This is a genomic window from Streptomyces vulcanius (assembly GCF_042653945.1).
Lineage (GTDB): Bacteria > Actinomycetota > Actinomycetes > Streptomycetales > Streptomycetaceae > Streptomyces > Streptomyces mangrovi.
On the sequence record NZ_JBHSFK010000053.1, the window covers coordinates 1 to 57,671 of the forward strand.

The 57,671-nt window shown below is 70.3% G+C and carries 49 protein-coding genes and 3 pseudogenes; 23 read left to right on the forward strand and 29 right to left on the reverse strand.

The genetic code is table 11. The features are described 5' to 3' along the window. From ACFPIH_RS48735 to tkt, 5 genes and pseudogenes are all read right to left on the reverse strand, one after another. Positions 1–356 (reverse strand): annotated as a pseudogene (locus ACFPIH_RS48735) (glucose-6-phosphate isomerase); the annotation flags it as partial. After that, positions 349–1,284 (reverse strand): glucose-6-phosphate dehydrogenase assembly protein OpcA, encoded by a 936-nt coding sequence (gene opcA / locus ACFPIH_RS48740; protein ID WP_381185767.1) that lies wholly within the window; start codon positions 1,282–1,284, stop codon positions 349–351. The pseudogene ACFPIH_RS48735 and the gene opcA, both read right to left, overlap by 8 nt. Beyond that, entirely contained in the window at positions 1,281–2,864 is a 1,584-nt protein-coding gene (gene zwf, locus ACFPIH_RS48745) for a glucose-6-phosphate dehydrogenase (RefSeq protein WP_381185764.1), read from the reverse strand. The genes opcA and zwf overlap by 4 nt, the downstream gene beginning before the upstream one ends. Next, entirely contained in the window at positions 2,861–4,024 is a 1,164-nt protein-coding gene (tal, locus tag ACFPIH_RS48750) for a transaldolase (RefSeq protein ID WP_381185761.1), read from the reverse strand. Before tal ends, zwf begins: the two co-directional genes overlap by 4 nt. A 19-nt stretch (positions 4,025–4,043) precedes the next feature. Then, positions 4,044–6,119, reverse strand: a complete 2,076-nt coding sequence (tkt, locus tag ACFPIH_RS48755) for a transketolase (RefSeq protein ID WP_381185758.1) — start codon at positions 6,117–6,119, stop codon at positions 4,044–4,046. 145 nt (positions 6,120–6,264) lie between these two features. On the opposite strand from tkt, the gene ACFPIH_RS48760 reads away from it, so the two are divergent. Together ACFPIH_RS48760 and ACFPIH_RS48765 are read left to right on the forward strand one after the other, a co-directional pair. Further along, the gene (locus ACFPIH_RS48760; protein ID WP_381185755.1) at positions 6,265–7,176 is read left to right on the forward strand and encodes a helix-turn-helix domain-containing protein; all 912 of its coding nucleotides are present in this window, start codon (positions 6,265–6,267) and stop codon (positions 7,174–7,176) included. Between the two features lie 112 nt (positions 7,177–7,288). After that, positions 7,289–8,041 carry a 2-phosphosulfolactate phosphatase gene (locus ACFPIH_RS48765; protein ID WP_381185752.1) on the forward strand — a complete coding sequence of 251 codons (753 nt, stop codon included), beginning with the start codon at positions 7,289–7,291 and terminating at the stop codon, positions 8,039–8,041. 57 nt (positions 8,042–8,098) lie between these two features. Here the strand turns inward: ACFPIH_RS48765 and ACFPIH_RS48770 are convergent, their stop codons facing one another. From ACFPIH_RS48770 to ACFPIH_RS48790, 5 genes are all read right to left on the reverse strand, one after another. Then, positions 8,099–8,707 carry an eCIS core domain-containing protein gene (locus ACFPIH_RS48770; protein WP_381185749.1) on the reverse strand — a complete coding sequence of 203 codons (609 nt, stop codon included), beginning with the start codon at positions 8,705–8,707 and terminating at the stop codon, positions 8,099–8,101. A gap of 112 nt (positions 8,708–8,819) precedes the next feature. Next, positions 8,820–10,220, reverse strand: a complete 1,401-nt coding sequence (locus tag ACFPIH_RS48775) for a glycoside hydrolase family 16 protein (protein ID WP_381185747.1) — start codon at positions 10,218–10,220, stop codon at positions 8,820–8,822. Positions 10,221–10,401: 181 nt separating this feature from the next. After that, positions 10,402–11,655 (reverse strand): L,D-transpeptidase, encoded by a 1,254-nt coding sequence (locus tag ACFPIH_RS48780; protein ID WP_381185744.1) that lies wholly within the window; start codon positions 11,653–11,655, stop codon positions 10,402–10,404. A 268-nt stretch (positions 11,656–11,923) separates the two neighbouring features. Beyond that, the gene (locus ACFPIH_RS48785) at positions 11,924–12,682 is read right to left on the reverse strand and encodes an IclR family transcriptional regulator (RefSeq protein ID WP_381185772.1); all 759 of its coding nucleotides are present in this window, start codon (positions 12,680–12,682) and stop codon (positions 11,924–11,926) included. Positions 12,683–12,848: 166 nt separating this feature from the next. Then, entirely contained in the window at positions 12,849–13,274 is a 426-nt protein-coding gene (locus tag ACFPIH_RS48790; RefSeq protein ID WP_381185741.1) for a MarR family winged helix-turn-helix transcriptional regulator, read from the reverse strand. A gap of 267 nt (positions 13,275–13,541) precedes the next feature. On the opposite strand from ACFPIH_RS48790, the gene ACFPIH_RS48795 reads away from it, so the two are divergent. Genes ACFPIH_RS48795 through ACFPIH_RS48810 form a run of 4 tightly spaced genes read left to right on the forward strand, consistent with a single transcriptional unit; the run spans position 13,542 to position 17,334 of the window. Further along, positions 13,542–14,459: an SDR family NAD(P)-dependent oxidoreductase gene (locus tag ACFPIH_RS48795; protein WP_381185739.1), complete on the forward strand. Its 918-nt coding sequence runs from the start codon at positions 13,542–13,544 to the stop codon at positions 14,457–14,459. A 2-nt stretch (positions 14,460–14,461) separates the two neighbouring features. Then, on the forward strand, positions 14,462–15,346 hold the full coding sequence (locus tag ACFPIH_RS48800; protein WP_381185736.1) for an amidohydrolase family protein: 885 nt from the start codon (positions 14,462–14,464) through the stop codon (positions 15,344–15,346). Between the two features lie 12 nt (positions 15,347–15,358). Next, entirely contained in the window at positions 15,359–16,864 is a 1,506-nt protein-coding gene (locus ACFPIH_RS48805; RefSeq protein WP_381185733.1) for an acyl-CoA synthetase, read from the forward strand. Between the two features lie 14 nt (positions 16,865–16,878). After that, complete coding sequence (locus ACFPIH_RS48810; RefSeq protein WP_381185731.1) at positions 16,879–17,334, forward strand: MaoC family dehydratase; 456 nt, start codon at positions 16,879–16,881, stop codon at positions 17,332–17,334. Between the two features lie 66 nt (positions 17,335–17,400). Here the strand turns inward: ACFPIH_RS48810 and ACFPIH_RS48815 are convergent, their stop codons facing one another. The 7 genes from ACFPIH_RS48815 to ACFPIH_RS48845 all read right to left on the reverse strand — a co-directional run bounded on the left by ACFPIH_RS48815 (position 17,401) and on the right by ACFPIH_RS48845 (position 28,261). After that, positions 17,401–19,095: a histidinol-phosphatase gene (locus ACFPIH_RS48815; protein WP_381185728.1), complete on the reverse strand. Its 1,695-nt coding sequence runs from the start codon at positions 19,093–19,095 to the stop codon at positions 17,401–17,403. A 71-nt stretch (positions 19,096–19,166) separates the two neighbouring features. Beyond that, on the reverse strand, positions 19,167–20,993 hold the full coding sequence (locus ACFPIH_RS48820; protein WP_381185726.1) for a LamG-like jellyroll fold domain-containing protein: 1,827 nt from the start codon (positions 20,991–20,993) through the stop codon (positions 19,167–19,169). A 54-nt stretch (positions 20,994–21,047) separates the two neighbouring features. Next, complete coding sequence (locus ACFPIH_RS48825) at positions 21,048–24,020, reverse strand: glycoside hydrolase family 2 TIM barrel-domain containing protein (protein ID WP_381185723.1); 2,973 nt, start codon at positions 24,018–24,020, stop codon at positions 21,048–21,050. After that, positions 24,017–24,880, reverse strand: coding sequence for a carbohydrate ABC transporter permease (locus ACFPIH_RS48830; protein WP_381185720.1), 864 nt, complete (start codon positions 24,878–24,880; stop codon positions 24,017–24,019). Before ACFPIH_RS48830 ends, ACFPIH_RS48825 begins: the two co-directional genes overlap by 4 nt. A gap of 14 nt (positions 24,881–24,894) precedes the next feature. Then, positions 24,895–25,851 carry a carbohydrate ABC transporter permease gene (locus tag ACFPIH_RS48835; RefSeq protein ID WP_381185717.1) on the reverse strand — a complete coding sequence of 319 codons (957 nt, stop codon included), beginning with the start codon at positions 25,849–25,851 and terminating at the stop codon, positions 24,895–24,897. Beyond that, on the reverse strand, positions 25,851–27,137 hold the full coding sequence (locus tag ACFPIH_RS48840) for an ABC transporter substrate-binding protein (protein WP_381185714.1): 1,287 nt from the start codon (positions 27,135–27,137) through the stop codon (positions 25,851–25,853). The genes ACFPIH_RS48835 and ACFPIH_RS48840 overlap by 1 nt, the downstream gene beginning before the upstream one ends. Positions 27,138–27,241: 104 nt before the next feature. Then, a complete protein-coding gene (locus tag ACFPIH_RS48845) occupies positions 27,242–28,261 on the reverse strand; it encodes a carbohydrate kinase family protein (protein WP_381185711.1) in 1,020 nt (339 codons plus the stop codon). 189 nt (positions 28,262–28,450) lie between these two features. On the opposite strand from ACFPIH_RS48845, the gene ACFPIH_RS48850 reads away from it, so the two are divergent. The 5 genes from ACFPIH_RS48850 (at position 28,451) to ACFPIH_RS48870 (ending at position 36,111) form a co-directional block, all read left to right on the forward strand. After that, positions 28,451–29,215 (forward strand): DeoR/GlpR family DNA-binding transcription regulator, encoded by a 765-nt coding sequence (locus ACFPIH_RS48850; protein ID WP_381185708.1) that lies wholly within the window; start codon positions 28,451–28,453, stop codon positions 29,213–29,215. Then, positions 29,212–30,549 carry a 6-phospho-beta-glucosidase gene (locus tag ACFPIH_RS48855; protein WP_381185705.1) on the forward strand — a complete coding sequence of 446 codons (1,338 nt, stop codon included), beginning with the start codon at positions 29,212–29,214 and terminating at the stop codon, positions 30,547–30,549. Before ACFPIH_RS48850 ends, ACFPIH_RS48855 begins: the two co-directional genes overlap by 4 nt. A 69-nt stretch (positions 30,550–30,618) precedes the next feature. Beyond that, positions 30,619–33,675, forward strand: coding sequence for an alpha-mannosidase (locus tag ACFPIH_RS48860; RefSeq protein WP_381185703.1), 3,057 nt, complete (start codon positions 30,619–30,621; stop codon positions 33,673–33,675). 84 nt (positions 33,676–33,759) lie between these two features. Beyond that, positions 33,760–35,010 (forward strand): alpha-L-fucosidase, encoded by a 1,251-nt coding sequence (locus ACFPIH_RS48865; RefSeq protein WP_381185700.1) that lies wholly within the window; start codon positions 33,760–33,762, stop codon positions 35,008–35,010. Between the two features lie 267 nt (positions 35,011–35,277). Continuing rightward, complete coding sequence (locus ACFPIH_RS48870) at positions 35,278–36,111, forward strand: sulfotransferase family protein (protein WP_381185769.1); 834 nt, start codon at positions 35,278–35,280, stop codon at positions 36,109–36,111. A 390-nt stretch (positions 36,112–36,501) separates the two neighbouring features. Here the strand turns inward: ACFPIH_RS48870 and ACFPIH_RS48875 are convergent, their stop codons facing one another. Further along, positions 36,502–38,193 carry a carbohydrate binding domain-containing protein gene (locus tag ACFPIH_RS48875; RefSeq protein ID WP_381185697.1) on the reverse strand — a complete coding sequence of 564 codons (1,692 nt, stop codon included), beginning with the start codon at positions 38,191–38,193 and terminating at the stop codon, positions 36,502–36,504. Between the two features lie 140 nt (positions 38,194–38,333). Next, positions 38,334–39,485 carry an ATP-grasp domain-containing protein gene (locus tag ACFPIH_RS48880; RefSeq protein ID WP_381185695.1) on the reverse strand — a complete coding sequence of 384 codons (1,152 nt, stop codon included), beginning with the start codon at positions 39,483–39,485 and terminating at the stop codon, positions 38,334–38,336. A gap of 323 nt (positions 39,486–39,808) precedes the next feature. Here ACFPIH_RS48880 and ACFPIH_RS48885 point away from each other — a divergent pair, with 323 nt between their 5' ends. Further along, positions 39,809–40,711, forward strand: a complete 903-nt coding sequence (locus tag ACFPIH_RS48885) for a metallophosphoesterase family protein (protein WP_381185692.1) — start codon at positions 39,809–39,811, stop codon at positions 40,709–40,711. Beyond that, positions 40,708–41,397 (forward strand): 4'-phosphopantetheinyl transferase family protein, encoded by a 690-nt coding sequence (locus ACFPIH_RS48890; protein WP_381185690.1) that lies wholly within the window; start codon positions 40,708–40,710, stop codon positions 41,395–41,397. The genes ACFPIH_RS48885 and ACFPIH_RS48890 overlap by 4 nt, the downstream gene beginning before the upstream one ends. Positions 41,398–41,421: 24 nt before the next feature. On the opposite strand, the gene ACFPIH_RS48895 is transcribed toward ACFPIH_RS48890, so the two are convergent. Beyond that, positions 41,422–41,670: a hypothetical protein gene (locus tag ACFPIH_RS48895; protein WP_381185687.1), complete on the reverse strand. Its 249-nt coding sequence runs from the start codon at positions 41,668–41,670 to the stop codon at positions 41,422–41,424. Between the two features lie 240 nt (positions 41,671–41,910). Here ACFPIH_RS48895 and ACFPIH_RS48900 point away from each other — a divergent pair, with 240 nt between their 5' ends. Next, entirely contained in the window at positions 41,911–42,939 is a 1,029-nt protein-coding gene (locus tag ACFPIH_RS48900) for an alpha/beta fold hydrolase (RefSeq protein ID WP_381185684.1), read from the forward strand. A 22-nt stretch (positions 42,940–42,961) separates the two neighbouring features. On the opposite strand, the gene ACFPIH_RS48905 is transcribed toward ACFPIH_RS48900, so the two are convergent. Further along, positions 42,962–43,489 (reverse strand): toxin-antitoxin system, toxin component, encoded by a 528-nt coding sequence (locus ACFPIH_RS48905; protein WP_381185682.1) that lies wholly within the window; start codon positions 43,487–43,489, stop codon positions 42,962–42,964. Between the two features lie 32 nt (positions 43,490–43,521). Continuing rightward, positions 43,522–44,172: a helix-turn-helix domain-containing protein gene (locus tag ACFPIH_RS48910; protein WP_381185679.1), complete on the reverse strand. Its 651-nt coding sequence runs from the start codon at positions 44,170–44,172 to the stop codon at positions 43,522–43,524. Between the two features lie 230 nt (positions 44,173–44,402). Between ACFPIH_RS48910 and ACFPIH_RS48915 the strand changes: the two genes are divergently transcribed. Beyond that, entirely contained in the window at positions 44,403–45,071 is a 669-nt protein-coding gene (locus ACFPIH_RS48915; RefSeq protein ID WP_381185676.1) for an MmyB family transcriptional regulator, read from the forward strand. A gap of 75 nt (positions 45,072–45,146) precedes the next feature. Continuing rightward, a pseudogene (locus ACFPIH_RS48920) lies at positions 45,147–45,486 on the forward strand (discoidin domain-containing protein); the annotation flags it as partial. Here ACFPIH_RS48920 and ACFPIH_RS48925 read toward each other — a convergent pair. From ACFPIH_RS48925 to ACFPIH_RS48955, 7 genes are all read right to left on the reverse strand, one after another. Continuing rightward, positions 45,458–46,291 carry an ABC transporter ATP-binding protein gene (locus ACFPIH_RS48925; protein ID WP_381185674.1) on the reverse strand — a complete coding sequence of 278 codons (834 nt, stop codon included), beginning with the start codon at positions 46,289–46,291 and terminating at the stop codon, positions 45,458–45,460. The pseudogene ACFPIH_RS48920 and the gene ACFPIH_RS48925 sit on opposite strands and share 29 nt — an antisense overlap. Before the next feature lie 20 nt (positions 46,292–46,311). Beyond that, positions 46,312–47,091, reverse strand: coding sequence for an ABC transporter permease (locus ACFPIH_RS48930; RefSeq protein ID WP_381185671.1), 780 nt, complete (start codon positions 47,089–47,091; stop codon positions 46,312–46,314). Beyond that, the gene (locus ACFPIH_RS48935) at positions 47,088–47,861 is read right to left on the reverse strand and encodes an ABC transporter permease (protein WP_381185669.1); all 774 of its coding nucleotides are present in this window, start codon (positions 47,859–47,861) and stop codon (positions 47,088–47,090) included. Before ACFPIH_RS48935 ends, ACFPIH_RS48930 begins: the two co-directional genes overlap by 4 nt. Continuing rightward, a complete protein-coding gene (locus ACFPIH_RS48940) occupies positions 47,858–48,826 on the reverse strand; it encodes an ABC transporter substrate-binding protein (RefSeq protein ID WP_381185666.1) in 969 nt (322 codons plus the stop codon). Before ACFPIH_RS48940 ends, ACFPIH_RS48935 begins: the two co-directional genes overlap by 4 nt. A gap of 154 nt (positions 48,827–48,980) precedes the next feature. Next, positions 48,981–49,919, reverse strand: coding sequence for a PDR/VanB family oxidoreductase (locus ACFPIH_RS48945; RefSeq protein ID WP_381185663.1), 939 nt, complete (start codon positions 49,917–49,919; stop codon positions 48,981–48,983). Beyond that, a complete protein-coding gene (locus ACFPIH_RS48950) occupies positions 49,916–50,098 on the reverse strand; it encodes a hypothetical protein (RefSeq protein WP_381185660.1) in 183 nt (60 codons plus the stop codon). Before ACFPIH_RS48950 ends, ACFPIH_RS48945 begins: the two co-directional genes overlap by 4 nt. After that, entirely contained in the window at positions 50,095–51,162 is a 1,068-nt protein-coding gene (locus ACFPIH_RS48955; protein ID WP_381185657.1) for an aromatic ring-hydroxylating dioxygenase subunit alpha, read from the reverse strand. The genes ACFPIH_RS48950 and ACFPIH_RS48955 overlap by 4 nt, the downstream gene beginning before the upstream one ends. 172 nt (positions 51,163–51,334) lie before the next feature. Here ACFPIH_RS48955 and ACFPIH_RS48960 point away from each other — a divergent pair, with 172 nt between their 5' ends. From ACFPIH_RS48960 to ACFPIH_RS48990, 7 genes and pseudogenes are all read left to right on the forward strand, one after another. Further along, positions 51,335–51,538: a hypothetical protein gene (locus tag ACFPIH_RS48960; protein WP_381185775.1), complete on the forward strand. Its 204-nt coding sequence runs from the start codon at positions 51,335–51,337 to the stop codon at positions 51,536–51,538. A gap of 4 nt (positions 51,539–51,542) precedes the next feature. Next, positions 51,543–51,665, forward strand: a pseudogene (locus tag ACFPIH_RS48965) (TetR/AcrR family transcriptional regulator); the annotation flags it as partial. A 398-nt stretch (positions 51,666–52,063) separates the two neighbouring features. After that, positions 52,064–53,365, forward strand: coding sequence for an extracellular solute-binding protein (locus ACFPIH_RS48970; RefSeq protein ID WP_381185654.1), 1,302 nt, complete (start codon positions 52,064–52,066; stop codon positions 53,363–53,365). Between the two features lie 7 nt (positions 53,366–53,372). After that, a complete protein-coding gene (locus tag ACFPIH_RS48975; protein WP_381185651.1) occupies positions 53,373–54,332 on the forward strand; it encodes a carbohydrate ABC transporter permease in 960 nt (319 codons plus the stop codon). Continuing rightward, complete coding sequence (locus tag ACFPIH_RS48980; protein ID WP_381185648.1) at positions 54,329–55,183, forward strand: carbohydrate ABC transporter permease; 855 nt, start codon at positions 54,329–54,331, stop codon at positions 55,181–55,183. Before ACFPIH_RS48975 ends, ACFPIH_RS48980 begins: the two co-directional genes overlap by 4 nt. Positions 55,184–55,197: 14 nt before the next feature. After that, positions 55,198–56,523: a carboxylesterase family protein gene (locus tag ACFPIH_RS48985; RefSeq protein WP_381185645.1), complete on the forward strand. Its 1,326-nt coding sequence runs from the start codon at positions 55,198–55,200 to the stop codon at positions 56,521–56,523. Then, positions 56,517–57,662 (forward strand): ROK family transcriptional regulator, encoded by a 1,146-nt coding sequence (locus ACFPIH_RS48990; protein WP_381185642.1) that lies wholly within the window; start codon positions 56,517–56,519, stop codon positions 57,660–57,662. Before ACFPIH_RS48985 ends, ACFPIH_RS48990 begins: the two co-directional genes overlap by 7 nt. Positions 57,663–57,671: the final 9 nt, after the last annotated feature.

Here is a 57,671-nt window from a genome sequence, read left to right on the forward strand (position 1 = left end):
ACCGCGGGGACCACGTTGTGCCCGTCGACCTCGACCACCGCCTCCCGCGGCGCCCGCAGCGCGGTGTGCAGCACCGCCCGGTCCTCGGTCGTGTTGATCCGCTCACCACGGAACATCGCATCCCGCAGCCCGAACACATCCGTCGCCGCCGCCAGTTCACGCAGCAAACGCAACGTCTCGTCCGTGACCAGATGCTTCGAGTAGTCGATGCGCAGATCGCCGACGCGTACCACATACCGCTCGGCGCGCCCGGGGTCCGTCGCGAACAGCTCGCGCAGGTGCGCCTGGGAGTCGGCGCGGTGGTCCGCCAGGGCGGTCCACTCGGGCCGCTCCGTCAGCCGGGGTGAGTCAGACATGGGAAGGGGTCTCCTTGGTGCCCTCGCCCCGCAGGGCGACGGCGTACATCTCGTCCGCGTCGAGGCGCCTGAGCTCCTCGGCGATCAGTTCGGAGGTGGGACGGACCTTCAGCGCGAGGGTGCGCGAGGGCTGGCCGGGCAGCGAGAGCGTGGCCAGCGGGCCCTCGGGGCGGTCGATGACGATCTCGCCCTTGTCGGTCCCGAGCCGTACGGCCGTGACCACGGGGCCCGCGGTTTCCACCCGGTCGACCTGCACGCCGAGCCGCGCCTCCAGCCAGCGCGCCAGCAGCTCGGCGCTCGGGTTGTCGGCCTCGCTCTCCACGGCCGCCGAGATGATCGGCATCCGGGCCTGGTCGAGGGCGGCCGCCAGCATCGACCGCCACGGCGTCAGCCGGGTCCAGGCGAGGTCGGTGTCGCCGGGGGCGTACGACTTCACGCGCGCCTCGAGGGCGGTCAGCGGCCGTTCCACGGCGTACATGTCGGTGATCCGGCGCTGCGCGAGGGCGCCCAGGGGGTCCTTGGACGGGTTGTGAGGCGCGTCCACCGGCCACCAGACGACGACCGGTGCGTCCGGCAGCAGCAGCGGCAGGACGACGGAGTCGGCGTGTTCGGACACCTCGCCGTACGTCCGCAGCACCACCGTCTCGCCGGTGCCGGCCTCGGAACCCACCCGGACCTCGGCGTCCAGCCGTGACTGGGTCCGCTCCCGGGGGCTGCGGGCATGCCGCTTGATGACGACCAGGGTGCGCGAGGGGTGCTCGTGCGAGGCCTCCTCGGCCGCCCTGATCGAGTCGTAGGCGTTCTCCTCGTCCGTGACGATGACCATCGTCAGGACCATGCCCACGGCGGGTGTGCCGATGGCGCGGCGGCCCTGCACCAGCGCCTTGTTGACCTTGCTTGCCGTGGTGTCGGTCAGGTCGATCTTCATGGCCTGCGCCAGCTCCGTCCGTCTCGTGCGAGCATCTCGTCGGCTTCCTCGGGACCCCAGCTGCCCGACGCGTACCGCGCCGGCCTGCCGTGTGTCGCCCAGTACCCCTCGATCGGGTCGAGGATCTTCCAGGACTCTTCCACTTCCTGGTGACGTGGGAACAAATTGGCGTCGCCGAGCAGCACGTCCAGGATGAGCCGTTCGTACGCCTCCGGGCTCGACTCGGTGAACGACTCGCCGTATGCGAAGTCCATCGTCACATCCCGGATCTCCATCGAGGTGCCCGGCACCTTGGACCCGAACCGGACCGTGACGCCCTCGTCCGGCTGGACGCGGATGACGATCGCGTTCTGCCCGAGTTCCTCGGTGGCGGTCGAGTCGAAGGGGGAGTGGGGCGCCCGCTGGAAGACGACGGCGATCTCGGTGACGCGGCGGCCGAGCCGCTTTCCGGTGCGCAGGTAGAACGGGACGCCCGCCCAGCGCCGGTTGTCGACCTCCAGCTTCACGGCGGCGTACGTGTTCGTGGTGGACGCCGGGTCGATGCCGTCCTCCTCCAGGTAGCCGAGCACCTTCTCGCCGCCCTGCCAGGCGCCCGCGTACTGTCCCCGCACGGTGTGCTTCCCGAGGTCCTCCGGCAGCTTCACGGCCTTGAGCACCTTGAGCTTCTCGGTGAGCAGCGAGGCCGCGTCGAAGGAGGCCGGCTCCTCCATGGCGGTCAGGGCCATCAGCTGGAGGAGGTGGTTCTGGATGACGTCACGGGCGGCGCCGATGCCGTCGTAGTAGCCGGCCCGGCCGCCGATGCCGATGTCCTCGGCCATCGTGATCTGTATGTGGTCTACAAACGACCGGTTCCAGATCGGCTCGAACATCGTGTTGGCGAAACGCAGCGCCAGGATGTTCTGGACGGTCTCCTTGCCCAGGTAGTGGTCGATACGGAACACCTGGTCGGGGTCGAACACGTCGTGCACGACAGCGTTCAGCTCCTGGGCGCTCGCCAGGTCGTGGCCGAACGGTTTTTCGATGACCGCCCGCCGCCAGGACCCCTCCGGCGCCTTCGCCAGGCCGTGCTTCTTGAGCTGCTCGACGACCTTCGGGAAGAACTTCGGCGGCACGGAGAGGTAGAACGCGAAGTTGCCGCCTGTGCCCCGGGAGGCGTCGAGCTCCTCGACGGCAGTCTTGAGCTGCTTGAACGCCGTGTCGTCGTCGAAGTCGCCGGGGACGAACCGCATGCCCTCGGCGAGCTGCTGCCAGACCTCCTCGCGGAACGGGGTGCGTGCGTGCTCGCGGACCGCGTCGTGGACGATCTGCGCGAAGTCCTCGTCCTCCCAGTCGCGCCGGGCGAAACCGACGAGGGAGAAGCCCGGCGGCAGCAGACCCCGGTTGGCGAGGTCGTAGACGGCCGGCATCAGCTTCTTGCGGGACAGGTCGCCCGTCACTCCGAAGATGACCAGGCCGGAGGGGCCCGCGATGCGCGGCAACCGCCGGTCACGGGCGTCCCGCAGCGGGTTGTCCCAGTCGGCGGTGGTGCTCGTGACGGTCCTGGAGGCGGTGTCCGGGGTGTGGTTCGGGGTGGTGCTCATTCCGCGTCAGCTCCCTCGCGCGCGTCGGCCGCCTTGCTCGCCAGTGACTTGGCGACCGTGTTCAGCAGGTCCTCCCACGCCGCCTCGAACTTGGCGACGCCCTCGTGCTCCAACCGGGTGACGACCTCGTCGTACGAGATGCCGAGTGCCTCTACGGCGGCCAGGTCGGCGCGGGCCTGCGGGTAGCCGCCGGTGACCGTGTCGCCGGTGATGTCGCCGTGGTCGGCGGCGGCGTTCAGCGTGGCCTCGGGCATGGTGTTGACCGTTCCGGGTGCGACCAGATCGTCTACATACAGCGTGTCCTTGTATGCAGGATCCTTCACACCGGTGGATGCCCACAGCGGACGCTGCCGGTTCGCCTTCGCCCCGGCCAGGGCGCCCCACCGCTCGCTCGTGAAGACGTCCTCGTACGCCTCGTAGGCCAGCCGCGCGTTGGCCAGCGCGGCCTTGCCCTTCAGGGAGAGGGCCTCGTCCGTGCCGATGGCGGTCAGCCGCTTGTCGATCTCGGTGTCGACGCGGGAGACGAAGAAGGAGGCCACGGAGTGGATGGTGGAGAGGTCGAGACCGTTCGCAAGCGCTTTCTCAAGGCCGGCCAGGTAGGCGTCCATGACCTCGCGGTAGCGCTCCAGCGAGAAGATCAGCGTGACGTTGACGCTGATACCGAGGCCGATGACCTCGGTGATCGCCGGGAGGCCGGCCTTCGTCGCCGGGATCTTGATCATGACGTTGGGGCGGTCGACCAGCCAGGCGAGCTGCTTGGCCTCGGCGATGGTGGCGGTGGTGTCGTGGGCGAGACGGGGGTCGACCTCGATGGACACACGACCGTCGACACCATTCGATGTGCGGTATACGGAATCCAGGATATCGGCGGCGGTCCGCACGTCGGCGGTCGTCAGCATCCGGACGGCCTCGTCCACCGTCACACCCCGCACGGCCAGCTCTGCGAGCTGCTCCTCGTAGCCCTCGCCGGAGCCGATGGCGGCCTGGAAGATGGACGGGTTGGTGGTGACGCCGACGATGTTCCGCGTGGCGACGAGTTCGGCGAGGTTGCCGGACCGAAGCCGCTTGCGCGACAGGTCGTCCAGCCAGATGGAGACGCCTTCGTCGGAGAGACGCTTGAGGGCTTCCGCGGGCGCGGTGGCTTCGTGCACTGTGATCATCTTCTTTCTGGCGTTCGGATCAACCACGCGAGGCGGCAAAGGATTCCCGGGCCGCCACGACGACGTTCTCGGGGGTGAAGCCGTACTCGGTGAACAGGGTCTGGGCGTCGGCGGAGGCGCCGAAGTGCTCCAGGGAGACGATGCGTCCGGCGTCGCCGACGAACCGGTGCCAGGTCAGGCCGATGCCCGCCTCGACCGCGACCCGGGCCTTCACCGACGGCGGCAGCACACGGTCGCGGTACTCCTGCGGCTGCTCCTCGAACCACTCCACGGACGGCATCGATACCACCCGCGTCCCGATCCCCTCGGCCTCCAGCGTCTCCCGCGCCGCGACGGCGAGCCGCACCTCGGATCCGGTCGCGATGAGGACGACGTCCGGAGTCCCGGAAGAGGCGTCGAAGAGGACGTAACCGCCCTTCGCGGCATCGGAGTCGGGGGCGTAGGTCGGGACACCTTGCCGGGTGAGGGCGAGGCCGTGCGGGGCCGGGCGGGTGGCGTGCCGCTTCAGGATCTCGGCCCAGGCGATCGCGGTCTCGTTGGCGTCGGCGGGGCGGACGACGTTCAGCCCCGGAATGGCCCTCAGTGCGGCCAGGTGCTCGACGGGCTGGTGCGTGGGGCCGTCCTCGCCGAGGCCGATGGAGTCGTGCGTCCACACGTAGGTCACCGGCAGCTGCATCAGCGCCGCCATGCGGACGGCGTTGCGCATGTAGTCGGAGAACACGAGGAAAGTGCCCCCGTATATACGGGTGTTGCCGTGGAGCGCGATGCCGTTCATCTCCGCGGCCATCGAGAACTCGCGGATGCCGAAGTGGATCGTACGGCCGTAAGGGTCGGCCCCGGGCAGGGGGTTGCCCTCGGGCAGGAACGAAGAGGCCTTGTCGATGGTGGTGTTGTTGGAACCTGCCAGGTCGGCCGAGCCGCCCCACAGCTCGGGGACGACCGCGCCGAGCGCCTGGAGCACCTTGCCCGAGGCGGCGCGGGTGGCGACGGACTTCCCGGGTTCGAACACCGGCAGGGCGTCCTCCCAGCCCTCGGGGAGCTGCCCGGCGACCACCCGGTCGAAGAGCTTCGCCCGCTCGGGGTCGGCCGCGCGCCACTCGGCGAGCCGCTTGTCCCAGGCCGCGTGCGCCTCGGCGCCCCGGTCGAGGGCGGCACGGGTGTGCGCGAGGACGTCGTCGTCGACCTGGAAGGAGCGCTCGGGGTCGAAGCCCAGCACGCGCTTGGTGGCGGCGACCTCCTCCGCGCCGAGCGCCGATCCGTGCGAGGCCTCGGTGTTGCGCGCGTTCGGCGCGGGCCAGGCGATGATCGTGCGCATCGCGACGATCGAGGGACGTCCGGTCTCCGCCTGCGCCGCCTTCAGGGCCGCATACAGTGCGGATACATCGATGTCACCGTCCTCCGCGGGCTCGACGCGCTGCACGTGCCAGCCGTACGCCTCGTACCGCTTCAGCACGTCCTCGGAGAACGCGGTCGCGGTGTCGCCCTCGATGGAGATGTGGTTGTCGTCGTAGAGGAAGACCAGGTTGCCGAGCTTCTGGTGGCCGGCGAGGGAGGAGGCCTCCGCGGAGACGCCCTCCTCCAGGTCGCCGTCGGAGACGATCGCCCAGATCGTGTGGTCGAAGAGGGACTCGCCCTGCGGCGTCCCGGGGTCGAACAGGCCGTGCTCGTAGCGGGCGGCCATCGCCATGCCGACGGCGTTGGCGACGCCCTGGCCGAGCGGGCCGGTGGTGGTCTCGACGCCGGCGGTGTGGCCGTACTCGGGGTGGCCCGGCGTCTTCGAGCCGTGGGTGCGGAAGCTCTTCAGGTCGTCGAGCTCCAACTCGTATCCGGAGAGGAAGAGCTGGGTGTACAGGGTGAGCGAGGTGTGCCCGGGGGAGAGGACGAACCGGTCGCGGCCGGTCCACTCGGGGTCCGCCGGGTCGTGCCGCATCACCTTCTGAAAGATCGTGTACGCGGCAGGGGCGAGGCTCATCGCGGTGCCCGGATGGCCGTTGCCCACCTTCTGAACGGCATCCGCGGCCAGGAGACGTGCGGTGTCGACGGCACGCCGGTCGAGGTCGGTCCACTCGAAGCTGTTCGGTGTCTGCGTGCTCATCTTCAAGAAGTCCTCAGTGCGAGAGGTGATCCGGCTCTGACACGTTCAAAAGTAAAAGTCTGACTTTTAGGCCGGAAGGTCTTGCTGTGTCAGCCTGTGGTGAAAGTGGGACACGGCAGTGGCGGCAGGACGGCACGAGAAGGACATGACGGACAGAAACTCCCAAGGTCACCCTCACGATCACTCCGGGGACGGCGACGGAATCAGGACCTTCCCGTTTCCCGTCGAACTCAGCCTGGGCGGCGTCGGTATGCAGGTCGGCCCGATGGGCACCGGCCGCACCTGGCACGCCGACGGCGCGCCGCTGGACCGCGTCCACCGCATCGACTTCCACGTGGTGTTGCTCTTCGCCGACGGCCCGGTACACCACATGATCGACTTCGCCGAGTACGAGGCGACGGCCGGCGACCTGCTCTGGATCCGCCCGGGGCAGGTCCACCGCTTCTCACGGTCGAGCGAGTACCGCGGCACCGTACTCACCATGCAACCCGGTTTCCTGCCCCGTGCCACGGTCGAGGCGACCGGCCTGTACCGCTACGACCTGCCGCCCCTCCTGCATCTCACCCCGACCCAACTGGTCGGCCTGCGCGCCTCACTGACGTACCTTCAGCAGGAGTACGAGGACAGCGCGACGCTTCCGCCGAGCCTGCACACAGCCGTACTGCGGCACTCCCTCACCGCGTTCCTGCTGCGCCTCGGGCACCTCGCGGCGAGCTCCGAGGAGGCCGGGCGGCGCACCGAGTCGACGTTCACCCTGTTCCGGGACGCCGTGGAAAAGGACTTCGCCGTCAACCACAGCGTCAGCGCCTACGCGGACGCCCTCGGCTACTCCCGCCGCACCCTGGTCCGTGCGGTCCGCGCCGCCACCGGCGAGACACCCAAGGGCTTCATCGACAAACGGGTCGTCCTGGAGGCGAAGCGGCTCCTGGCCCACACGGACCTGCCGATCGGCCGGGTCGGCGCGGCGGTCGGCTTCCCCGACCCGGCCAACTTCTCCAAGTTCTTCCAGCTGCACACCGGACGGACACCGGTGGCGTTCCGCGCCGAACTGCGGTGAGGCGGGACGGGGTTGTGGTCGGCGCCGAGGAGTGGCGGCAAGGGGTGGCGAGGGGTGGCGTGCGGCGGCGAGGGGTTGAAGACCGGGGACTTTGTGCCGAGACTCCTGTGCCATGAGTGACTGGTTCCGGCAGCAGGGGCACGGGGTGCGGTTCGAGTGGGGCCCGGTCGGCGCCCGGCGGCTCGCCGCCGACGTCGCCTGCCTGGTGGTGGTCGACGTCCTGTCCTTCACGACGTCCGTCACGGTCGCCGTGGAGACGGGGACCCGCGTCTACCCGTACGCCTGGCGGGACGGAACGGCACGCGCCTTCGCCAGTGAACGGGACGCCGAACTCGCGGTAGGGAGACGGGAAGTGACGCCCGATCACCCGTGGTCGCTGTCGCCCGCCGCACTGCTCGGCGCGCCCTTCGCTCCCCGGCTGGTCCTCCCGTCGCCCAACGGTTCGGCCATCTCCGCGGCGGCCGGTGACACCACCGTGGTCGCGGGCTGCCTGCGCAACGCCACGGCGGTGGGCCGCTGGCTCGCCGCCCAGGGATACGGCACCGAACACCGCCCGGTCGGGGTGATCGCCGCGGGCGAGCGCTGGCCGGACGACACCCTGCGGCCCGCGCTGGAGGACCTGCTCGGCGCCGGCGCGGTCATCGCCGAGTTACGTCGGCAGGGAGCGGGCCCCCTGTCGCCGGAAGCCGCCGCCGCGCGGGCCGCCTTCATCGGGACCCCCGACGTTCCGGACGCGGTGGGCCGCTGCTCCTCCGGCCTGGAACTGGCCCGGGACGGCTTCGCCGCCGACGTGACGGTCGCGACGGAACTCGACGCCGCCACGACGGTGCCGGTGCTGACGGAGGGGGCGTTCACGGCGTCGTAGAACGCGGGACGGCGCCCCTCCTGCCGACGTGAGCGGTGGCGCCCAGGGTGCGCGGGACTAACTGCCCATGACGCGGGTCGCGTTGGCCTCCGCCTCACGCTCGAAGCGGTCCGACGGATCGGACACCTGGAGCCCCGCGCCGTTGTCGGCGCCCGCGACAGGCCCCTGTCGCTGCTGGATGACATGGGTCAACTCGTGCGCCAGGGTGTGCCGGTCACCGCCGCCGTCACCGATGACGATGTGGTTGCCCGAGGTGTAGGCCCGGGCCCCGATCTCGGCCGCCGACGCCTTCGCGGTGGAGTCGGTGTGCAGGCGCACGGAGGAGAAGTCGGCGCCGAGCCGGCCCTCCATGTCCGTACGGGTGGCCGTGTCGAGCGGCCGGCCGGTACCACGCAGCACGTCGTGGACGGCCGAGCGCTGCACCGCGGGAGCCGCCTGCGGCGCCGCGGCCTCCTGGTGGCCGCAGTCGGGGCCGTGCCGGTGCTCGTCCTGCGCCGTCGCCTCTGAGTGGCCCGCTTGGCGCAGCATCTGGACGACCGCCGCGTTGCCCGCGGTGCGCTGGAGGGCGAGCAGCCGGTGCGCCGGCGGGGCGCCGGTCTTCGCCGGGGCCGCCGCGCCCTTGCGGGGCGCCTCGTCGGGAGTTCTGCCGGGTTTCGGTGTGCGCACGACGTGCCTTCCAAGCGGGCGGGACGACACCTCTCTGGATATCGCCCAACCACCCTCCGGCGGAAGGGCCGTGGGGGCAGACTCCGCTGCCCCCACGGCCTGCCGGACCGGATCAGTGTCCGAAGGTGAACCAGTTGACGTTCACGAAGTCCGCCGACTGCCCGCTGGTGAAGGTGAGATACACGTCGTGCGTGCCCGTGACGGAGCTGATGTTCGCCGGGACCGTCCGCCAGGACTGCCAGCCACCGGTGTTGGCCAACGCGAAGCTCCCGACGGGAGTACTCGTGCGGCTGTCGAGACGCACCTCGACCAGTCCGCTGACCCCGCTCGCCGCACCGCTGGCCACCCGCGCGTTGAACTGGGTCGCCGCCGTGGAACCGAAGTTGACGCCCTGGTACAGCGCCCAGTCGCCGTTGGCGAGGGAACCGATGTTCTGGCCGCCACCGGTGTCGCTCGTGGTCTCCGTGGCCGTGCCGGACTGGCTGTTGTACGACTCGGCCTGGATCGTGGAGTAGGCGTCACGGCTGCCGGTCGGCGGCGGTGTCGTGGTACCGCTCCCACCGGCCTGGAGCACCTGCACGTAGTCGACGACCATCGGGTGGCCCGATTCGGTGGCGCTGTCCAGGCCGCCGCCGAACGCGTCGGGGAAGGCGCCGCCCATCGCCACGTTCAGGATGACGAAGAAACCGTGGTTGGTCGCGTTGGTCCAGGTGGTCGCATCGACCTGACTGGCCGTCACCGTGTGGTAGTTGACGCCGTCGACGTAGAAGCGGATCGCCTCGGGGCTCACCGAGCGGTCCCACTCCATCGTGTAGGTGTGGAAGCCCGACTGGCAGGTGGTGTTGGGACAGGCGGTCGAATTGCCGATCCCGGTGGTTTCGTTGCACGGGCCCCCGGGGTTCGTGCCGCAGTGCACAGTCGCCCACACCTTGTTCAGGCCCTGGACGTTCTCCATGATGTCCAACTCGCCCACGCTCGGCCAGTTCTGGTAGTTGCCCCGGTACGGCGCGCCCAGCATCCAGAAGGCCGGCCAGTAGCCCTCGGCCGCGGTGCCGGTGACGTTCGGCATCTGCAGCCGGGCCTCGACGCGCAGCTTGCCGCCCGACGGGGGCTGGAAGTCGGTGCGGGTGGTCTCGATACGGCCCGAGGTCCAGTTGCCGGCCGAGTCGCGCAGCGGGGTGATGCGCAGATTGCCGTTGCCGTCGAGGGAGACGTTGCTGGTGCTGTTGGTCATCGTCTCGACCTCGCCGGTACCCCAGTTGGCGGGCCCGCCCGGATACGAGGTTCCGGTGCTGTACTGCCAGTTGGAGGTGTTGACGCCGGTGCCGGCGGTGCCGGTGAAGTCGTCGAGGAAGACCTGCGACCAGCCCGAGGGAGGCGTGGGCGCGGAGGCGTTCGCGGACGGGACGGCCAGCGTGGCCGCAGCCGCCGCCAGGCCGAGTCCGCCGAGCGCGGCGACGAACGCCCGCCGCAGCGGGCGTCGTTTGCGAGGTGTGCCGGAGGTGTCACGCATGTGGGGTGCCTCTCGGGTACGGAGTGGGGGTGCGCGGGTGCCTTCGAGCGCACTCTGAGAGCGCTCTCAAAGTGGGCCCAATGTGCTCCCCGGCACTTCCGCCGTCAAGACTTAAAGCAAGGAAAGTCCTTCCCTGGCAGGTGGGTTCACCCAGTGAATGACGTTGTGGACTGCGGCTGTTCTACAGCGCGCTGCCCGCCTTCCAGTCCGCCCACGACAGGTTCCAGCCGTTCAGGCCGTTGGCCGGATCGACGGTCCTCTCGCCCGAGTTCTTCACGATCACCACATCGCCGAGCATCGAACTCGCGTAGAACTCGTAGCCCGGCACGGAGCTGTCGTTGGCCCCCTTGGCGTCGTGCAGGCCGACGCAGCCGTGGCTGGTGTTCTGGCTGCCGAACACCGAGGTCGAGGCCCAGTAGTTGCCGTGGACGAAGGTGCCGGAGGTGGTCAGGCGCTGGGCGTGCGGGACATCGGAGATGTCGTACTCGTCACCGAGGCCGACCGTCGAGGACTCCATCCGGGTCTGCTTGAACCGCTCGCTGATCACCATGATCCCGGACCAGGTGGTGTGGTCGGAGTCGCCGCCGGAGACGGGGTAGGTGGCGAGGGTCGCGCCGTCCCGTTTCACCACCATCTCCTTGGCGGAGAGGTCGACGGTGCTGATCTGCTCGCGGCCGATGTGGAAGGTGACGTCCTTCGACTGTATGCCGTATACGCCATCCGTTCCCTCGACGTCCTTCAACCGCAGACCGAGGGTGATCTTGGTGCCGGGAGCCCAGTACGTCTCCGGCCGGAAGTCGAGCCGGGTGTCGCTGAACCAGTGGCCCACGATCTCCACCGCCGGCTCGACGGTCACCGTGATCGCCTTCTGCACGGCCGCCCGGTCCGCCACCGCGTGGGTGAAGTTGATCGACACGGGCATGCCGACGCCGGAGGTCGAATCGGCCTCGGGAGTGAAGTAGCCGACGAAGGTCTCGCCCGGCGACTTGGTGGTGAAGGTCGAGGTCTGCGCCGCGCCGGCACCCTCCGCCTGCGCGGTAACCGTGTACTTGGTGCCCGAGTACGGGTTCTCGGCCGACGTCCACTTCGTCCTGGCGTCGTCGAGGGAGCCGGCCAGGGTGGAACCGTCGTTGCCCGTCACCTTCACGGACGCGAGGGTGCCGTCGGTCACCGTCACCTCGACCGGGCTGGCGAACGCGGCCTTCTTGGTGCCGTCGGCCGGGGTGACCGTGATCACGGGCTGTTTCGCGACCGCCGACGCCTTGGTGGACGCGGACGCCCGACTGCCGTCCGTGCCCTCGGACGCGTCCGCCGACCCGGAGCTGCACCCGGTCAGCGCGACGGCGGGCACGGCACCCAGCACGGCCAGGATCCCGCGCCGGGACCACCCCTCCGACTGCTGCTCGGACCGGTTCGATATGTGCGACACGCCCACGGCACGCCTTCCTCGGATGTCCACCTTTGTGCCTGCATCCTGCGCCCCGGACCTGGGTCGATCCTTTGAATGCCCGGGCCGCAGTCTGAGATTTCCGTGAGGACCCTGCGGCTGTGCCGGTCGGCGGTGGACAGGCGTCGGGCGCCCCGGACCGGCGCCGACTGCGGGGACAGGGCGACACGACTGCGGGGCCGGACGAAGGGGACCGGACCGGCACCCCGCAGTGTGGGGGTCCGGCGCCGGGTCCCGTCCCGGGCTCGGGTTCCGCCTACTCCTGGCTGCGGTCCGGCCGCCACCCCAGCGCCCGCGAGATCCCGCGCGCCGCGACCCGTACGGCCGGTATCAGCACCGGTACCTGCGCGTCGGCGTAGGGCACGACCACCGACACGGCGGCGACCACCGCCCCGCCCGGCCCACGCACCGGTGCGGCGACCGACAGGGCGTCTTCCGTGACCTGACGGCTGCTCACCGCCACGCCCGTACGCCGCACTTCGGCCAGTATCCGGCGCAACCGTCCGGGTCTGGTGATCGTATGGGCCGTGAAGGACGTCAACGGCCCGGCGCAGTACTCCTCTTGGAACTCGGTACCGCCGTGCGCGAGCAGGACCAGCCCGACGCCGGTGACGTGCAGCGGCCAGCGGGCACCCACCCGGATGTGTACGCCGACCGCCGAACGCCCGGAGATCCACTCGGTGTAGACGACCTCCGCGCCGTCCCGCACCGCCAACTGCACGTTCTCGTGCGTCGCTTCGTACAGATCCTCCAGATACGGCAGCGCCGCCTGACGCAGCGCGAGGCCTCGCGGGGCGAGCGCGGCGATCTCCCACAGCCGCAGCCCCACGTGGTACAGGCCGGCGTCGTCCCGCTCCAGGGCGCCCCAGTCGGTCAGTGCGGCCACCAGTCGGTGCGCGGTGGTGAGGGTCAGCCCGGCCCGCCGGCTGATGTCGGTAAGGCAGAGGGCGGGGTGCGTGTGGTCGAAAGCGGCGAGCACGGCCAGCAGACGGTCGGGTGCGGAACGGGAGGACATGGCGAGGGCGCCCCGGTTCACTTCGGCGTTCCTCACGGGATACTCCTCGCTGCCTACTGCCTACTGCCTACTGCCTACTGCCTACTGCCTACTGCCTACTGCCTACTGCCTACCGCCCACCGAGCGCGGGCCACCGCCTTCCGTAGACACCATCCCTCCCACCGCATCAGCCCAGCCCATCCTCCGCAAGCCGTCGCAGCAGCCCGTGCAGCGTCTCGCGTTCGGCGGGGTCGAGCGGTCCGAGGAGTTCGTTGGTCACCCGCAGCCCCGCCTCGTCCGTGTCGCGCAGAAACGTGCCGCCGGTCTCGGTGAGGACGACGATCCGGCTGCGGCGGTCGTCGGGGGAGGGCCGGCGTTCGACGAAGCCCAGCTTCTCCAGGTCGTCGACCAGGCCGACGATCGCGCTGGGGTCGTAGCCGAGGGACGTGCTCAGCTCCCGCTGCAGCGCGCCCGGCGAGGTGGCGAGGAAGCGCAGCACGGCGTAGTGGCGCAGCCGCAGCCCGGACTCCTGCAGGAAGGCGTTGAAGAGCTGCCCCGAGCGCAGCCCCAGCCGGTACATCAGGTAGCCCGTGTCCGCGTGCAACCCGCGCATCCACGGCTCCTCGGCGTCGATCGGAGGGTTGGCGGTGTGCTGCTGGCGGGCGATGGCGGGCTCCCTGGTCGAGGCCCCGGCCGGGCGGGGCGGTTCTTCGTGCCGGTACCAGTCTGGCGCACCGATCGGTTTGCAACAACTATTGACGTCAACAATTATTGCTCTTAGCTTCGATCTCAGCCTTGATCCCGACTTCGCCTTCGAGGCCGCACTCCGCCGCAACGCCCGCTGCCCCCGGGGCAGCACCTTTCGTGAAGGGACTCGCTCGTGCCCAGCATCGATCTCACCGGCAAGGCCGCCGTCGTCACCGGCAGCGGCCGGGGCCTCGGCCTCGCGTACGCGCACGCCCTGGCCGCCCACGGCGCGTCCGTGGTCGTCAACGACGTGGACGAGGCGGTCGCCGAGCAGGCCGTGAAGTCCATCACCGAGGCCGGCGGCACCGCGGTCGCCGAGGTGGTCCCGGTCGGCACCGCCGAGGCCGCCCAGCGGCTGGTCGACCGTGCCGTGTCGGAGTTCGGGCGGCTCGACGTCCTGGTCACCAACGCCGGCATCCTGCGCGACAAGGTGCTGTGGAAGATGACCGACGACGACTTCGACGCGGTGATCACCACCCATCTCAAGGGCACCTTCACCTGCGCCCGGGCCGCCGCCGTGCGGATGCGCGAGCAGGGTGAGGGCGGCACGCTGATCCTGGTCGGCTCGCCGGCCGGCCAGCGCGGCAACTTCGGCCAGACGAACTACGCCGCGGCCAAGGCCGGCATCGCCGCCATGGCGCGTACCTGGTCGATGGAGCTGGGACGGGCGAACATCACCGTCAACGCGATCGTCCCGGTCGCCGCGACGGCGATGACCGAGACCATTCCCGCGTTCGCCCCCTACGTCGAGGCGCTGAAGAACGGCGAGTCCTTCCCGGACTTCCTCCGCAAGGGCGAGGGCTTCGGCACCCCCGAGGACTGCGCCGGGCTCGTGCCCTTCCTCGCCTCCGAGGCGGCTCGCGGCATCACCGGCCAGGCCATCGGCATCGGCGGTGACAAGGTGGCACTCTGGTCGCATCCGCAGGAGATCCGCGCGGCCTACGCCGACGGCGGCTGGACCCCGTCCGCCCTGGCCGACGCCTTCCCCACCTCGGTCGGCGCCGAACTGCAGACGGTCGGTATACCGGCGCCCAAGTTCCCGGAGGCCTGACCATGGCGACCCTCAACGTCGAGGAACTCGTCGCGATCGACGTCCACACGCACGCGGAGGTGTCCTCCAAGGGCCACTCCTCGCTCGACGACGACCTGCACGACGCGTCCTCCGCCTACTTCAAGGTGGAGGGCAACCGGAAGCCGACCATCGAGGAGACGGCCGCCTACTACCGCGAGCGCAGGATGGCCGCCGTGATCTTCACGGTGGACGCCGAGTCCGCGACCGGTACGGCACCCGTCCCCAACGAGGAGGTCGCCGAGGCCGCCGCCGCCAACGCGGACGTGCTCATCCCCTTCGCCTCCATCGACCCCTTCCGCGGGAAGGCGGGCGTGCGGCAGGCCCGCCGCCTGGTCGAGGAGTACGGGGTGAAGGGCTTCAAGTTCCACCCCAACATCCAGGGCTTCTTCCCCAACGACCGCTCGGTGGCCTACGAGCTCTACGAGGTCATCGAGGAAACCGGTTCCATCGCCCTGTTCCACACCGGCCAGACCGGTATCGGCGCGGGGGTCCCCGGCGGGGGCGGGATCCGGCTGAAGTACTCCAACCCGCTGCACGTGGACGACGTCGCCGCGGACTTCCCGCACCTCAAGATCATCCTTGCGCACCCGTCGTTCCCCTGGCAGGACGAGGCCCTGGCCGTCGCCACGCACAAGCCCGGCGTGCACATCGACCTGTCCGGCTGGTCGCCGAAGTACTTCCCGCCGCAGCTCGTGCAGTACGCCAACACGCTGCTGAAGGACAAGGTCCTCTTCGGCTCCGACTTCCCCGTCCTGACCCCCGACCGCTGGCTCGCCGACTTCGACAAGCTGACGATCAAGGACGAGGTCAAGCCGAAGATCCTCAAGGAGAACGCCGCCCGTCTGCTCGGGCTGACGAGACCGTAAGGGGCGTCGCAGATGCGCAACGAGGGACTGGGGTCGTGGCCCGCACGCCGGGCCCGCAAGACCCCGCACCGCACTGCCCTGGTCCACGGTGAGCAGTCGACGGACTACGGCACATTGCATACACGCGTCACGCGGCTTGCCCACACCCTGCGTGCCCGGGGCGTTCGCCGCGGCGACCGGATCGCCTACCTCGGCCCCAACCACCCCGCCTACCTGGAGACCCTGTTCGCCTCCGGCATCCTCGGCGCGGTCTTCGTCCCGCTCAACACCCGCCTCGCAGGCCCAGAGATCGCCTACCAGCTCGCCGACTCCGGAGCCAAGGCCCTCGTCTACGGCCCCTCGCACGCGGGCCTGGTCGCGGGACTGCCGGGCAGCACGGACGTCCGAACCTATGTCGAGGTCGGCGCCGAGTACGAGAAGGCGCTGGCCGCGGCCTCCGACGAGCCGATCGACGAACCCGTCGGCCCCGACGACACCTGCATCATCATGTACACCTCGGGCACGACCGGCCGTCCCAAGGGCGCCATGCTCACGCACGGCAACCTCACCTGGAACGCGGTCAACGTCCTCGTCGACACCGACCTCATCGCCGACGAGCGGGCCCTGGTCTCCGCGCCGCTGTTCCACACGGCCGGCCTGAACATGCTGACGCTCCCGGTGTTCCTCAAGGGCGGCACCTGCGTCCTGGTCGAGGCCTTCGACCCGGAGGCCACCTTCGACCTGATCGAACGCCACCGGATCACCTTCATGTTCGGGGTGCCGACGATGTTCGACCAGGTGGCGCGGCATCCGCGCTGGGCCGACGCAGACCTGTCCAGCCTGCGCATCCTGACCTGCGGCGGTTCCCCGGTCCCCAGCCCGCTGATCGCCTCCTACCAGGAGCGCGGGCTCACCTTCCTCCAGGGGTACGGCATGACCGAGGCCGCCCCCGGCACGCTGTTCCTGGACGCCGAGCACGCGACCAGCAAGGCGGGGTCGGCCGGTGTCCCGCACTTCTTCAGCGACGTACGGGTCCTGCGCCCCGACCTCACTCCGGTCGAGGGCGACGAGACCGGTGAGGTGGTCGTGCGCGGGCCGCACGTCATGCCCGGCTACTGGGGGCTGCCCGAGGAGACGGCCGCCTCCTTCGCCGACGGCTGGTTCCGCAGCGGCGACGCGGCTCGGGTGGACGAAGACGGTTACGTGTATATCGTCGACCGCATAAAGGACATGATCATTTCCGGCGGGGAGAACATCTACCCGGCCGAGATCGAGGACCTGCTCCTGTCCCACCCCGACGTCGTCGAGGCCGCCGTCATCGGTGTGCGGGACGACAAGTGGGGCGAGGTGCCGCGCGCGGTCGTCGTGCCCCGAGAGGGTGTCGCGCTCGACCCCGACGAGGTACTGGCCTCCCTGGCCGGGCGGCTCGCCAAGTACAAGATCCCCAAGACGGTCGTGGTCGCCGACGAACTCCCGCGCACCGCCTCCGGAAAGCTCCTCAAGGCCCGGGTGCGCCAGCGCTTCGGCACCAACTCCTAGTCAAGGAAAGCCATATGAGCATCATCGTGAACGGCCTCGACGAGCTGAAGAAGCTGGCCGGCAGTGACCTGGGCGCGAGCGAATGGATCGAGGTGACCCAGGAACGCATCGACACCTTCGCCGACGCCACGGGCGACCATCAGTGGATTCATGTCGACCCGGAGAGGGCCGCGGCCGGCCCGTTCGGCGCCCCGATCGCCCACGGCTATCTGACCCTCTCCCTGTTCATCCCTCTGTTCACCGAGCTGTTGGACGTCCAGGGTGTGACGACGAAGGTCAACTACGGGCTGAACAAGGTGCGTTTCCCGTCACCGGTGAAGGTGGGGTCCCGCATCCGGCTGGTCGGGAAGCTGACGGAGGTCGAGGACGTGCCGGGCGGGGTGCAGATCGCCGTGGACGGCACGATCGAGATCGAAGGCGGTGCCAAGCCGGCGGCGGTGCTGCAGAGTCTCTCCCGGTTCTACGCGTAGAGAGTGGGGAACCGCGGGACAGTCGTGGCTGGTCCCGCGGTTCCCCACGCCCCTTTCAGGGACGCCTCAGCGCACGACGTCCACGAAGATCGGGTTGGAGTAGAACCAGGTGTCGGCCCACGGGTCGCCGTTGCCCGGCTCGTGCCGGACCGGGCCGTGCGGGTCGACCGACGCGCCGAGGTAACCGGTTCCGTTCCGGTTTCCGTCGCTGCCGCGCAGCCGGACGTAGAAGGACTCGTCGCCCGCCGTGAGCGGGATGCGCAGGGTGTACGTCCCCTTGCGGCCGGACACGTCCTTCGAGTGGACGACCTTGGTGTCGGGTGCCTTCCAGGTGTCCCGGTCGGTCACCGGGCCGCGCACCGCGCCGCGGATGACGTCGAGGTGCGCCAACTGGGGCAGGATTCCGTGTGGGTTGGCCCGGGAGGCGGTCGTCACGGTCACGTTCAGGGTGAGCCGCTCGCCCCTGCGCACGCGCAGCCGTCCGCCGAGGGTGACGCCCCGGCCGGAGTCGCAGTCGCGCTGCACCCGCACATCGAGCCCGTCCAGCAGATGCCCCTGGTCGAGCCAGACGCGGCCCGCGCGCAGGCCCGCCATCACGGCGCCGTAGCCGTAGCGGGTCACGCCCACATGGGTGCGGCTGAACTCGCCCGGCCAGAAGTCGCTGCCCGGCTGCGTGGTGTCGGTGTTCACCGGGTCGGGCAGCCGGCCGGTGTTGTCGAAGTTCTGACCGGCCTGCCAGTCGCCGTTCTTCCAGGTGTCGAAGACCGTGCGGTGGTTGTCGGAGTTCGTGGTGATCGAGAACAGGCTGCCTTCCGCCAGCATCGAGTCCCACAGACCGCCGACGGTCGCGGTCGCCCAGTCGAAGCCGCCGTACGTGACGTAGGCGCCGGCCGGGTAGCCCGAGTGCGACTGGGCGGACGGCGCGTTCTGGTACTCGCCGCGGATCGCCGTCGCACCGCCCCAGCCGGGGATGGCCGCGCCCTGGGCGCCGGGCGCGCCCTCCATGCCGATCATGATCTCGGGGGCCGCGTCGCGCCAGTTGCGTAGCTCGTGCGGGGAGTCGATGCCGAGGCGCAGCGGGTGGTTGGCGAGGACGAGGACGTCGTCCACGTAGCCCTTGCGGCGCTGTTCGGCCAGCCACTTGATGGCCTTGACCGCGTGGGCCTCGTTGCGGGCGGTGTCGGCCGCGCCGGCGGCGCCCTCGGTGTAGTTGAGGAGCTTGCCGTCGTAGGCGAGCTCGAACTGCGTGAGCAGGTCGACCTCGTGCGGCCCGGGCGCGGCGAACACCGTGCAGTGCTCGGCGGCCGGGATGTACCACTCCAGGCCCTGGAAGATCAGCTGGCGCGGGTTCTCGGCCCGGGCCTTGAGGATCTCCCTGTGCTCCATCGCGGCGCCGTAGTGGGCGTGCCCGAAGTTGGAGTGCTCGTTGAACACCATCCAGTCGAGGCCGTACTTGGCGGCGGCCCGCGCCTGCTGCGAGAACGTGTACTTGGCGTCGTGGCTGTACACGGAGTGGACGTGGTGGTCGCCGACCAGGTAGGCGAGACGCGGGTCGTCGCCGCCCAGGCCCCGTCCGGCGGCCGCGTTCGGTGCGGCCGCGTTCGGTGCGGCGACGGCCGGGGCGGCCGCACCGCCGAGGGCGAACGCGGCGCCGAACAGGCCCGCGCGGCGCATGAGTTGGCGTCTGGAGACGCCCTGGGCGTCGAGGTCGGCGGGGGAGACCGCCGGGTCGGCCCAGACGGGGAGCTGCTGCTCGGTCATGGTGATCTCGTGATCCTCGTGAAGGGGGTCAGCGGGAAACGGGTGAGCGGGAAGCGGTTCGCGGGAGGTGCTCAGTGGGTCATGAAGGAAGTGACCGGCAGCGCCCGCGAGACGATACGGACGTCGCCGAGCCGCCCGTGCAGGATCTGGTCGATCTTCCCGCCGTACTCGTAGCCGCCGAGCAGCCAGGGCAGTCCGGCCGAGGCGATGCCGATCGCGGCGGCGTGCGGGTTGCGGGCCACGGGGCAGCCCTGGACGTACATCGTCGTGTGCCGTCCGTCGTTGACCACGGCGAGGTGCCACCAGGTCTCGCGGGCCGTCTCGTCGCCCCAGTTGGTGGCGAGCTGCTGCTGGTTGAGCGGGTGGACCGCCCACTGCGGGCCGGGCCCGTCGGAGATCGACAGGGTGGCGAGCGGCTCGTCCGGATCGTCGGTGACCGTGCCGACCGAGCCGTTGCGGCCGGTGCGGCTGACCAGGCCGGACCAGGCGTTGTGGCCGGGGTCCCAGTCGGCCGGCAGCCGGTAGAACGCCTCGATGGTGTAACCACCCTTGAAGGTGGCCGAGTTGATGGGCGCACCGTCGACCGTGCGGAGATACGCGCCCTTCAGCGGGGACTTGTAGCCCGTGAACTCCAGGCTGCCGTGCCCGGGTTGGTCCGGGTGGTGGTCCGAGGACCAGCCCAGCGTGCCGCCGCCGACCGGGACGACGGTGAGGTCGTTGCCGCTCCCCGAGAGGTCGTGGACGGTGCCGGAGGGCGCCGACTCGAACCGCCAGTAGGCGGCCGTGCCGGGAATCAGCATCTTCGAGACGGGGCGTGCCGGACGGACGGGCACCGGGTCGAAGCCCGCGAAGCGCTCCTCGAAGTCGACCTCGACCGAGAAGCGGTCCGCGTCGCCGCTGAGTTCGATCTCCTGCCGTTCCAGCTCGTTGAGCCCCTTCTTGGCCCGGCCGAGGATCCAGGGGGAGACCGTCTCCACGTCGATGACCTTGCGGTCGAGGTCGAAGTGGTAGAGGCGGATCATCGCCGCGCCGCCGAAGTAGCGGTTCTGATAGTTCGTCAGGTGGAGGTGGACGTCATTGCCCGCCGTGTTCTTGCGGGTTGCCCGCCCGGCGGGCCAGTAGTGCCCGTTGAGGGTGAGGAAGATCTGGTCGTGGTCCTTGACGAGACGGTCCCACAGCTGCTGCCCGTAGTCCGACAACGTGTCGTCCTCGACGACCAGTTCGTGCGTGGTGAGCACGACCGGCGTCTTCGGGTGGGCGGCGAGGACGTCCTTCGCCCAGGCGTACCCCTTCTCCGACAGCCGCCAGTCGAGCGCGAGCACCATCCACTGGCGTCCGGCGGCCTGGAACAGGTGGTAGGAGTTGTAGCCGTCCGGGGAGGCGCCCCCGAACGTGGGCTTCCCCTTGAAGCGCTTGGGCCCGAACTCGTCCAGATACGGGGTCGATCCGCGCTGGTCGTCGGTCGACGACCGGACGTCGTGGTTGCCCGCGAGGACGCTGTAGCCGACGCCCCGCCGGTCGAGGAGCTCGAACGCCTCGCTGATCGCGGCGCATTCCTCCTTCGCACCGTTCTGGGTGAGGTCGCCGAGGTGGGACAGGAACACGATGTTCTCGTCCCGGCCGTGCTCCAGCAGATAGCGCAGGGACGCCTCGATCGGCGCCTTGTCGATGCTGGGCCCGTCGAAGAGGTACTGCGTGTCGGGCATGACGGCCAGCGTGAAACGGCGGCTGTCGGTGTCGGGACGCCAGGTGGAGGGCGTCGCCTCGGCGGACGCGGCGGGCAGGGCCACCGAGGCCGTCGCGGCGGCGCCGAGCAGTGCCGTGGCCCGCAGGAAACTGCGTCGCCCGGCACCGGCCTGCGCGGCCTCGCACGGTTCATGGGCATGCGAAGTACACATGTGTGCTCCGTAGGAAGCTCGGGTGAAAGTGAAGTCGGCTGTCGGGAAAGGCGGTTACAGGGCGCGCAGGGTCCAGCTCCAGTGGTGGACGCCCGGTGCGACGAGGTAGGAGGCGAAGGTGTCGGGGCCGCACGAGGCCGTACCGAGGCCCCGGTGCGCCGCGTCGAGGTGCACCACGCAGCCTGCGCGCGGCACGAGTTCGTCGTGATGGGCGGCGGCGGTCAGGTCCTCGGCGCGGTACCGCGTGACGGAGACCTGGCGCGGCTCGTCCAGCGTGACCGCGAGGCCGGTGGGGCCGAGGTCGTCGGCCTCCGGCGCGCTCAGTGTGAAGCGCCGTACGCCGTGCCGGCCGCCGCTCTCCTGCGGGCGCAGGTACGGAGTGAACAACTCGTCGACGGACAGGGCGTGGTGGCCGACGGGCGCGCCCCCGCTGCGGTCCGGGTACGACTCCCAGGGGCCCTGCCCGAACCACTCGAGCAGGTCCAGTCCCGCGACCGTCTCGAAGACCGACCCGACCCGGGCCACGTCCTCGAACTCCTCGGGCAGCTCGGCCTGTTCGTCGACGCGGATGCCGTCCTCGACGGGGGTGAAGACCTGTCGGTGGCGCACCACACCGGTCGTGCCGGCGTACTCCGCGAGGACGGTCACCGACGCGCCGTCCCGGTGTATCGAGACCACCTTGCGCACCAGGGAGTCCAGCCCCCAGGTCCGCCAGCGCAGCGCCATGCCGCCCAACTCGTCGTTGTCGGTGGGCGCCCGCCACAGCGACAGCGTGGGAGCGGCCGTCAGCAGCGGATGGACCAGCAGCCCGTCGTCGTCGACCTCGACGCGGCCGGAGACCACCGGGTCCCCGTCCCCGTCCGCCGACGCCGTCCGCAGCAGTACCTGCGGCGCGCACACCTCGGTGCCCCTCGGTGCCCAGGCCAGGTCCTCGGCCGTCGTCACCCGCAGAGTGAGCCACGCCTCGCCGCCGTCGGCCGGCAGTTCGAGGGGCAGCGGCACCACGGCCGTCTCGCCCGGCCGCAGGTCGGGGAGTTGGGCGGGGGCGGTCAGCGTACGGCCGTCCGCCAGCGCCAGCTCCCACTCGCCCCGGAGCCACTCCAGGCCCCGGAAGTGCTGGTGGTTGGAGAGCACCAGCCCCTCGTGCCGGAAGAGCGACACCCGTACCGGCGCCGCGAGTTCCCGGTGCTCGTACATCACGGGCTTGGGGGTGCGGTCGGGGAAGACGACGCCGTCCGCGATGAACGCGCCGTCGTGGTCCTTCTCGCCGAAGTCGCCGCCGTACGCCCAGCGGTACCCGGGCGCGGCGACACCGTTGCCATAGAGCCCGGCGCCCCCACGCCCGACCGGTCTTCCGTCGTTCACACGCTGGAGGATTCCGTGGTCCCAGAACTCCCAGATGAACCCGCCCTGAAGACCAGGGGTGGCCTCGATGGCAGCCCAGTGGTCGGACAGCGTGCCGTTGCTGTTGCCCATCGCGTGGGAGTACTCGCACTGGATGAGCGGCTTGGTCTGCTCCCCGGACAGGGCGTGCGCGACACAGTCCTCCAGCGGCGCGTACATGGGGCAGGCGATGTCGGAGGCGACGTCCGGGTCCGCCCAGCCGCGCTTGGCGGCGCCCTCGTACTGCAGCGGCCGGGTCGGGTCGTGCCGGCGCACCCAGCCCGCGGCGGCGTCGTGGTTCGCGCCGTAGTCCGACTCGTTGCCCAGCGACCAGATGATCACCGAGGGGTGGTTCTTGTCCCGCAGCACCATCCGCGACACCCGGTCCACGAAGGCGTTGAGATAGCGCGGGTCGTCGGCGATCTCGTGGGCGTGGTCGTGGGACTCGATGTCCGCCTCGTCGACCACGTAGAAACCGAGCTCGTCGGCGAGGTCGTACAGCGTCGGGTCGTTCGGATAGTGCGCGGTGCGGATCGCGTTGAAGCCGAAACGCTTCAGCAGGACCAGGTCCGCGCGCATGTCGTCGTACGACACCGTCCGCCCCGTCAGCGGGTGGAAGTCGTGCCGGTTCACGCCCCGGATGTACACGCGCTCGCCGTTGACCAGCAGGTCCCGGCCGACGACCTCGACGTCCCGGAAACCGATGCGGTGCCGCGAGATGTCGGCGACCGTGCCGTCGGCGCGGTGCAGGCGCACCGTCAGGCCGTACAGCTCGGGCGTCTCGGCGTTCCAGGTGCGCACCTCGGGCACACGCGCGGCGATCCGCGCCTCGCCGAGGAAGTCGGACACCCGCTCGTCCTCGGCGTTGGCCAGGTCGAACGCCGCGTCCTGCGTGAGAGCCAGCCCGTCCAGCTCCCCGCTGACGTACCACCCCTCGGGCAGCGCCCCGCCCGCGTCCCGCACCAGGCAGTCGATCCGCAGCTCCCCGTCCGCCCGGGCCCGCACGGTCACGTCGGCCAGATACAGCGGGTCTGTCGCGTACAGCAGCACCGAGCGGGTGATCCCGCCGTGCCACCAGTGGTCCTGGTCCTCGATGTGCGAGGCGTCCGACCACTTGACGACCGTCAGCCGGACGGTCGACCGCTCCCCGGGCCGTACGACGTCCGACAGGTCGAACTCGGCGGCGAGGTGGGAGTCCTTGGACACACCGACGGGCCGCCCGTCCACGTGCACCAGCAGGACACTCTCGGCGGCCCCGACCTGGAGCACGATGCGGCGGCCCGCCCACTCGGCGGGGATGTCGATCTCGCGCTCGTACACACCCGTCGGGTTGTCGTCGACGGGCGACAGCGGCGGGAATTCTGCATACGGCATACGGATGTTCAGATACTGCGGAAGGTCGACCGTCGCCCGCAGCGGGTCGTCGGCCTTCCCGGCATTCTGCATGGTCCACACACCCGGCACGGCCGCCGTCGACCACGCACCGCCGACCGGCGCGCCCGGAGCGGTCAGCAACTGGAAACGCCAGTCGCCGTCCAGGGAGTGTGCTCCGGTGCGCCGGTCGACGGCGTTCATGGGCATCCGCCCCCAGGAGGTCACCTCGGGTGACTCCCAGGGGCGGAGCGTCAGCAGGGGATCCGTCACTTGATTGCTCCCTTGGCGAGATCCCCGATGATCTGGCGGGCGCCGATCGCGAACACGATCAGCAGCGGTACGAGCGCGAGCAGTGCGCCGGTCATGACCATTCCGTAGTCCGTCGTTCCGTGAGTGCCGTTGAGCTGCGACAACGCTACCTGGAGGGTCACGTTGTCGGGATTGGTGAGGGCGATCAGGGGCCAGGCGTAGTCGTTCCACTGGCCCATGAAGGTGAAGATGCCGAGGAAGGCCAGGCCCGGGCGGACCACCGGGAGGGCCACGTGCCAGTACTGGCGCAGGAAGTTCGCGCCGTCGATGCGCGAGGCGTCCAGCAGCTCGTCGTGGATGGCGCTCTTCATGTACTGGCGCATCCAGAAGATGCCGAACGCGTTCGCGGCGGCCGGCACGATCAGTGAGGTCATCGAGCCGATCCAGCCGAGCTTCGCCATGATCACGAACTGCGGGATGGCGGACAGCTGCGCCGGCACCATGAAGATGACCATCAGCAGCGCGAACAGCAGCCCGCGCCCCGGGAACTCGAACTTGGCGAAGACGAAGGCCGCGAGCGAGTCGAAGAACAGGACGAGAAAGGTCACCGTCCCCGCCACCAGCAGCGAGTTGAACATCGACCCGAAGAAATCGATGCTGTCGAAGAGGCTGCGGGCGTTCTCCAGGAAGTGCGAGCCCGGCAGCAGCTTCGGCGGGTACGAGAAGATCTCCGACGACGAGTGCGTCGACATGATCACGGCCCAGTAGAACGGGAAGGCCGACAACAGCAGCCCGAGGACCAGGACGGCGTGCAGCGCGATGCCCCGGCTCCGGGTGCCCCGGATGGCCTTGGGCCGGCGTGTGCCTTGGATGGATGCCATGGTGAGCGGCCTCCCTAGTCTTCGCCCCGGCGCTGCACCAGGCGCCAGTTGATGATCGAGAAGATGATGACGACGAGGAAGATGCCCCACGCCACGGCGGCGCCGTAGCCGAAGTCGTTGTTGTCGAAGGTCTGCTGGAAGAAGTAGAGGACCATGGTCTGGCCCGAGTGTCCGGGACCGCCGGCGTACGTCGAGTCGTTGGCGGTCGTCTGCAGCAGGACCTGCGGTTCGGAGAAGCTCTGCAGACCGGTCACCGTCGAGATGACCAGCACGAACAGCAGCACCGGCCGCATCAGTGGCAGCGTGATCCGGAAGAAGGTCTGCATGGGACCGGCGCCGTCGATGCGCGCCGCTTCATACAGTTCGCTGGGGATCGTCTGCAGACCGGCGAGGAAGATGATCGCGTTGTAGCCGGTCCACTGCCAGGTCATCAGCGTGGCGATGGCCACCTTGATGCCCCACGGGGTGTTCAGCCAGGCCACCTGGTCCAGGCCGACCGCCTGCAACAGGGCGTTCACCAGGCCGAAGTTGGTGGAGAACACCGAGCCGAAGATGATCGCGACGGCCACCACCGAGGTGACGTTCGGCAGGAAGTAGGCGAAGCGGTAGACGTTCTTGAAACGGACCGCCGAGTTGAGCATCACGGCCGTCACCATCGCCAGGAAGATCATGGGGATGGTGGCCAGCGCCCAGATGATGATCGTGTTCCCGACCGCGTTCCAGAAGTCGGTGTCGCTCAGCAGGTACTGGTACTGCGACAGGCCCGCCCACTCCATCGGGCCGAGGCCGTCCCAGCGGTGGAAGGAGACGTAGAGCGAGAAACCGACCGGGATCAGGCCGAAACCGAGGAACAGCAGATAGAAGGGTGATATGGCTGCATACAGATGCCAGTATTTGCGCCACCCTGTGCGGGGCCGCGTGGTGGCGGTCCGTTCCACGGTCGCCGGGGGCTTCTCGAGGGCGGTGGCCATCAGTGGCTCACCCCCAGGTGGTCGGCTATGCGACGGCACTTCCTCATGGCGTCACTCCAGGCCTTCTCCGGGTCCTTGCCGAGGACGCCGACGTTCTTGATCTCGTCCTTGAGGGGCTGCCCGAGCGCCACGTCGAACGGGCTGTTGTAGGCGACCGTGACCTTCTGCGCGGCGGGCCCGAAGACGTCCATCGTGACCTGCCCGCCGAAGAACGGGTCGGGCGCACGCAGCGTCTTCATGCCGTAGGAGGCGGGGGTGGAAGGGAACAGGCCCGCGTCCACGAACCCCTGCGCCTGGTTGGCCGCATCCAGTATCCAGGTGATGATCTGGAACGCCTGCTCGGGCTCCCGGCAGGCCTTGGTGATCGACAGGAACGACCCGCCGCTGTTGGAGGGCCGCACCGGCATCTGCGCCACCCGCCAGCGGCCCTTGGTCTTCGGCACGCCGTTCTTGATGTCGCTGGTCGCCCACGACGCGTTCAGCTGGCTGGGCAGTTTGCCGTCCTGGATGGCGGAGAGCTGGTCCGGGGTGCCGCTGACCAGATCCGAGACGATCCTGCGCCGCTTCGCCTCCACGGCCAGCGCCCAGGCGTCGCGCACATGCTCCTGGTCGCCGATGAAGTTGCGGTCCTTGTCGACGTACCGCTTGCTGCCCTGCTGCACCACGTTCTCGAAGACGACGTTGACGTCGCTGAGCAGATAGGTCCCCGGTATGCGCTTGCGCAACTGCTCGCCGGCTGCGAAGAACTTCTCCCAGGTGTTCAACTCCTGTGACACGTCGTCCGGTTCGTACGCCAGTCCCGCCTTGCGGAACACCTCGTACTGGTAGTAGTGCGCGACCGGGCCGCAGTCGATCGGGAAGCCCACCATCGTGCCGTCGTCGGCGATGCCCTGGTCCCACTTCCACGACAGGTACTTGCTCTTGTACTTGTCCGCGCCCAGTGTCCTGAGGTCCACGAACTGGTCGGCGTTGGGCAGGTAGGACGCCATGTCCTCGCCCTTGAGGCCCGCGATGTCGGGGATGTGGGCGCGGCCGGCCAACGTCGTGATCAGTTTCGACCGGTAGTAGCCGCCGATCTTGATCGCGTCGAGGTCGACGTTGCTTTCGTAACGGGCCTTGGCCTTCTCGACGACCGTCTCGCCCAGGCCGCCGTCCCAGTACCACAGGACCATGTTCCGGCCGGTGGAACCGGTCGGAACGGCACAGCCGGACGCCAGGCCTCCCAGCGCGCCGGCGGCCGTACCGGCCAGTCCCGCGCGTAGGAGGCCCCTTCGTGAGAGCCGCACAGCTCCCACCGCCTTTCGGATCTGTTCTGGACTTCGCATGTGTCCGTGGGGGTGTGAAAAGTCAGTCGTGTGGGGAGTGAGAGTCAGTCGTGGGGGAGGAGGAGTCAGTGCTGTGGCGCGGGGGGAGTGACGGGCGCGTACCGGACCGGGGGGCCGGGGTCGGCGGGCAGCCGGTCGGCGAGGAAGCCGTACGTCCGCTTCGACTCGGGGTCGGCCAGGGAGCGCCACCACCGGTCGACGCCGTACCAGCCGGGCGCGGCCAGCGCGCCGCCGTGGCGGGTGACGGACAGTCCGGCGGCCAGTACGGCGAACCGCAGCCGTTCCTCCAGCGGCCAGCCGGCGAGGGAGGCGGTGACGAAACTCGCGCCGAAGACGTCGCCGGCGCCCGTCGCGTCCAGGACATCGATGTCAAGGGCCGGGACGTCCGCGTACTCCCCGCTGGTCTGGTCGACCGCGATGGCGCCGTCGCCGCCCCGGGTGACCACCGCCACCGGCACCAGCTCGGAGAGCGTGCCGAGGGCCGCGACCGCGCTGTCGGTGCGGGTGTATGCCATCGCCTCGGTCTCGTTGGGGAGGAAGGCGTGGCACAGGCGGAGCTGGTCGAGGAGGTCGGTGGACCACTCCTGGCTGGGGTCCCAGCCGACGTCGGCGAAGATCTGGGTGCCGTTCGCGGCGGCCTTCGAGAGCCAGGCCCGTGGTTCGGCCTCGAGGTGCACGAGGGCGGTGCGCGCGGCGGGCGGGTCGCCCATCAGCTCGTCCTGCGAGTACGGCGGCTCCTGGCCGTGGGTGACCAGGGCCCGGTCGGTGCCGTGCGCGAGGGCGACGGTGACCGGGGTGGCCCAGTCGTCCGCGACCCGGGAGAGCGACAGGTCGACGCCTTCCTGGCCGGCCAGGACGTCATGGCAGTAACCGCCGTAGAAGTCGTCGCCGAAGACGGTCGCCAGGGAGGTGCGCAGGCCGAAGCGGGAGGCGGCCACCGCGAGGTTGGCTATGCCGCCGGGGCCGCAGCCCATGCCGGCGGTCCAGATCTCCTCGCCCGGGGTGGGCGGCTTGCCCAGCCCGGTGAGGACGAGGTCGTAGAAGAGCAGCCCGGTGAGCAGCACATCGGGCCGGTCGTCGTCCACGGGAACGTCCTCTCGTTCAGGTTCACCCTGCGTCTTCACCCTGTGTTCATGCTCGGGGGAGAGCTCAGGGGAGATCGTCAAAACTCTTCATTTTGTTGACCGGAATCGTGCGCTGCTCGTCGCGATTGGTCAATACCCGAGCAGAACTGAGCATAGAAATGATTGAAGATGACGAGTAGTGTTCGCGGCGTGCTGGCAGAACGACGACATCAACTCATCCTGCGGGCCCTGCGCTCCGGAGGGCCCGCAGCCGTGACCGATCTCTCCGGGCAGCTGGGTGTGAGCCCGGCCACGATCAGGCGTGACCTGGTCAAACTCGAGGAGGACGGCCTGCTCACCCGGGTGCACGGCGGAGCCGTCGCCGACGAGGGCGACCAGCCCTTCGCCGAGGTCGCCGAGATGCGCGTGGCCGAGAAGGACGCCATAGCCGAGCACGCGGCGGCTATGGTCGGGGACGGTCAGTCGATGCTGCTCGACATCGGCACCACCGCCTACCGGGTGGCCCGCCGGCTGCACGGCCGCCGCCTCACCGTGATCACCAGCAACCTGGTGGTCTACGAGGAGCTCGCCGACGACGAGGGCATCGAACTGGTGCTGCTCGGCGGCATGGTCCGCCGCGAGTACCGCTCCCTGGTCGGTTTCCTCACCGAGGACAACCTCCGCCAGCTGCACGCCGACTGGCTCTTCCTCGGCACCAGCGGGGTGCGCCCGGGTGGCCAGGTGATGGACACGACGGTCGTCGAGGTTCCGGTGAAACGGGCGATGATCAAGGCCAGTGACAAAGTCGTCCTGCTGGCGGACGCGGCCAAGTTCCCGGGTACCGGCATGGCGAAGGTCTGCGGTCCCGAGGATCTGGACGCGGTGGTGACGAACGCGCCGGTCGACCCGGTGACCCGCTCCTCCTTCGAGGAGGCGGGCGTCGAGGTGGCCGTGGCAGGAAAGGTGCAGGCGTGAAGCTGACGATTCTGGGCGGCGGCGGGTTCCGGGTGCCGCTCGTGTACGGGGCGCTCCTCGGGGACCGGGGAGAGGGGCGGGTGACGGAGGTCGTTCTGCACGATCTCGACGACAGTCGACTGTATGCAGTCGCCCGTGTACTGGCGGAACAGGCCGCCGCAGTCCCCGACGCGCCCACGGTGACCGCCACGACCGACCTCGACGAGGCACTGCGCGGTGCCGACTTCATCTTCTCCGCGATCCGCGTCGGCGGCCTGGAGGGCCGCGCCGACGACGAGCGGGTGGCCCTCGCCGAGGGCGTCCTCGGCCAGGAGACGGTCGGCGCGGGAGGCATCGCCTACGGTCTGCGGACGGTCCCGGTCGCCGTCGACATCGCCCGGCGCGTCGCCCGCCTCGCCCCCGACGCCTGGCTCATCAACTTCACCAACCCGGCCGGCCTCGTCACCGAGGCCATGTCCCGCCACCTCGGCGACCGCGTCATCGGCATCTGCGACTCGCCGGTCGGTCTCGGCCGCCGGATCGCCCGGGTGCTCGGTGCGAACCCGAACGAGGCCTGGATCGACTACGTCGGCCTCAACCACCTCGGCTGGGTCCGCGGCCTCCGGATCGCCGGCCGGGACGAGCTGCCCCGGCTGCTCGCCGATCCCGACCTGCTCGGCTCGTTCGAGGAGGGCAAGCTGTTCGGCGTCGACTGGCTGCGCTCGCTCGGCGCCATCCCGAACGAGTACCTGCACTACTACTACTTCAACCGCGAGGCCGTCCGCTCCTACCAGCAGGCGGAGAAGACCCGCGGTGCCTTCCTGCGCGACCAGCAGGACCGGTTCTACGAGGAGATGCGCAAGTCCGACGCGGCGGCCCTGACCGCGTGGGACCGCACCCGCGCCGAGCGCGAGGCCACCTACATGTCGGAGAACCGGGAGACGGCCGGCGCCGGCGAGCGCGACGCCGACGACCTGTCCGGCGGCTACGAGAAGGTGGCCCTCGCCCTCATGCGGGCCATCGCCCGCGACGAGCGCACCACGCTGATCCTCAACGTGCGCAACCAGGGCACCCTGTCGGTGCTCGACTCCGACGCCGTCATCGAGGTCCCGTGCCTCGTCGACGCCAACGGCGCCCACCCGGTCGCGGTGGATCCGCTGCCCGGCCACGCCACCGGACTGGTGTGCGCGGTCAAGGCGGTGGAGCGGGAGGTGCTGGCCGCCGCCGAGTCCGGCTCCCGTGCGACGGCGGTGAAGGCCTTCGCACTGCATCCGCTGGTCGACTCCGTGAACGTCGCCCGCAAGCTGGTCGAGGGGTACACCGGGGTCCATCCCGGCCTGGCGTACCTCAAGTAGCGCCTGCCACGTAGCGTAGGCACGGAAAGCGCTTTCCCTCCGCTCACTCTCCCTCCTTGGAGACCTTTCATGCACGACGAACGCCGCCGCATCGAGGAGCGCGTCGAGCGCGTCCACAACCAGCGCATCAAGCCCGCGATCTACGCCGCCACCGTTCCCTTCGAGGTGGAGGCGTGGCAGGCGCCCGGTGAGCCGGTCCCATTCGCCGAGGCCGCGGCCGCCGCCTATGAGCCGTTCGCGACGGACACCCCGTGGGGTCCGCCCTGGGGCACCACCTGGTTCCGGATGAGCGGAGAGGTGCCCGCGGAGTGGGCCGGCAAGCGGGTCGAGGCCGTCATCGACCTCGGCTTCGTGGGCGACTGGCCCGGCAGCCAGGCCGAGGCCCTGGTCCACCTCACCGACGGGACCCCGCTGAAGGCGGTCAACCCGCTCAACCAGTACGTCCCGATCGCCAACCCCGCCGTCGGCGGCGAGCGGATCGACTACCTGGTCGAGGCGGCGTCGAACCCCGACATCCTGGCGAACGACTTCGCGGCGCCGTCGCCGCTCGGCGATGTACTGACGGCAGGCGACCGTCCACTGTATACATTCCGCCGCGCCGACCTCGCCGTCCTCGACGAGACCGTCTGGCATCTCGACCTGGACCTCCAGGTGCTGCGCGAGCTCATGGTGCACCTCGGCGAGCACGAGCCCCGACGCCACGAGATCATGCACGCCCTGGACCGGGCCATGGACGCCCTGGACCTGGACGACATCTCCGGCAGCGCCGCCGCCGTCCGCGAGGTGCTCGCCCCCGTCCTGGCCCGCCCCGCGCACGCCAGCGCCCACACGGTCTCCGGCGTCGGCCACGCGCACATCGACTCCGCCTGGCTGTGGCCGATCCGCGAGACCAAGCGCAAGACGTCCCGCACCTTCTCCAACGTCACATCGCTGGCCGACGAGTACGAGGACTTCATCTTCGCCTGCTCCCAGGCCCAGCAGTACGAGTGGGTGCGCGACAACTACCCGCACGTGTGGGCCCGCATCCAGGAGTCCGTGAAGAAGGGTCAGTGGGCGCCGGTCGGCGGCATGTGGGTGGAGGCCGACGGCAACCTGCCCGGCGGCGAGGCCATCGCGCGCCAGCTGATCCACGGCAAGCGCTTCTTCATCGAGCACTTCGGCGTCGAGACCAAGGGCGTCTGGCTGCCGGACTCCTTCGGCTACACCGCCGCCTACCCGCAGCTCGCCAAGCTCGCCGGCAACGACTGGTTCCTCACCCAGAAGATCTCCTGGAACCAGACCAACAAGTTCCCCCACCACACGTTCTGGTGGGAAGGCATCGACGGCACCCGCATCTTCACCCACTTCCCGCCGGTCGACACCTACAACGCCCGCTTCAGCGGCGAGGAGATGGACCGCGCGGTCCGCAACTACTCGGAGAAGGGCGCCGGTTCGCGCTCCCTCGCCCCGTTCGGCTGGGGCGACGGCGGTGGCGGCCCCACCCGCGAGATCATGGAGCGGGCGCGCCGCCTCGCCGACCTGGAGGGCTCGGCCAAGGTCGTCGTGGAGCACCCCGACACCTTCTTCGCCAAGGCCCGCGAGGAGTACCCGGACGCCCCCGTCTGGGTCGGCGAGCTCTACCTGGAGCTGCACCGCGCCACCTACACCTCCCAGGCCCGCACCAAGCAGGGCAACCGGCGCAGCGAACACAAGCTGCGCGAGGCCGAGTTGTGGGCGACGACGGCCGCGCTGCACGCGCCGGGCTACGCCTACCCGTACGAGAAGCTGGACCGCCTCTGGAAGACGGTCCTCCTCCACCAGTTCCACGACATCCTGCCGGGCTCGTCGATCGCCTGGGTGCACCGCGAGGCCGAGGCCGAGTACGCCCGGGTCGCCGAGGAGCTGGAGGCACTGACGGCCGAGGCGGTCGCGGCGCTCGGCGGGGGCGACACCCGGGTGTTCAACACCAGCCCGTACGACCGCGCCGAGGTGATCCGCACCTCCGTGGGCGCGCCGGCGTACGTCGAGGTGCCCGCGAGCGGCAGCGCTTCCCTGGCCGCGCCCGCGGCGGCGTCGCCCGCGCCGGTGACCGTCGCGGGCCGGGTCCTCGACAACGGTCTGGTCCGGGTGGAGGTCGCGGAAGACGGCACACTGTCGTCCGTATACGACATCCTGGCGAACCGTGAGGTCCTCGCAGGCCCGGGCAACCTGCTCCGTCTGCACACCGACCTGCCCAACTACTGGGACGCCTGGGACATCGACAAGCATTACAAGAACCGCTTCACGGACCTGCTGGACCCGGACGCGGTGACCGTGGTCGAGGACGACCCCCTGCTCGGCGCGATCCGCGTCACCCGCTCCTTCGGCAAGGGCTCGACGATCACCCAGACGATCACCGTCCGCGCGGGCAGCCCCCGCATAGACATCGAGACCGACATCGACTGGCACGAGGTCGAGAAGATCCTCAAGGCGGCCTTCCCGGTCGACGTCCGCGCGGCGCACTCCTCCGCGGAGATCCAGTTCGGCCACGTCCAGCGCCCCACGCACACCAACACCACGTGGGAGTCGGCCCGTTTCGAGGTCTCCGGACACCGCTGGGTGCACATCGGCGAACCCGGCTACGGTGTCGCGGTCCTCAACGACTCGACGTACGGCCACGACGTCTCCCGGACCGTCCGCGAGGACGGCGGTACGACGACCACGGTCGCCCTCAGCCTGGTGCGCGCCCCGCGCATCCCGGACCCCGAGGCCGACCAGGGCCGGCACCGCTTCACATACTCCCTGCTGCCCGGCGCCACGATCGGCGACGCGGTCGCCGAGGGCTACTCCCTCAACCTGCCGCTGCGCGTGGCGGATTCGGCGGGCGCGGCGGAGCCGGTGGTGTCCGTGGCGGGCGACGGCGTGACCGTCGAGGCGGTCAAGCTCGCCGACGACCGGTCGGGCGATGTGGTGGTCCGGCTGTACGAGTCCCGGGGCGGCCGTGCCACGGGTGTGCTGCGCACCGCGTTCCCGCTGGCCGGCGCCCAGGCCACCGACCTGCTGGAGCGGCCGCTGGAGGACGACGCGGCCGTGTTCGCCGACGGCGCGGTCGAGGTGACCCTGCGCCCCTTCCAGGTCCTGACGCTGCGGCTGCGGCGCGGTCAGTAGGGCCGGACCTCCTCCGGGCGGGCACGGTCCGCCGTGCCCGCCCGCCACCTCCCGAAGTCATCAGCCTCGCCGAGGAGTTCAGCCGTGCCCATGCAACCCTGGTTCACCGACGCCAAGTTGGGGATCTTCGTCCACTGGGGGATCTACGCCGTCGACGGCGTCCAGGAGTCCTGGTCGTTCTACGACGACATCGTCCCGCACGACCAGTACATGTCCCAGCTCGACCGCTTCACCGGCGCCAAGTACGACCCGAGGGCCTGGGCCGACCTGTTCGAACGAGCCGGGGCCAAGTACGCCGTACTGACGAGCCGTCACCACGACGGTGTGGCCCTGTGGGACACCGCCCACGGCGACCTCAACCTGGGCCACGACTACCTCACCGGCTACGCCGACGCCCTGCGTGAGAAGGGCTTGAAGGTCGGCCTGTACTACTCGCACTCCGACTGGAACCACCCCGACTACGCCAGCACCCGCAAGCCCGGCCGGCCGCCGGAGCAGGAGGACAACCGCTACTCCGAGTGCTCCGCCGAGGACGAGGACCTTCAGGCCTGGGAGCGGTTCATCGCCTACCGGGACGGCCAGATCCGGGAGTTGGCCTCCCGCTACCGGCCCGACCTGATGTGGTTCGACGGCGAGTGGGACCGCAGCGAGGAGCAGTGGCGCATCCCCGAACTGGCCGCGCTGATCCGCTCGTACTCGCCGCACGTCGTGTTCAACGCACGCATGCTCAGCGAGGGCGACTACGCAACGCCCGAGCAGGGCGCGCCCATCGAACCGCCCGACGGTCCCTGGGAGTTGTGCCTCACCATCAACGACTCGTGGGGTTATCAGCACCACGACCACAACCACAAGTCGCTGGACCAGCTGATCCGTTACTTCACGGAGACGATCGGCGGCGGGGGCAACCTGCTGCTCGACGTCGGCCCGATGGAGGACGGCACCATCCCCGAGCCGCAGGTCGAGCGTCTCGAAGGCCTGGGGAAGTGGATCCGCAAGCACGCCGACGCGGTGTACGGGACGGTGCGGGGACTCCCGGCCGGGCATCACTACGGGCCCAGCACCCTCTCCGCGGACGGCCGTACCCTCTACCTCGTCCTGTTCGACGTGCCGCGCGCCCAGATCGGTGTACGGGGCCTGGTGACGCCGGTGCGCAGGGTCACCGTCCTCGGTTCGGGGACCGAACTCGGCCACCGTGTGGTGGGCGGGCTGCACGAGGCGGTCGGTGTGACATGGATCGACCCGCCGGCCGCGGCGGACCTCGACCCGCACGCCACGGTGCTCGCCCTGGAACTGGACGGTGAGCTGGAGCTCTACCGGGGTGCGGGCCGATTCTGAGGCCTCGCGCCGACCCCGTACGCACCCCGAACCGCCGTCACGCTTATCACACACTCAGGCACCTCATATGAACAATTAAGAAAGGGGTAAGAGGCCAGGCCAGGGGCGGAATTCGGCGTTCCGCGGCCATGGTGGTTCATCTGCGCGACACCTGAAGTTCGCTCCGGGCGCCTGGGATGCGGGCGCAAGGCGCAAGAGAGAGGTGTCACGGTGACAGAACCGCGCATAACAGCGATCGGCAAGGGGCTGAAGCGGCGGGGGAGGCTGATGAGGGAGGCGGTGAGCCCGCCGCTGCGCACCCTGAACGCCGTGCCCTCCCCGCGCAGGGCACAGCCCCCGGCCGCCGCGGCCTCGTACACCGCGTCTCCGACGCCGCGACTGGTGGAGTCCCCGGTCTTCGTGCTCTCCTCGGTGCGCTCCGGATCCACCCTGCTGCGGGTGATCCTCAACAGCCACAGCCAGGTCCGCGCCCCGCACGAGATGCATCTGCGCACCCTGCACGTGCGGCTCAGCCGTGACTTCACCGCCGCGGCCATGAAGGCGCTCGAACTCGACCGCACCGAACTGGAGCACATGCTCTGGGACCGGGTGCTGCACCTGGAGCTCGCGCGCAGCGGCAAGGACGTCATCGTCGACAAGACGCCCCCGAACACCCTCATCTGGCCACGCCTGCACCGATGTTGGCCGGGCGCCAGGTACGTCCTGCTGCTGCGCCACCCGGGCGCGGTGATCGCCTCTCTCACCGACCGCCGCAAGGATCCCGACCACGAGGCCATCCGCGCCGAAGTCCTGGGCTACGCCGAGAAGTTGGAGGAGGCCCGGCAGAGCCTCGACAACGCGCACATCGTCACCTACGAGGAGCTCACGGCCGAGCCGGAGCGGGTCACCCGCGGTCTGTGCGAGTACGTCGGGGTGCCGTGGGAGCCCGCCATGCTCGAGTACGGCCGCCGCGACCACGGTAAGTTCCGTCCCCAGCTGGGCGACTGGTCGGGCACCATCAAGTCCGGCCGTATCCAGCCGGCCCGCACGGCCGACCCGGCCCTCGAACTCCCGCCGCGTCTGCACGAGATCGCCCGCGCCTGGGGTTACACCACGGGGTGAGGGTGCCCGGACATGGGTCGAGCGGGCGGCCGCTCCCCGTGACAGCGGCCGCCCGCCCGGAACCCCCGTGCCCCCGGGAATCCCCCATTGGTTCCCGGGGCTTGGTGCTTCCCCCGTACTTCCCCCGTGCTTTCCCCCGTTGGGCCCCCGTGCGCTTCCCCCGTGGATCCCGGTGCTTCCCCATGAGTCATGGCCCGAGAGTCATGAACTCTGAACCGCAGTGCTCCCGCGGCGGCCCACCAGGTCCCTCACGTTCCCCCGTCGTCCCCGGTGGGCCTTCACGGTTACACCCTTAAGAACCCGCACCTCGCGCCCTGATACACCTCTCACGAAAAAAAACTTCCCCGGATCCTGGAGCGGGATCCGGGGAAGTGTGACGGGACCGTCGGCTCAGCCGGTGAAGCCCGCCGTGATGGAGGTGAACTGCCAGGTGCTCTGGCTGATGCCGGAGCAGTTGCTGACCACGCCGCCGCCGGGGCAGGGCCGGTCGCGGTTGACGGCCCAGTAGGCGAGCCGGGCGATGTGGTGGGAGTTGGACCAGTCTCGGATCTGGGTCCAGATCGCCGGGGTGGTGTTCTCCTGCTGGTCGGACAGGCCGTTCATGCCGGAGATGCCGATGTGGGAGTAGGCGGTGGCGTCGTCCCAGCCGAAGGTGGACTTCAGCTTGGTCTTCAGCCCCTCCGTGGCGTTCACGGTGTTGCCGTACATGTCCGAGCCGCCGCCGAAGTCGAACGGCATGATGGTGAAGACGTCGATGTCGGCGCCCAGCGACTTGGCCTGCTCGATGAGGCGGTTGCCGTAGTACGTCGGACCGGTCGTCGAGGTGCCGAAGGTGACGATGGTCTTCAGACCGGGGTTGTTGGCCTTCACGGTCTTCAGCGCGGTGAGGATCCTCGCCTGCACGGCCTCGTTCTCGAACTCGTCCGTGTTCTCGATGTCCATGTCGATCGCCTTGAGCGAGTAGGCGTCGATCACCTTCTGCAGCGCGCCGGCGAGGGCGCTCGCGGAGGAGCAGTTGGCGCCCAGTTTGCTGCCCTGCCAGCCGCCGAACGACGGCACGATGTCACCGCCCGCCGAGCGGACCTGGTTGATGACGCTCTGGTCGACTCCGCCGGTGAGCGGCCGGGTGCTGTCCCACATCGGGTTGCAGCCGCCGCCGTCCAGCATGAACGCCATCGTGAACCACTTGATGCCGGTCGCGCTCATCACCGTGGACACGCTCGGCGGATCGCCCCAGCCCTCGTACAGGTAGGGCGCGGCCTGCTTGAACGAACTCCCGCCCCCGCTGCCCGCGTTGGTCGTGACCGACACCTGGTTGGACGCGCCGGAGGTGTTCCCGGCGGCGTCGCGCGCCTTCACCGTGAAGGAGTAACTCGTGCTGGGCGAGAGCCCGCTGACGGTCGCGGAGGTGCCGGAGACACTCAACACCCGTGCGGACCCGCTGTAGATGTCGTACGCCGTCACCCCGACGTTGTCCGACGACGTGTTCCAGGACAGCGAGACACTGGAGGAGGTCTTGCCGGTGGAGGTCAGCCCCGACGGCGTGCTCGGTGCCTGGGTGTCCGAGCCGCCGCCCCCGCCGCCCGGCCCGTCCAGGCCGACGTCGTCGGCGTAGTAGGTGCCCTGCGCGTACCAGCCGTGCACGTAGACGGTGGCGCTCGTCTGCGAGGCGCCCGTGGTGAAGGACACCTGCAACTGGCTGTACGCCGACGGCGACGACGTCCATGTGGAGGCGCCGCCGTCGACGCCGAGGTAGACGTAGCTGCCGCGCACCCAGCCGCTCAGCGTGTATGCGGTATTCGGCTGGACGGACACCGTCTGGCTGCACTTGGCGTTGTCACTCGAACTCACGGCGCCCGCGAGGGCCTTGGAGCCGCCGTGCACGGGCGAGGAGACGACGGAGCCGAGGCTGCCGGTGCAGGACCAGGGGGAGAGACCGCCCGACTCGAAGCCGGGGTTGGTGAGGACGTTGGCGGCCTCGGCGGTGCCGGGCAGGGCGACCGCCCCGGCGACGGCGAGTGCGGCGGTTCCGAGCAGGGCGAACAGACGGCGCCTGGAACGCCGTAGGAAAGTGGTGCGCACGCGATCTCCCTGAAGAGGTGGGGTGTTCGGGAGTGCAGGGAATGCATGGGGGTGCGCAACCAAGTTGGTATGGACCAATCCACGTGTCAAGACTCGCGGCGGGATTGGTCCATACCGGTGAAGGGTGAAGGGTGGGAGGTCTAGAGCGGCAGCGCCTGTGCCGTGGCCCCGGTGTGGCTCACCTCGACGGACTCGACGGGTGCCGGAACGGCCGACAGCAGCGGCTCGGCGGTCTCCTCCACGCGCTGCGGCGGAACCGACGACGCCCGCAGCGGACGCGGTCCCGACACCACCGTGTAGTCCTGTCCCAGGAACGGCGGTACGACCTCGCCCGGGTCCTCGCCGAGCGCCAACTGCACAGCGGCCCAAGGGGCGTTGACCCCGCACAGGGACAGCTGGTGCAGCCCGCCCGCCGGACGGGTGTTGACGTCCATCAGGACCGGCTGGTCGCCGAACATACGGAACTGGACGTTGGACAGGTAGTGCAGTCCGAAGCCCTCGGCGATGCGCCGGGCCGGCTCCAGCCACTGCTCGTGCAGCGTGAAGCCCCGGCGGCGGCCGTCCTTGGTGCGGCCGATGGCCATGCGCAGACGGTTGTCGGGGCCGGTGAGGCAGTCCACGGACACCTCCGGCTGCTCCAGACGGGGCATCACCAGCCAGTCCACGGTCTCTTCGGTGCCCTCGGCCCGCCGCAGCGCGTCCACGACCAGGTCCAGTTGGACGTACGGGGTCGGGAAGCCGCTGAGGTGCATGAGCGAGAAGGGGGAGCGCGTGATCACGCGGAAGCCCACCCCGCCCGCGCCGGACGCCGGCTTGAAGCAGGCCCGGTGTCCGGCCTCCTCCAACTCCTCGACGGCGGCGACGAGTTCGTCCGCCGTGCGCACCCGGTACCACGGCGGCACGGGTACCCCGATGGCCTGGACCGCCTCGTAGGCGACAACCTTGTCCTCGAACACGGCCACGGCCTCGGGCGTCGGCGCCAGCAGCGCCGTACCGGCCGCCTCGAAGTCGGCGCGGTGCGCCACGATCTCCGCCTGCTGCAGACGGGGCACGAACACGTCGATGTTCCGGCGGCGGCACTGGTCCAGGGCGTACTCGACGTACGCGGCGGGGGACAGGCCCTCCGGCTCCAGGTCGGCGGTGTCGGCGGCGGCCAGCACGGGCGAGTCGGCGTCACCGTGCGTCGCATGGATCTCGACGGCGCGATCGCTCGGATTTCGTCGCAGCTGATCCATGAAAAACACGTTCTCCGCGTACGTGCGGTTGAGCCAGACGCGTACGCGAGAGACCATGCGAGGCCGCCTTTCACGGTTCGCGGGCAGGGCGAAGCAGGCCCGGCCCGGGCAGGGGGATTGGAGGGACACCAAACCGCCCTGCTGAAGGGGCGTTCATGGCGGTGGTGTTGGGGCGATCATACGGCTTCCCAGGGGTGCCGCGTGCAACGCCCGTGTTACGGATTTTCTGATCTTGTTCACCAATGTCATGCCGTCCGGTAAGGAAGTGACCGCCCGGTAGCCGTAGGGAGGCCGTCCGTGACCACGGGGTGTGGCCTTGTCCCGTGCCCCCGAATGTGCTGTCGTGGTGACCTTGGACAACTCGGGAACGGAGGCGCGGGGTGACCTCGACGGCCGGTGGTGCCGGACAGCTGCTGGCCATCAGTGATCTTCACATCGGCTATCCCGAGAACCGCGCCCTGGTCGAGCGCATGGCCCCGGAGACGGACGACGACTGGCTGCTGGTCGCGGGGGATGTCTCGGAGAACGTGGCGGACATCCGCTGGGCGCTGAAGACCCTCGCGAGCCGTTTCCGCAAGGTCGTCTGGGCCCCCGGCAATCACGAACTGTGGACCCACCCCTCCGATTCCGTCACCCTGCGTGGCGTCGCGCGCTACGAACACCTCGTCGACGTCTGCCGCGATCTGGGCGTGATCACGCCGGAGGACCCCTACCCGGTGTGGGAGGGCCCCGGCGGCCCGGTGGCCGTGGCGCCGCTCTTCCTCCTGTACGACTACTCGTTCCTGCCCGCCGGCTGCGCGACCAAGGAGGAGGGGCTGGCGTACGCGCACGGGACCGGCATTGTGTGCAATGACGAGTACCTGCTGCACCCCGACCCCTACCCGTCCCGCGAGGCCTGGTGCCACGCCCGCGTCGCCGAGACCGAGCGCCGGCTCGCCGAGCTGCCCGAGGACCTGCCGGTCGTCCCCGTCAACCACTACCCGCTGCACCGCCACCCGATGGACGTCCTGTGGCACCCCGAGTTCGCCATGTGGTGCGGCACCTCGCTGACCGCGGACTGGCACCGCCGCTTCCGCGTCGCCACCATGGTCTACGGCCATCTCCACATCCCCCGCACCACCTGGCACGAAGGCGTCCGCTTCGAGGAGGTGTCGGTGGGCTACCCGCGTGAATGGCGCACCCGGTCGCAGCCCCCGGGCCGCCTGCGCCGCATCCTGCCGAGCGAGCCGAAGCAGGAGCAGCAGGAGCAGCCGAACGTGTCGACGGAGGGCGAGCCCCGGTGATCGAGGAGCTGCTGCCGGAGTCCGTGGTGTGCGTCGAGGCATTCGGTGCGGAGGGGGTGCGCGAGTTCGGGGACGCGCCCCTGTACCCCGAGGAGGAGGCGCTGGTGGCCCGCTCGGTCGCCAAACGACGCCGTGAGTTCACGGTCGTACGCGCCTGCGCGCGGCGCGCCATGGAGAAGCTCGGCGTGCCCCCGCAGCCCGTGCTGCCCGGCGAACGCGGCGCGCCCGGCTGGCCGGAAGGCCTGGCCGGCAGCATGACCCACTGCGACGGCTACGCGGCAGCCGCCCTGGTACGCGCCGCAGACCTGGCCTCCGTCGGCATCGACGCCGAACCCCACGAACCGCTCCCCGAGGGCGTGCTGTCCGCCGTCGCCCTGCCCGCAGAGGAGGAGCGGCTGCGCCGCCTGGCCGCGGACCGGCCCGAGGTGCACTGGGACCGGCTGCTGTTCAGCGCGAAGGAGTCCGTCTACAAGGCGTGGTTCCCCCTCACCCGGAAGTGGCTGGACTTCAGCGAGGCCGACATCGACCTCCCGGCCGGGACCGCGGGACAGCCGTACGGCACCTTCCGGGCGCGCCTGCTGGTCCCCGGGCCGGTGGTCGACGGCCACCGGCTGGGGCACTTCGAGGGCACCTGGACGGTGCGCAGGGGCCTGGTGGCGACGTCGGTCAGCGTCCACCACGCGTGAGGCCCGGCGACGGCCGCGGCAAGGTCACGGTGTGGGGCACCAGCTGTGCAGCAGTCTGAAGAACTCCTCCTCGTTGCCCGCGAGCCCCGCCTCCGCCAGGGCCCGCTCCGCCTCGGCGAGCACGGCGGGCGGGACCATCCTCGGCCGCCGGTCGCGCGGCGGACCCGAGGAGTCGTCACTCTCCTCGCCGAAGGCGGCCCGCACCGTGTGCAGCAGGCGCAGATAGGCCTGGACGGCGGTGCGCTCACGGTCGGTCAGGACGGCAGTGGGCATCGGTCGGCTCTCCCCGTGTCGGCGTCTTCTCCCCCGCGCCGAGGCGGCGCGTGCGCCGCGTCAGGACGGCGCACCTCCCAGCTTGCCGTCCCCCACTGACAATCGGGTCCCGGCGGCCGTCCGTTCGCCCGCTTAGCGGACGTGAAACCTCTCCGAAATCCAGCGGGGAAAACGGTCTCTACGCTGGTGTGAAGGGCTTTCGGCCGATCGCCGACGGCCAGGAGCACGGGAGGCGAGCCGATGGTCGACGTCCCCTACGCGCGCCCGGCGCACGCCGCACGGCTGCGCCCGGTGGGCGACTCGGAGCTGGCCCTGCGGTACCGGACGGTGCACGGCTACCGGCGCGCCTTCCGGATGGCGGGCGAGGGTCCGGCGCTGGTCCTCATCCATGGCATCGGGGACTCCTCGGCCACCTGGGGCCGGCTGATCCCCGACCTCGCCCGCACCCACACCGTCGTCGCCCCCGACCTGCTCGGCCACGGCGCCTCCGACAAACCCCGGGCCGACTACTCGGTCGCCGCGTACGCCAACGGGGTGCGCGACCTGCTCACCACCCTGGGCATCGAGTCCGCGACCCTGGTCGGACACTCGCTCGGCGGGGGAGTGGCGATGCAGTTCGCCTACCAGTTCCCCGAGCGCACCGAGCGGCTCATCCTGGTCAGCGCCGGGGGCGTCGGCCGCGAGGTCAACCCGGCCCTGCGGCTCGTCTCGCTGCCCGGCGCCCATCTGGCGCTCTCCGCACTCCGGTTGCCGGGTATGCGGCTCCAAGTAGGCCTCGTGGTAAGCCTGATGAAACTCCTGGACACCGATCTGGGCCAGGATGCACCGGACTTGCTCAACCTCGTCGACGCCCTGCCCGACGAGACGTCGCGCAACGCCTTCATCCGTACCCTGCGCGCGGTCGTCGACTGGCGCGGGCAGGTCGTCACCATGCTCGACCGCTGCTATCTGACCGCCGGCATGCCCACCATGCTGTTGTGGGGCGACCGGGACAGCGTGGTGCCGGTACGGCACGCCTACGGCGCCCACGAGGCGATGCCGGGCAGCCGGCTGGAGATCTTCGAGGGCGCCGGACACTTCCCGTTCCACAGCGACCCCGCCCGATTCCGGTCCCTGGTCGAGGAGTTCACCAGCACCACCGCTCCCGCCGACTGGAGCCGCGACCACTGGCGCGAACTCCTGCGCGAGGGCCGCCCCGGAACACACCCGGACATGCCGGACGGGGCCGGGCAGGAACTCCGGGAGGCGAGCGAACGCAGCGCGACCTGACCTGACCGCCGTACCGGACAGATCAGTTCTGCGGGCCCAGGTATCCCAGGGACGCCCCGATCCGGCCCGCCACATGATCCCGGCCGAGCCCGCGCGGCGACGAACCGGCCAGCAGGGTACGGCACTTGCTCGCCAGCAGCAGGCCGAAGCTCTCGGCCTCCTTCTCGTCGGTCAGGTCGAAGCGGGTGCGCGCGGCGACCCTGCGGACCGTCGCCCGCAGGTCCGCCCCGTCACTGAGCAGCCGGGCCGCGACCGAGGCGCCGTCGACATGCCGGCCGCAGTGGCCCGCGTTCATGTGCCACAGCTCGTGGCCCAGGATCACCAACTGGTGGTCGGGTGCGGTGCGTTCCTCGATGACGACCAGGTCCTGGTCCGTCATGTCGAGCCACAGCCCGCTCGCCGTGTCGGCCGGGAAGGGGGCCATACGGAAGTGGACGGGCCGACCGCGCCGTCTGCTCATCCCGTCGCACAGGGCGTTGTACAGGTCGGCCGGCACGGCGGGGGCCGACAGCCGCAGTTCGCTGACGAGTTCGCCGCTGAGACGGCGCATTTCCCTGGCGATGCCCACAGTTCTCCCCCGGCTCACGACTCGGGCCGCTTCACGCTCTCCAGGAGCATGTCCAGCCACTCGGCGACCTTGTCCCGGTGCTGGTCGGTGGGCAGTTGCGCCGCCCGCCACGCGATCCCGCGTACGCCGTGGTCCTGCAACAGCCGCTCCAGCGGGTCCTCGGCCGCCGCGGCGGCCTCCCGCGCGGCGAGCTTCTGCAGCAACTCCTGCTCGGTGTGCTGCAGAACGCCCGCGAGCGCCTCGGGATCCTCCGCCGTGAGGAAGCCGGCGTGCACCCGGAAGAAGCGCTGGATCGCGTCGCAGTGCTCCATCGTGGGGCGGCGGTCGCCGTTGATCAGGGCACCCGCCTGCTGCCGCGACATGCCCGCGCCGTCGGCGATCTCCTGCTGGGTGTACTTGCGTCCGTTCGGCTTCAGCCGGGTGCGGCGCAGCAGGTCGAGGCGCTGCAGGAACCGGGCCTGCACATCGGGCTCGCCCGCCGGCCGGCCGCTGAGCAGGGCCTTGACCACGGACTCCGGGACACCGCAGGCGACGGACAGCCGCCGGGTGTCGAAGACCTCCGCGTGCGGCACGCCGAGCCGGTCGGCGAGTGCGGCGACACGGGTGACGACGGCCGACAGCAGCACCGTCGCCACGGCGCCCGGAACCTCGAAGCCATCCGACACCGGCAGGTCTCCTACGTCTCTCACGTCCCTCTCACAGGCACAGGCGATCCCCCGTGAACTGCGTGGAGAGTAGCGGGTCTTTCGAACTCACATCCAGGTCTCGCCACAACTGTGGCCAATTTCAGCCGTCAACGAGCATGGAATGCCACGATAGTTGACACCTCTCGCGTCCGGGCAGCAGGATCGGGGCGCCGCGTGAAGGCGGCACCGGCAAGAGGGGTGACCTCCCGATGGCGTTTCAGGCAGGTGGGCAGCGGTCCGTACCGCGGCCCGTCCCCGAGGATCCCGAGGCCCAGGCGTATCTCCAGGACTACGCCACCTACTTGGAGGCTGTCACCTTCCCGTCCGTCGTCGTCGACCACCGCTGGGACGTGGTCCTCGCCAACACCGCTTTCGCGTCACTTTTCCGTGACGTCAGCCCGCATCCGACGGCTCTCCCGGGCGACAACTTCCTGCGGTTCGTCCTCTTCCATCCCGACGCGGCGGCCGTCCTCGGCGACCACGAGTCCAGCTGGTGCCTGCCCATGCTCGCCTGCTTCGCCGCCGCCGTGGAACGCCACGGCCACGACCCGGCGCTGCAGGCCATCCGCCGGGAGATCGCCCAGGACCCGATCATGGAAGCCGCCTACCGGCAGGGGCTGCCGCACTGGATCCGCGCGGTCGGCGAGGATGCCGTCGAGCACGACGGAGCCGTCCGCCCGCTCCACCACCCCGACCCGCGCCGGGGCGCCACCGAATGCCGTATCGTCGGCGAGACCCCGAGGACCCTGCGAGGCCTGGGGTACACCCGGCTGACGCTGGTCCTGCGCACGCCGCGCCCCGCGCCGGCACCCCGAAGGGCCCGCATCCCGCGGCGCACCGCGAGCCACCTCAGCGTGGTGCCCGCGCCCCAGGCCTGACCCGGGCACCGTCGGCGTTCAGGTCGCCGACGGCGCCCCGGTCGGTGGGGAGGTGGGCTGGTGGAGGTCGGTTCGAAGAATGTCAGGGCCACCGGTGTGGGCGCGGCCGGGGTCTACAGCTGTCCTACCTGGCGAGCTCCGGCACATCCATGCTCACCGACGGCGACTGCTCGACCTGGCCGCAGCCCGGTCAGGGTGACCCGGCCCCGACCGCACCCGCAACTGCGCCGTCGGTGCCGCGGCCTGCTCCACCGTCGTGGGCGCCGTCGGCTACCGCTTCGACCCGGCCACCGGCAGCACGGCCACCGTCACCCTGCCCGCGAGCACCGGCCTCCGGTGTCTGCGGCTGACCGTCACCGCCAACTCCGGTCGGCCGGCGGGCCGGTTCAGCGAAGTGGAGGCGTATCCGTCTTGAGCAGGTCCACCGGGACCGCGTCCTGAGGTGTCCCTCGTTTCGCCGCCTGGATCTGCTCGTACACATGAGTACGCAGCTCGGCGAAGCGCGGGGCCACCCGGGTGTGCAACTGGTCGCGCTCCGCCGGGAGATCGACCTTGAGCTGCTCCCGTACGACGGTGGGGGAGGCGGACAGGACGACCACCCGCTCACCCAGGTAGACGGCCTCGTCGATGTCGTGCGTGACGAACAGGATGGTGATCCCCCGCTCCCGCCACAGCCCCCGCACGAGGTCCTCCAGATCGGCGCGGGTCTGCGCGTCCACCGCCGCGAACGGCTCGTCCATCAACAGGACCTGAGGCTCGTAGGCCAGCGCCCGAGCGATGGCCACCCGCTGCTGCATCCCGCCCGACAGCTGCCAGGGATACGCACCGGCGGCGTCCGCCAGTCCGACCGACGCCAGCGCGTCCGCCACCAGCTCACGTCGTCGGGTCTTCGTCAACCCCTTCTGTTTCAAGGGAAGTTCGACGTTCGCGCCCACCCGCATCCAGGGAAAGAGGCTGCGTCCGTACTCCTGGAACACGAACGCCATACCGGGCGGTGGACCGGTCACCTTCCGTCCCGCCAGCAGCACTTCGCCGGAGGTCGGGGCGAGCAGCCCGCCCATGCACTTCAGCAGGGTCGTCTTGCCGCAGCCCGACGGGCCGACGAGACAGACGAGTTCACCGGAGTCGACCGTGAAGGTCAGGTCGCGCACCGCTTCGACCCGGCGGCCGGACCCCTCGTAGACCTTCCGCAGACCGGACACGTCAAGAAGCACGGGCATGGACCGCCCTTTCGCGAGGCTCACGGGGACCGCCGGGTGGCGGCGCGCAGACCGTGGTACCAGCCGAGCACCCGCCGCTCGACCACCTGGAAGAGGACCGACAGGACGAAACCGAGCAGACCGAGCACCAGGATCCCGGTCCACATGTCGGCGATGGCGAAGCCCCGTTGGAACTGCACGATGGTGAAGCCGAGCCCGTTGCTCGCGGCGAACATCTCGCTGATCACCATCAGGATGATCCCGATCGACAGCGCCTGGCGCAGGCCCGCGAAGATCTGCGGACTCGCGGACGGCAGGACGACCGCGCGCAGCCGGGCGACGCCCGTGATGCCGTACGAGCGGGCTGTCTCCGCCTGTACGGGGTCCACGGCCCGCACGCCCTCGACCGTGTTGAGCAGGACCGGCCACACACAGCCGCTCGCGATGACGACGACCTTCATGGTGTCGCCGATGCCCGCGAACAGCATGATCACCGGTACCAGCACGGGCGGCGGCACCGCCCGCAGGAACTCCAGAACCGGTTCGCACACCGCCCGCACCCGCCGGTACGACCCGATGACCGTGCCCAGCGCGATCCCGACGACGGCGGCGGTGGCGTAACCGGCCGCGAGGCGTACCACGCTGGGCCGTACGTCCGTGCGCAGCCGCTCGGGCGTCCACACGTCGGGAAACGCCTTCAGGATGGTGCGCAGCGGCGGCCAGAACGGGTTCGTGCTGCCGTCCGACGCCAGCCACCACACCGTGACCAGTACGGCGGGCAGCGCGACCGTGAACAGCAGTCGCAGGAGCAGCCGGTTCACACCGCCACCTCCCCGCGCACCGACTGGTGCCAGGCCAGCGCCGACCGCTCCACCGTGCGGGCGCCCACGTTGACGATCAGCCCGAGCACTCCGGTGACCACGATCAGCGCGTACATCTCCGGCACCGCCTGCGAGGTCTGCGCGACCGCGATGCGCGCGCCCAACCCCGGTGCGCCGATGACGAGTTCGGCGGTGATGGTCAGGATCAGCGCGACGGCCGCCGCGAGCCGTACGCCCGTCATGACGTACGGCAGCGCGGTCGGCCAGAGCACGTACCGGACGCGCGCCCAGGGGCCGAGCCCGTACGAGCGGGCGGTCTCCTCGGCGACCGGGTCGACGTCCTGGATGCCGTACAGGACCTGGATGAGGACCTGCCAGAAGGCGGCGTAGACGACCAGCAGGAGGACCGAGCGCAGTTCGGTGCCGTAGAGCAGGACCGCGAGCGGGATCAGGGCGACGGACGGGATCGGGCGCAGGAATTCGATGGTCGAGGCCGTGGCCTCGCGCAGGTGGGGCACGACGGAGACCACCACGCCCGCCACGACTCCGGCGCCGACGGCGATCGCCAGTCCGAGCGCCCAGCCGGTGAGGGTGTCCCCGAGGGCCAACCAGAAGGCGGAGTCGGCGAGTTCGTCGCCGAGAGCGCCGAAGATGCGGCTCGTCGGCGGGAAGTACGCCTCCTTGACCAGGCCGAGCCGCGGCACCGCCTCGCCCAGGGCGAGGAAGGCCGCGAGCCCGGCCGCACCGAGTGCGACGTTGCCGCCTCTCACGGGAGCAGCTTGTCCAGGTCCGGCGCCGCCTTGAACAGCTTGTCCTGCTCGCCGAGCTTCTCCAGCGCCTCGATGGACGAACGGTTCGCCTCGGCGGGCCACTTGGGGAGCGTCACCTGTGCCAGTACCGACTCCGGGATCTTGGTGTACGTGGTGACGATCTGCCGGACCTCGTCGGGGTGGGAGTCGGCGTAGGCGAGGGACTCGGCCGTGGCCTCCTGGAACTTCTTCACCACGTCCGGGTGTTGCTGCTCGTACTGCGTCGAGGTGAAGTACATGGCGACGGTCAGGTTCGGGGCCACGTCGACCAGCGGTGAGGCGATCTCCACGCCGCCCTGGCTCTTGACGGTGGCGAGGGCCGGCTCGACCACCATCGCCGCGTCGATCTGACCGCTGTCCAGGGCGGCCGGCATCTGGTCGAAGGCCAGCTCCACGAACTGCACCTTTTCGGGGTCGCCGCCCGCCTTGCGCACCGACTCGCGCACCGCGGTCTCGTTGATGTTCTTCAGGGTGTTGATGGCGACCTTCTTGCCCTCCAGGTCCTTGGCGGACTTGAGCGGGCTGCCCTTCTTCACCGTGACGGCCCCGAAGTCCTTGCCCTGCACGCCCGTTGATGCGATGCCGTTCGAAACGGCCTTCACCGGAATCGTGTTGGACCGGGCGACCATCAAGGACGTCATGTTGCTGAAGCCGAACTGGAACTGGCCGCTGACCACGCCCGGCACGATCGCCGCGCCGCCCTGCGCGGTGGTGATCGACAGCTTCAGACCGTGCTTCTCGTAGAACCCCTGTTTGACGCCGAGATAGACGGGCGCGACGTCGACGATGGGGATGAGGCCGAGTTTGACGGTCGTGGTGCCCCCGGACGAACTGCCCCCGGACGCACCGGAGTCGTCGGACGAACCACAGGCCGCGGTGGCGAGCAGGAAGGTACCGGCCGCGAGACCGGCGAGCAGACGACGCATGGCTCCCCCTGTGCAGAGACAACGGTGTTCCGACAGGCTGTGCGTTCGTCGCACAGTAGTGCTCGATTGGCGTGCAGGGAACGTAGATCGTGGCGTCGTACCGGGTCAATGCTTTTGGCTGACGAAATTGTTGACAGTCTGCGGCGGGGATCCGTCAGAGATCGAGAACGAGTTTCCTCCCGCGGCAGCGTGACACGCAGATCATCATCGTCTCCCCGGCCTCGCGTTCCTCGTCCGTGAGCACGGAGTCCCGGTGGTCGGGGGTGCCCTCCAGCACCTCCGTCTCGCAGGTGCCGCAGGTGCCCTCGGCGCAGGAGAACAGCACCTCCACGCCGGCGGCCCGCACGGTGTCGAGGACGGAGACACCGGCGGCCACGGTCAGCGTACGGCCGCTCTGCGCGAGCTCGACCTCGAACTCGGTGTCGCCGTCCGTCTGTTGCTCCTTGGGCTGGAACCGCTCGACGTGCAGCGCGCCGGCCGGGCAGCGCTCCTCCACCGCGTCGAGCAGCGGACCGGGACCGCAGCAGTAGACCAGGGTTCCCTCGGGCAGCGCGTCGAGCACCGGACCGAGGTCGAGCAGCCCGGTCTCGTCCTGCGGTGCGACGGTGACCCGGTCGCCGTACCGTGCCAACTCCTCGGTGAACGCCATGGATTCACGGCTGCGTCCGCCGTACAGGAGCGTCCACTCGGCGCCCGCCGCCTCGGCCGCCGCCAGCATCGGCAGGACGGGGGTGATGCCGATCCCGCCCGCGACGAACCGGTACCGGGGAGCCGGGCGCAGGGCGAAGTGGTTGCGCGGGCCGCGCACCCGAACCTTGTCGCCCTGCCCCAACTGCTCGTGCACATGGGCCGATCCGCCCCGCCCGGCGGGCTCGCGCAGGACCGCTACCCGCCATGCCGTGTGATCCGCCGGGTCGCCGCACAGCGAGTACTGGCGCTCCAGCCCCGGACCGAGGACGAGGTCGACGTGGGCGCCCGGTTCCCAGGCGGGGAGTCGCTCGCCGAGCGGGTGGCGCAGGGTGAGCGCCACGACCCCCTCCGCCGCGGACTCCAGTCGCTCCACGACGAGTTCGGCTTCGTACGCGTCGTTCATGAGGTGCTTCCTCGCAACTCGGGGGCCGGCTCGTGGCCTTCGGGGTGGCCCAGCATCCACTCCCACATCTCGACCGGGTCCTGGGCGGAGTGCTCGGCGCCGCAGTGACAGGTGCCGTGCAGCACGTCGGTGCCCGGCAGCCAGTCGATGCGGTAGATCTCGCCCGTCGGGCTGCTCACAGCGCCGGCTCCACCGGCTTGTCGCCCTCCTCGACCAACCGGGCGAGGATACGGCGGGCGGCCAGGCCACCGGTGTCGATGTTGATGCTCAGCTCCTGGTAGCCGGTGCGCTCGGTGCCGAGCGTGCGCTGCAGCAGGTTGAGCGCGTCGACGTCCTGCATCACCACGGTGTGGTTGTTGCCCCGCAGGAACGCGGTGACCTCGTCGTCCTCCGTCGCCCAGTCCCGGGAGACCATCCAGAAGTCGTACACCTTGCCGTCCGCGGACGGGGTGATCGCGTAGGTGATCTCGGTGTGGAAACCGTTCGGGTCGCTGCCGTCGGCCTCCGGCAGCACGCCCACCGGCGCGATCCGGCTGTGCAGCAGATACAGGCACGGGGCGTGGTACTCGATGTCCTGCCAGCGGGTGATCCGCCCCTCGATGCCGGTCGAACGGGCGTAGAACGGCGGGCACTCGGCGTCGTCCATGTGCCGGCTGACCCGGACGATCCCGGCGCCCTCGTCGACCTCCGTGGTGATCGGCGTCTCGGCGACCTCGGGGGTGCCGATGTAGCCGCCGTGCAGATACGTCTCGTGGGACAGGTCGAGGAGATTGTCGACGAGCAGACCGTAGTCGGCGTCGATCGGCTCCATACCGCATACGGTCGTCCAGCCCGGGGAGTCGAGGTGCCGGGCGCGCGGAATGGTCTGCGGGTCGGCCAGCGCCGGGTCGCCTATCCACACCCACACCAGCGAGTCCTGCTCGACGACCGGATAGGAGGCGACGCGGGCGGTGCGGGGGACACGTTTCTGCCCCGGTACGTACACACAGGTGCCGGTCGTGTCGTAGGTGAAGCCGTGGTAGCCGCACACGATCCGGTCGCCGTCGAGTCGGCTCTCGGAGAGCGGGAACCGGCGGTGCACACAGCGGTCGTGCAGCGCGACCGGCGTGCCGTCGCCCTCGGTGCGGTAGAAGACGAGCGGCTCACCGAGAATCGTCCGGCCGAGCAGTTCCTCCCGCCCGACCTCGTGGCTGTAGGCGGCGACGTACCACTGGTTCCTGGCGAAGGCGGTCGTGTGAGGCATGGGCTTCCCGTCCCTGTCGGCGGGGCGCCGTCGCCCCGCGTGCCGTGGTTGGAATCAGAGTCGTGACCCTTGCGGTGGCACCGCAAGACGGCTTCCGTGAGACGGAAGAGCTCTCGTGAAAGGGCTGGTCAGAGTGTTCGTTTCGGCGAACGCTTTCGATGAGCGGGCGGCCGTGGGTTGCCGTGCAGGTGACCAGGGCGTCGCCGTGGCCGCGCTCGACGGTGTGGAGGCGGGAGCGTACGAGGTGCTGGCCGACGATTTCACCCGGCAGGTCAAGGGATTCCTGTCGGACGACGTGACCGCCCTGTACCCGCAGCTCGCGCCGTGGTACCCGGCCCCGGCCACGCCCTACCCACCGGGAGCCCGGCTCCCGTGACCGCCTGCTGGACGCCGCCGCCACGCTCGCCTGCACCGAGGGCGTCGGGATCGGCGTCGAGGCGCTGTGCAAGGCCGCCGGGGTGTCCACACGCTCGATGTCGGTCGACACCCTCCTGACAGCGGCCGGGATCCAGTAGGCAGTAGGCGGTAGGCGGTAGACAGGATTCGGTAGCCGGTAGCCGGTAGCCGGTAGCCGGTAGCCGGTAGCCGGGATCGGGTCGGCAGGTTCCCGGTTCCCGGTTCCCGGTTCCCGTATCCGGTGGCTGGGATCCGCGATCCCGCCGACCGTAGCGAAACGGCGGCGCAAGCAGGCCGCGCAGCACCGCTCTCGATTTCGCTACAAGTTCCGAAATTATTCGGGGCGAGGCCCGCCACGTGGCCGAAACACGCCCTTCGTAGCGTCATGGCTGCCGGGCGCACACCGCCCATAACGCTACTTCTCCGCGAATAGCGCTCCGCACATCTCCGCATACCACCCATATCGCTCTGTCTTCAGCGCCCTCCATGAGACAGGAGTTTCCCCGTGCCCCACCTCTCCCGCCGCGGCGCCCTCAGACTCGCCGCCGGTGTCACCCTCGGTTCGGCCCTGCCCCTGGCGGGCTGCGGGCGCGACGACGGCACGGCCGCAGCCGCCGGCAGTGCCAAGCCCGTCGACAGCTCCCCGGCCACCGGACGCGTCAGCGTCTGGGCCGCGCAGGGCGACGCCGACGTGCTCGCCAAGGTCATCAAGCCGTTCGAGAAGGCCAACCCGGACGTGGACGTCACGTTCACGCTGATCCCGAACGCCGAGTACTACACCAAGCTCCAGGCGGCGATCGCCGCGGGCAAGGGACCGGACGTCGCGCAGTTCTTCCCCGAGTCGCAGGCGCAGTTCCTCGACGCGCAGACCCTGAAGCCCGTCCCCGACGGCCTCGTGGACTCCGGCGGCTTCTTCAAGAGCCTCTGGGACGCGGGCGTCGTCGACGACGTGGCATACACAGTGCCGTGGTACGCATACACGTACGCCCTCGTCTACCGCGCCGACCTCGCGAAGAAGGCCGGGGTGACGGCGCCGGCCACCTGGGACGACATGACACCGTTCCTGAAGGCGCTCCAGCGCGCCGGCGCCGGGCACGGACTCGGCGCCGACATCGGCTGGGACGTCTTCAACGGCCAGGACGTCGCGATGTACGCCTGGCAGGCCGGCGGCTCGTTCCTCTCCTCCGCCGGGAAGTGGACCCTCGACACCCCCGAGACGGTCGCCGCGCTGAAGTACAACGCCTCCTTCTTCACGGCCGGGACCGCCGACACCGGCGGCCCCACCTTCCTCGACGCACAGCCGTACTTCGTCTCCGGCAGGACCGCGAGCATGATCACCGGACCGTGGGTCATCGGCCAGCTCGACGCCGCCGCGAAGAAGACCGGCTGGACCGCGTCCCACGTCGCCACCGCCCCGCTGCCCGCGGGCTCCTCGGGCAGCGTCTCCTTCTCGGCGGGCGGCAGTTGGGGCGTCCTCGCCGACAGCGGCAACGCGGACGCGTCCTGGAAGTTCGTCCGCCATCTCGCGCAGCCGGCCACCCAGGTCGCGCAGTACAAGGCGTACGGCTCGCTGCCCGCCGTCATCTCCGCCTGGGACGACTCGGCGATCAAGGGCCAGCCGCTGCTCGACGCCTTCTTCACCCAGCTCAAGAACACCCGGACGTTCCCGCAGGTCGCCACCTGGCAGCAGGTCGCGACCCGGATGGGCAAGGAGATGGAGGCCGTCGCCAAGGGCAGGCAGAGCGCGGAGAAGGCGGCCGGGAACATCCAGGCGTACGCCGAGAGCGTCGGCACCGGGTCGAAGTGAGCCGCCGATGACGACCACAGCGCTCCCGGAGACACGGGGGAAACCGCTTCCGAAGGCGGCGCGGCCGACACCCCCAGCCGCCCGGCGCCCCCGCTCCGGCGCCCGCCGGACGGCCGTCGCCTGGCTGTTCCTCGCCCCCTTCGCCCTCGTCTTCCTGCTCTACACGCTGATCCCCACCGTCGCCGCCCTCGGCTTCAGCCTCACCGATCTGCGCGGCGCCGACCTGCGCACCCCGTTCGCCGTCGACTTCACCGGCTTCGACAACTACCTGCGGCTGATCGAGGACCCGACCTTCCTGCGGGACATCCTGAACACCGCCGTGTTCGTCGCCGTCGGTGTACCGCTGACCATGGGCATCGGCTTCGCCCTGGCCCTCGCCCTCGACTCCGGGATCCGGCGGCTGCGCGGCGTGTTCCGTACGGTGTTCTTCGCGCCGGTCGTCACCAACATCGTGGCCGTCGCCCTGATCTGGCAGTACGCCTTCAACGCCGACGGCACCGTCAACAAGGTGCTCGGCGCGGCCGGTCTCGCCGGACCCGACTGGCTCGACGACCCGCATCTGGCCATGCCCGTCGTCATCCTGCTCGGTGTGTGGCGCAACTTCGGCACCGCGATGGTGCTGTTCCTCGCCGGGCTCCAGGCCATTCCCCGGGACGTCTACGAGGCCGCAGCCCTCGACGGAGCCGGCCGCTGGCGGCAACTCCGTTACGTCACGCTGCCGTTGCTGCTGCCGACCACCCTCATGGTCTCCGTCCTGCTGACCGTCTTCTACCTCCAGGTGTTCGACGAGCCCTACCTCCTCACGGGCGGCGGCCCGCTCGGCTCCACCGAGTCCGTCGCCCTGTACACCTACCGCCAGTTCGGTTCCGGCGAGTTCGGTACGTCGTCGGCGGCGTCCTTCGTGACACTGGTGCTGGTGGCCGTCGTGAGCGCCGTCCAGTTCCGGCTGCTGAGGTCCCGCACATGACAACCCTGCGAGCCACCCCCCGCCAAGCCCCCCGAACCGTCGGCCGGCCGCTGCTCTACACCGCCCTCGTCCTGTGCGCGCTGCTCACACTGCTCCCGTTCGTCTGGGTGGTCAGCGGCTCGCTGCGCAGCCTCGACGAGATCCGCTCCGACCCCGGCGCCTGGCTCCCGCACCACCTCACCCTCTCCAACTTCACCCGGCTGTTCGCGACCGAGGGCTTCGGCCGGTTCCTCGCCAACAGCGTCGTCGTCGCGGTGATCGTCGTCGCCGGGAACGTCGTGGCGGCCTCCGCCGCCGGATACGCGCTCGCCAAGCTGGACTTCGCGGGAAAGCGGCTCGCGTTCGGCGCGGTCATGGCGGCGATGATGGTGCCGTTCACGGCGGTGTTCGTCACCCAGTTCGTCATCACCGTCGACCTGGGGCTCGCGGACACCCTCACCGGAATCGCCCTGCCCTGGGCGGCGATGCCCATGTCCGTCTTCATCATGCGGCAGTACGCGCTGTCGATCCCCGACGAACTCCTCGAAGCGGCCCGCATCGACGGCGCGGGCGAGTTCCGGATCTTCTTCCGGATCTTCCTCCCGCTGGCCGGACCCGCCGTCGCCACGATCACGATCATGTCGTTCCTCGCCTCCTGGAACAACTTCATCTGGCCGCTGATCGTCGCCCAGAGCATGTCCACCTACACGCTCCCGGTGGGCCTGGCCGCGACCAGCCAGGCGGCGGCGCACGTCACCGACTACGGCCTGATGCTCGCCGGCGCGATCGTCGTGATGCTTCCGGTGCTCGTGCTCTTCCTCTGCCTGCAGCGTTACTTCGTGCAGGGCATCGCCGGAACGGGAATGCGGTGAACACCATGAATACCGTGACCACCGTGCACGCTCCCGCCGGCACGATCGTCGGCCGCCAACTCGGCGCCGTACGGCGCTTCTCGGGCATCCCGTACGCCGAACCCCCCGTCGGCGCACGGCGGTTCGCCGCACCCGTCCCGCGCGGCCCGTTCCGGGAACCCTTCGACGCGTCGCGGCCCGGCGCCACCGCACAGCGCGTACAGCTGTCCGCGACGACCACCGTGCCGGAGCCGTCGATCCCCGGCGACGACATACTGAACCTCACCGTCACGGCCCCGGCGGCGGACGACAGCCCTATCCCCTGGCCGGTCCTCGTGTGGGTCCACGGCGGCGGCTTCCTCGGGGGCAGCCCGGCCGGCCCCTGGTACGACGGGCGCGCCTTCGCCCGCGACGGCGTCGTCCTCGTCACGGCCGGCTACCGGCTCGGCGTGGACGGCTTCGCCCCGCTGGACGGCGTCCCCGCGAACCTCGGGCTGCGCGATCTGCTGCTCGCCCTGGACTGGGTGCGGGAGAACATCGCCGCGTTCGGCGGCGACCCCGAGCGGATCACCCTGGCCGGCCAGTCGGCCGGGGGAGCGGCGGTACTCGCACTGCTGTCGTCACCCGCCGGGCACGGGCGGTTCCAGCGGGCGGCCAGTCTCTCCGGCGGCTTCTTCGAGGTCGCGGCGAACGGGTTCGTGGAGCGCCTCGCGCACACCCTCGGTGTACCGCCGACCCGGGCGGGACTCGGCACCTGCCCGCCCGAGCGGCTCCAGCGCGCCGTCCTGGATCTGCGCAGCGACGCCGACGCCGACGATGTCCTCGTCCTCGGCCCGACCGTCGGCGGCGATGACGACCTGCTGCCGGTCCCGGCCGCCGAGGGACTCGCCGTGCACGGGCACGACGTACCGCTGCTGCTCGGCGCGACCGGCGACGAGTTCGACCGGCCCGCCGACCCCGCCGCACGCGCGGCGGGCGGCAGGCTCACCGACACCCTCTTCCGCGCCGCCTGCCCGCGCGCCGCGGCGGCCCGGCGCGCCGCCCCCGCCGGAACCTGGCTGTACTCCTTCGAGTGGCCTTCCCCGATGCTCGGCGGCTCCGCGCACTGCACCGACCTGCCGTTCTTCTTCGACCTCCTCGACGCCCCGGGCGTCCCCGAGGCCCTCGGCCCGAACCCGCCGTCCGACCTGGCCACCCGGATGCACGCCGACCTGGTCGGCTTCGTCCGCGGCGGGACACCGGGCTGGGGACGGGCGACCGGCGGGCCGGGCGATCCGGTGCGCGCGTACGGTACGCCGGTCGTCGACACCACCGGCCTCTACGACCCCGTGGTCCCGGCGGCGGGAGCGGCGGCGTGCTGATGTCCGGTATGAACCAGAGCGCCGTACGACGCGTCAACACCGCCGTGATCCTGAGGGCGTTGGCCGTGTCGGCCGGTCCGACGACGATGACCGCGCTCTCCGGACGCACCGGACTCTCCCGCCGCACCATCGAGTTGATTCTGGACTCGCTCGTCGAGGCGGGCTGGGTCGCCGAGTTGGACCGCGTCCCGGTCAGCGGCTCCGCCGGGCGCCCGGCCCGCCGCTACGAACTCCGTGCCGAACACGCCCTGTTGGCCGCCGTACGGATCACCACCGTCGATGTGTCCGCGGTCGTCGCCGACGTGCGTGGCCGCATCCTGGGCCGGGCGCACCGTCAACTGCGCGCCTACCAGGACCCGTACGCCACCCTCGACGACGCGGCGGCGCTGGTCCTGGCGGCGCTCGACGACGCCGGCGGCTCGCCCGACCGGCTGCGGGCGGGTGCCGTCGCGAGCGGTGGCGCGATCGACGACGAGGGAGTCGTACGGCGTCTGGTGCACACCACCCGCTGGGAGGGCGTCCATCTGCCCGAGGAACTCGCGCGACGCGTGACGGTGCCCTGGTTCGCCGACAACGACACCAACCTCGGTGCGCTCGCGGAGCGTTGGCGGGGTGTGGCCGGTGACCACGACAACGTCGTATGGGCGATGCTCGGCAACCGTACCGGCCTCGGCATCCTCATCCGGGGGGCCGTGCACCGGGGGCTCGACGGCGCCGCCGGCGAGATCGTCGAAGCGGTGTCGCTGCCGGCCGGGTCGGTCGAGGACCGTCCCGTGGCCTGGCTCACCTCACCACGGGCCGCCCGACGGGCCGTCGCCCTGGGCCGGTTCGCCGCGGCCCGCGCCGGGGAACCGGCCGCGCTCGCCGAGGTCGACGAGTTCGTGGAGAACATCGCGTCGATCCTCACCACCCTGTCCTGGACCGTCGCACCCTCGCTCATCGTGCTCGGCGGCGGACTGGAGGACGCGGCCGACGTGCTGCTGCCCCGGGTCCGCGCCGCCCTGCGCGCGGCCCGCACCCCCGCCGTCGAACTCCGTGCCACCGGCCTGGGCCACGACGCGCCGCTGATCGGCGCCGTGAAACTCGCCCTCGACCGCATGGACACCGAACTGTTCGGCCCCCTCGTCCCGAGCGCGTGACCGCGCCCG

Excerpts from the sequence above, each read along its gene's own strand:
- opcA (WP_381185767.1), bottom strand. The coding sequence starts at position 1,284 with ATGAAGATCGACCTGACCGACACCACGGCAAGCAAGGTCAACAAGGCG.
- zwf (WP_381185764.1), bottom strand. The coding sequence starts at position 2,864 with ATGAGCACCACCCCGAACCACACCCCGGACACCGCCTCCAGGACCGTC.
- tal (WP_381185761.1), bottom strand. The coding sequence starts at position 4,024 with ATGATCACAGTGCACGAAGCCACCGCGCCCGCGGAAGCCCTCAAGCGT.
- tkt (WP_381185758.1), bottom strand. The coding sequence starts at position 6,119 with ATGAGCACGCAGACACCGAACAGCTTCGAGTGGACCGACCTCGACCGG.
- ACFPIH_RS48760 (WP_381185755.1), top strand. The coding sequence starts at position 6,265 with ATGACGGACAGAAACTCCCAAGGTCACCCTCACGATCACTCCGGGGAC.
- ACFPIH_RS48765 (WP_381185752.1), top strand. The coding sequence starts at position 7,289 with ATGAGTGACTGGTTCCGGCAGCAGGGGCACGGGGTGCGGTTCGAGTGG.
- ACFPIH_RS48775 (WP_381185747.1), bottom strand. The coding sequence starts at position 10,220 with ATGCGTGACACCTCCGGCACACCTCGCAAACGACGCCCGCTGCGGCGG.
- ACFPIH_RS48785 (WP_381185772.1), bottom strand. The coding sequence starts at position 12,682 with ATGTCCTCCCGTTCCGCACCCGACCGTCTGCTGGCCGTGCTCGCCGCT.
- ACFPIH_RS48790 (WP_381185741.1), bottom strand. The coding sequence starts at position 13,274 with ATGCGCGGGTTGCACGCGGACACGGGCTACCTGATGTACCGGCTGGGG.
- ACFPIH_RS48800 (WP_381185736.1), top strand. The coding sequence starts at position 14,462 with ATGGCGACCCTCAACGTCGAGGAACTCGTCGCGATCGACGTCCACACG.
- ACFPIH_RS48805 (WP_381185733.1), top strand. The coding sequence starts at position 15,359 with ATGCGCAACGAGGGACTGGGGTCGTGGCCCGCACGCCGGGCCCGCAAG.
- ACFPIH_RS48810 (WP_381185731.1), top strand. The coding sequence starts at position 16,879 with ATGAGCATCATCGTGAACGGCCTCGACGAGCTGAAGAAGCTGGCCGGC.
- ACFPIH_RS48815 (WP_381185728.1), bottom strand. The coding sequence starts at position 19,095 with ATGACCGAGCAGCAGCTCCCCGTCTGGGCCGACCCGGCGGTCTCCCCC.
- ACFPIH_RS48820 (WP_381185726.1), bottom strand. The coding sequence starts at position 20,993 with ATGTGTACTTCGCATGCCCATGAACCGTGCGAGGCCGCGCAGGCCGGT.
- ACFPIH_RS48830 (WP_381185720.1), bottom strand. The coding sequence starts at position 24,880 with ATGGCATCCATCCAAGGCACACGCCGGCCCAAGGCCATCCGGGGCACC.
- ACFPIH_RS48835 (WP_381185717.1), bottom strand. The coding sequence starts at position 25,851 with ATGGCCACCGCCCTCGAGAAGCCCCCGGCGACCGTGGAACGGACCGCC.
- ACFPIH_RS48860 (WP_381185703.1), top strand. The coding sequence starts at position 30,619 with ATGCACGACGAACGCCGCCGCATCGAGGAGCGCGTCGAGCGCGTCCAC.
- ACFPIH_RS48870 (WP_381185769.1), top strand. The coding sequence starts at position 35,278 with ATGAGGGAGGCGGTGAGCCCGCCGCTGCGCACCCTGAACGCCGTGCCC.
- ACFPIH_RS48880 (WP_381185695.1), bottom strand. The coding sequence starts at position 39,485 with ATGGTCTCTCGCGTACGCGTCTGGCTCAACCGCACGTACGCGGAGAAC.
- ACFPIH_RS48895 (WP_381185687.1), bottom strand. The coding sequence starts at position 41,670 with ATGCCCACTGCCGTCCTGACCGACCGTGAGCGCACCGCCGTCCAGGCC.
- ACFPIH_RS48900 (WP_381185684.1), top strand. The coding sequence starts at position 41,911 with ATGGTCGACGTCCCCTACGCGCGCCCGGCGCACGCCGCACGGCTGCGC.
- ACFPIH_RS48905 (WP_381185682.1), bottom strand. The coding sequence starts at position 43,489 with ATGCGCCGTCTCAGCGGCGAACTCGTCAGCGAACTGCGGCTGTCGGCC.
- ACFPIH_RS48915 (WP_381185676.1), top strand. The coding sequence starts at position 44,403 with ATGGCGTTTCAGGCAGGTGGGCAGCGGTCCGTACCGCGGCCCGTCCCC.
- ACFPIH_RS48925 (WP_381185674.1), bottom strand. The coding sequence starts at position 46,291 with ATGCCCGTGCTTCTTGACGTGTCCGGTCTGCGGAAGGTCTACGAGGGG.
- ACFPIH_RS48940 (WP_381185666.1), bottom strand. The coding sequence starts at position 48,826 with ATGCGTCGTCTGCTCGCCGGTCTCGCGGCCGGTACCTTCCTGCTCGCC.
- ACFPIH_RS48945 (WP_381185663.1), bottom strand. The coding sequence starts at position 49,919 with ATGAACGACGCGTACGAAGCCGAACTCGTCGTGGAGCGACTGGAGTCC.
- ACFPIH_RS48955 (WP_381185657.1), bottom strand. The coding sequence starts at position 51,162 with ATGCCTCACACGACCGCCTTCGCCAGGAACCAGTGGTACGTCGCCGCC.
- ACFPIH_RS48975 (WP_381185651.1), top strand. The coding sequence starts at position 53,373 with ATGACGACCACAGCGCTCCCGGAGACACGGGGGAAACCGCTTCCGAAG.
- ACFPIH_RS48980 (WP_381185648.1), top strand. The coding sequence starts at position 54,329 with ATGACAACCCTGCGAGCCACCCCCCGCCAAGCCCCCCGAACCGTCGGC.